The organism is Nocardia cyriacigeorgica (genome assembly GCF_010858045.1).
GTDB lineage: Bacteria > Actinomycetota > Actinomycetes > Mycobacteriales > Mycobacteriaceae > Nocardia > Nocardia cyriacigeorgica_E.
Map to the genome: position 1 here is coordinate 1 of NZ_JAAGVC010000013.1, position 57,191 is coordinate 57,191.

Here is a 57,191-nt window from a genome sequence, read left to right on the forward strand (position 1 = left end):
GCACTCCACCGGGGGCATCGGCGACAAGATCACCTTGCCGCTGGCACCGCTGGTCGCGGCCTGTGGTGCCGCGGTGCCGCAGCTGTCCGGGCGCGGCCTCGGCCATACCGGAGGCACGCTGGACAAACTCGAATCCATCCCCGGCTGGCGGGCCGATCTCAGCGTGCCCCGGATGCGCGAGATCCTCGCCGACCCGGCCGCGGGCGCGGTGGTGTGTGCGGCCGGCGCGGATCTCGCGCCCGCCGACAAGCGGCTCTACGCGCTGCGCGACGTCACCGGAACCGTCGAGTCCATTCCGCTGATCGCCAGCTCGATCATGAGCAAGAAGATCGCCGAGGGCACCGGTGGGCTGGTGCTGGATGTGAAGGTCGGTTCGGGCGCGTTCATGAAGAACGTCGAGCAGGCGCGTGAGCTGGCGACGACGATGGTGGAGCTGGGCGAGGACGCGGGTGTGCGCACCGTCGCGCTGCTGACCGGGATGGACACCCCGCTCGGCCGCACCGCGGGCAATGCGCTCGAGGTGGCCGAAGCTGTCGAAGTGCTGGCCGGCGGTGGGCCCGCCGATGTGATCGAGCTGACCCTGGCGCTGGCGCGGGAGATGCTGGCCCTTGCCGGTCTCGATGCCGACCCGGCGGACGCGCTCGCCGACGGCCGGGCCATGGATCACTGGAAGGCGATGATCCGCGCCCAGGGCGGTGACCCGGACGCGCCGCTGCCGCGGGCCGGGCACACCGAGACCGTGCGGGCCGGCCGGGATGGCGTGCTCACCCGGCTCGATGCCATGGGTGTGGGTATCGCGGCCTGGCGGCTGGGTGCGGGGCGGGCCCGGCAGGGCGATCCGGTGCAGGCCGGCGCCGGGGTCGAACTGCATGTGCGCGTGGGCGAGCGGGTGCGTGCGGACAGCCCGCTGTGCACGCTGCACACCGATACGCCGGAGGCACTGCCCGGTGCAGTAGCGGCGGTGACCGGTGCCGTCACGATCGAGGAGGATGGCGAGGCCGTGGCACCGACGTTGTTCCTCGACCGGATCGGAGCCTGAGCGGCGACGGGATAGGCGACCGGCCGGATGGCCTGCCGCCCGCACGCAACGAGATAGTCGCCACGTGCCGACTCCGCTGCCGATTCGATCCGGTCCGGCTACCGTCAGGACATGACTGGACCGATGCCCTTGACCCTTGCCTCGATCCGCCAAGCGCCCAAGGCGTTGCTGCACGATCACCTCGACGGTGGTCTGCGCCCCGCCACGGTGCTCGAACTCGCCGCCGACTGCGGCTACGACCAGCTACCCGCCACCGACGCCGACGCCTTGGCCGCCTGGTTCCGGGAAGCCGCCGACAGCGGGTCGCTGGAACGCTATCTGGAAACCTTCAGCCACACCGTGGCCGTGATGCAGACCCCGGAGGGGTTGCGCCGAGTGGCTCGTGAATGCGTCGAGGATCTGGCGGCCGACGGCGTCGTCTATGCCGAGGTGCGTTTCGCGCCCGAACAGCATCTGGAAGCCGGCCTGACTCTCGACGAGGTGGTCGAGCACACGCTGGCCGGTTTGCGTGAGGGGATGGCGGCGGCGGAAGCGGCGGGCACGCCCATCGTGGCGATCTGCCTGCTGACGGCCATGCGGCACGCGGCCCGCTCGCGGGAGATCGCCGAACTGGCGGTGCGGTTCCGCGACCAGGGCGTCGGCGGATTCGACATCGCGGGCGCCGAGGCCGGTTACCCTCCGACCCGCCACCTCGATGCCTTCGAATACCTGCGCGCCAATCACGCCCACTTCACCATCCACGCGGGCGAAGCGTTCGGGCTGCCATCCATTCACGAGGCCCTCGCGTTCTGTGGTTGCGATCGACTCGGCCACGGCGTGCGCATCACCGACGATATCCACGTCCCCGGCGCGGTCGAGGAAGCCAGGCTGGGTGTGGTCGCGAACTATGTGCGCGATATGCGCATCCCGTTGGAGCTGTGTCCGTCGTCGAATGTGCAGACCGGGGCGGTGCCCTCACTGGACAAGCATCCCTTCGATCTGCTGGCCCGGCTGCGCTTCCGTGTCACCGTCAATACCGACAACCGGCTGATGAGCGACACCACCATGAGCGAGGAGATGCTGAAACTGGTCGATACCTTCGGCTACGGCTGGAGCGACCTGGAGCGCTTCACCATCAACGCGATGAAGTCGGCGTTCATCCCGTTCCCGGATCGGCTGCGCATCATCGACGACATCATCAAGCCGGGATACGCGGTCCTGCTGGGGTGAGCCCGGGAGGCGTGGTGCGCACGGCACCACGATGCTGATCGGCCGGGGCGACCGGATCCGCTGCTTCTGAGCGGCTGGTCGATTTCTCGAGCGGCTGTTCCATGGCCGGCCGCCGGGAGCGACCCGGTAGCCGTGGCGGGCAGGGGTTAGTTTGAGATCGTGACGGAATTGCGGATCCCTGCCCGATTCAATGGTCCTTCCGGCTCCGGCAATGGTGGTTATGTGGCCGGCCTGGTCGCATACCACTGTGGTGCCGTTGCGCGGTCCCACGCCTCGAGCGGGCCGGACGCGACCGCCTCGCCCGCGGCAGCGCCCGTTCGGGTGACGTTGCGGGCGCCAGCGCCACTGGACGTGCCGCTGGTGCTGCGTACCGGCGGGCTGTACGACGGCGACACCGTCATCGCCGAAGCAGCGCCCGGGGGATTCGAGCGCGCGGTTCCGGACGCGGTGTCCTTCGACGATGCCGACGCGGCCTCGGCGGCCTACCGGAACGACAGCGAGATGTTCCGGTACTGCTTCGTCTGCGGGACCGCCCGCCAGGACGGGCTCGGCTTGGCGCCCGGCGCAGTGCGGGCGGGGATGGTCGCCGCGCCCTGGGTGCCCGGCGATTCGCTGCCGATCGACGCGACGCTGCTGTGGGCCGCGATGGACTGCCCGGGCGGCTGGGCGTTGCCGGAGATGCTGCAGCGCCCGGCGCTGCTCGGCTCGATGACGGCGAACGTCTTCGCGCTGCCCGAGGTGGGGGAGAAGTGCGTCGTGGTCGGCGCCGACCAGGGCGAACAGGGCCGCAAATCGTTCGCCTCCACCGCCGTCTACGGCACCGGCGGACGCCTGCTCGGGCGGGCCGAGCAGATCTGGATCCGGCTGAACCGGGCGTGATACCCACGCCCGGCCCGGCCGGGGCGGATCACTGCGGGTCGAGCCGCGACTCGAAGTTGCGTTCCAGCTCCCGCCAGGCCTTCGCCTCGGCGGTGAACGGCGGGTTGGGCGCCATCCGGGACGGGTCGGGGTTCAGCAGGTAGGAGACGTACCAGCCGAGCGGTGTGGACTGGGCGAGGCCCTGCTCCACCGTGTCGTCGTCGGCGTAGTCGGCGGCATCGGTGAACAGCTCGACGGCCAGATCGAGCTGTTCGATATCGACCGATTCGGGGCCGTCGCCGAGATCCTCGGCCAGCCCCGGCAGCACGTAGACGTTCTCATCGGTGACCTCGACCTCGAGCGAACCGTCCACGGCCGCGGTCTGCACGTCACCGAAGGTGCTGACCCGGGCGAGATCGTGTTCGTGATCGTCGGCGAGGTAGCGGGCCAGCGCGCGCTCGGAGTTGAACACCGTGATGGAGCCCTTGCCACCGAGGAAGATCGGCTCGTCGTCGAGGTAGCAGCGCAGCGTGAAGTAGGTGCCCTCGCCGGTGACGATCTTGATCGGGTCGATGCCGACCTCGGTCCAGAACGATTCGTCCTCTTCGTCGTCTTCGGTTTCGTCGTCGTCCTTGGTGAGGTCGACCGGTTCGTAATCGGTGTCGGCGTCGGCCGCGTCGTCGGCTTCGACGACGTTCTCCTCGGCGGCCAGCAGCTCGGCCTCGGCCACCGCGACCGCGTCCGCGTCCACATCGGGGGTCTGCACCACCGAGTCGATGGCATCGACCACGGCGTCCCAGTCCTTGGCGATGGCGGCGCCGATCTGATCCCAGAGTTCCTCACCGTCGCGGCCGACGAAGGCATTGATGCCGCTGGGCAGCGCGCCGAGCACCGGATGCGAGCCGAAGAACTTGGTCACCACCTCCAGCTCGCACACCTCGCCGATATTGCGCACCATGGCGAGGGTGTCCTCGAGTTCGGCGACGATCTCGGCGTCCGGATCGCCCGCGACCAGCTCGGGAACCCCGATCAGGTCGAAGGTGAAGTTGTCCTCCGGCTCCAGTTCCACCGCCGACAACCCGGCCACGACCTTCCAGGCCGGATGGTCCACCAGATCGTTGTCGGAATCGGTCCGGATGAACGCCGCTAGTTCCGCGACGGACTCGAAACCGTAGAGGGCGTCCTCGTGGCCGAGGAACGCCTCCCACTCGTCGTCGCCGTCACGCCAGCGCGGTGCCCACAGTGTGACGAGATCGCCGTCGGTCAGACCGAGCTCGATCGGGACGATGTCTCCAGAAGCCATGTGCCGAAGCCTATCGAGCTTCCGGCTCAGGCACTATCCGGGCTGGCCCCAACGGTGCCCGTGGCGGTCTGCGACTCGGGCGCGAACGACTCGTTCAGTGCGGCAACGACGTTCGACCGCTGCCCGCCGGCGTCCTCGGCGGCCTGCCTGCAGGCCCAGATGATGAGCTGGGCGACCTCGGCCGGCGGCAGTGCTGTGACCGTTTCCGCCAGCGACAGCGCGACCAGCGCGCCGTCGCTGTTCACCTCGGCGCTGACCATGCCGTCTTCGGTGGTGAACCGCCCGCGCACCTGCTTGAGGCCGTAGAGCGCGGCCTCGAGCGCCTCGAGTTTCTGCGTGGCCCCGGCGACCAGGGCATCCATTTCCGCACTCATGCCGTCACCTCGCTGGCGCTCGGCGCCGCCATGACTGCCTGGGCAGCTGTGCTCATGGTTCGCTCGCTTCGCTCACTCATACCGGCCTCATCCAGCTCGTCTGTCCAGTGTCGGCATCGTCGATGCGGTCCAGCTCGTCCACCGCCTGCTGACGGGTGGGCAGTCCGAGCCGGTCCAGGATGTCGTCGGGCATACCCGATTCGGCGAGCACCTCGCGGCGCCTCGCCTTCGCGGCCACGGTGGAGCGCTGGGTGAGCCGCAGGATCTCCGCGGCGAGAGCCTGTGCGCCGTAACGATATTCGCTGCGCTCGAACTTGATTTCCACCGGCATCCCCTGGTCGGTGGCCCGGACCGAGATGGTGCCGGATCGGTTGCTGCTGGCCGCCACCGTGACGTTGGGGATGGCGGGCGTCGGCTGTTCGCTCATTCGGTGGGCCTGTAGAAGCCGTAGAACTCCATGTCCAAGTTCTCCGTTCGGATCGCGCTGATGGAGACCGGGTCACCGGCCTCGACGAGTTGACCGTTGCCGACGACCATGGCGACGTGGCCGTCCCAGACCGCCAGGTCGCCGGGCATGAGGTCGCCGGGGGACACCTGGGTGTGTCCGATGTGCTGTTCCTGCGCCAGACGCGGCAGTTCGACGCCGGCCTCGCCGTAGGCGTATTTCGTCAGGCCGCTGCAGTCGATGCCCGCCCCCGGGGTGTTGCCGCCCCAGACGTAGGGCGTGCCGACCGCGCCGATCGCGGCCTTCACCGCCGTCGCGGCCTTCTCGTTGGGCGCCTCGACCTGGCTGCCGTCGGGCAGGGTGATCATGACGCCCTCACCGGTGGCCTTGCCGCTGCTGGTGCTGCCGGAGCCGGACTTCGACGACGAGCTGGTGCTGGTGCGGCCGGTGGAGGTGCTGCTGCGCGAGCCCGAACTGGTGGACGGCGAGCTCATCACCGTGCTGAGCATCGAGCCCGCGGTGCCCATGACTCCCGAGGCCATCGAACCGAGGCCGGAGGTGGCGGCGCTGATCGGCGCGGCCACGCTCGCGGGCGCGGTGGACGGCGGCGGGGCCAGCTGCTGCATCGAAGCGGTGTGCGTGGACAGCTCGTTCTGCACCCGGCCGACCACGCCGAGGGCTTGGCCGAGATGGTCGATGGCCGAGCCGACGAGCATGCTCAGCCCGACCGGCGTCGTCAGCGTCGGGCCCGCGGCAACGGCCGTATCGACGAAGGACTGCGCGATGGCGGTGAGGTCTTTCTGCCCGGTCTCGACCTCGGCCGCGGCTTGACCGACCACCGTCGACATCTCGTTGCCGCGGTCGGAGATGGTGGCGGCGCTGGTCTGCACGCGCAGGGCCTTCGAGGTCGCCGCGTCGGCGCCCTTGCCGTCCCACACGCTGTTCATCTGGTTGATGCTGTTGCGGCCGAGCTCGTGCACCTGGTCGATCGCTGTCGAGGTGGTGCGCAGTGCGTCGCCGGGGCCGCCGACGGGAAGCACACCGGTACCGAAACTGGCGAGCAGATCGAAGATCGGTTTCGCCAGCACGTTGATGTCGATCACCGGCTCACCCTTCGGCGGACGTGGTCCGCAGCGAGTCGGCGATATCGGTGTCGGTGCTGTCGTAATTGGCCGCCGCACCCACCGCGGCGGTGCTCATGCTCGACACCACGGCCGACAGCTGGCCGATCGCTGCGACGTGCCCCGCGTGCGTGGCGGCATAGGCGGCCATGAAATCACCGCCGATCAGACCGAAGATCGGACCCAGTAGCGCCGGGCCCGCACCGGCGGCTCCCGCTCCCGCCGCCGCGAGCTCGCCCGCCATCACCCCGGCGGTGGCACCGTACGCGGCGATGCCCTCGGTATCCGCTGAGATCCTCTTCATCAGAGCTTCCCCCATCGTCTTCGTTTCCGGGCAGAGTATGTCATCTACCTGATTCGACGCAGCGATCCGCCGATCGGTTCCAGATCGTCGGAAAAAAGTTTCGGCGACTACGGCGGCGAACCCTGATCCGACTTTATCGTTCCTTCATGCGTACGCACACTGTGGATCACCCGCTCGCCGCGGCTCTGCTGACCGTTCTGCGGGACGCGCGCACACCCAACTCGGCCTTTCGTTCGGCGTTGCGGGACTTGACGGGCCTGCTGATCTACGAGGCGTTGCGCGACGCGCCGTTGACCCGGTTCGACATCAACACGCCGATCACCGTCACCCAGGGGGCGCGGCTGGCGCAGCCGCCGTTGCTGGTGCCGGTGCTGCGGGCCGGGCTCGGAATGGTCGATGCCGCTGCGGCACTCATACCGGATGCGCGAGTCGGGTTCGTCGGCATCGCCCGCGACGAACGCACCTACCAGCCGGTGCCGTACCTGGAATCGCTACCGGCCGACTTGGCCGGGATACCGGTGTTCGTGCTGGATCCGATGCTGGCCACCGGCGGCTCCATGCGATACACCCTGGAACTGCTGGCCGGTCGCGGCGCCACCGACATCACCGCGCTGTGCGTCGTCTCCGCGCCGGAAGGGGTTGCGCTGCTGGAGGATTCCGGGCTGCCGGTGCAGCTGATCACCGCGGCCATCGACACCGGTCTCAATGCCGACGCCTACATCGTGCCGGGCCTCGGCGACGCGGGGGATCGGCAATTCGGCCCACGCTGAGGTGTTCGCGAGGTTCAGTCTCCGGACTCGGCGAACAGATCGATGTGCGCGCAGTTCGCACAGCGGTAGGCGGTGACCCGGAAACGGGGCCGCGGATTCAGCGCCGCGCGCCAGCCCGGATCGGTGGCAGTGCCGGCCCAGAGCGCGGCGTCCCACCCGGTTTCGAGCACGCCCGCACGCAGATCCGTCCCACCGCAATGGGTGCAGTGTCGATCCTTCACGCCGGCTCTTCGAGTGCCGAGCAGAACTCGCGCAGACGGGACAGTTGCTGTGCGGCAGCGTTTCTGGCGGCAGCGAGCCCTTCGGCGTCGGACACCGGGAGCGCCACCTCGAGATAACACTTGAGCTTGGGTTCGGTCCCGGACGGGCGGATGACCACCCGTGCCGAATCGCCCTCGAAGACCAACGCGTCGGTGCGCATCCGGCCACGCACGGTGCTCAAATCGGTGACCCGCACCGGCATCCCGGCGATGATCTGCGGCGGTGCCGAGCGCAGCCGGCCGAGCAGCGCGGCCGCGCCGGCGTGATCGGGCAGCCGCAACGAGACCTGATCGCCGGCGTGGACACCGAATTCGACCGCGTAGGCATCGAGCTCGTCGAGCACCGTCCGCCCGGCCGCCTTCAGTCGCGCCACCAGGTCGGCGGCGAGTACGGCCGCGGAGATGCCGTCCTTGTCACGCACCGCGGCCGGGTCGGCACAGTGGCCGATGGCCTCCTCGTAGGCGTAGACCAGGCCCTCGCCGGCGCGGGCAAGCCATTTGAAACCGGTCAGCGTCTCGGCGTAGCGCGCGCCGCGCGCCGGTGCGAGCCGCGACAGCAGTCGCGAGGACACGATCGTCGTCGCGACCAGGCTGTCGGCCGGGGCGGTGCGCAGCACGTAATCGGCCAGCAGCACGCCGGTTTCGTCGCCGCGCAGCATCCGCACCCTGCCGTCGGCGTCGGGCACGCCGATGGCGCACCGGTCCGCGTCGGGGTCGAGCGCGATCGCGAGATCGGCGCCCACCCGTTCGGCCAGCGCGACGAGCAGGTCGGTGGCGCCGGGTTCCTCGGGATTCGGGAAGGCGACGGTCGGGAAGTCGGGATCGGGGGCGAACTGCTCGTCCACCACGTGCACATCGGTGAAACCGGCCGCCGCCAGCGCGGTACGCGCGGTCTCGCCACCCACACCGTGCAGCGGGGTGAGCGCGATCCGGATCTCGGTGCGCTCGCCGGGGCCACCGATCAGCGTCGGCAGCGTGCTCACCCGGTCCAGGTAGCGCTGGACGAGCTCGGCGCCGGAGGGTTCGACCGATGCGCGTGGGATCGGCTCGGTGACCGCCGCGATCCTGGCTTCGATCTCGGTATCGGCGGGCGCCAGCAACTGCGCGCCGCCGTCGAGGTAGACCTTGTAGCCGTTGTCGGTGGCCGGATTGTGCGAGGCGGTGATCTGGACTCCGGCCACCGCGCCGAGCTCGCGGACGGCGAAGGCCGTCACCGGCGTGGGCAGGGGCTCGGGCAGCAGCGTCACCGGAAAACCGGCGGCGGCGAAGATTTCGGCTGCCGCAGTGGCGAATTCGGCCGAACCGTGGCGGGCGTCGCGGCCGACGACCACCCGGCCACCGCCGAGGCAACGCTCACGCAGCCAATCCGCGAGGCCTGCCGTCGCCCGCCCGACGGTGGTCACGTTCATGCCGTCGGGGCCCTCGCGCAGCGGCCCGCGCAGCCCGGCCGTCCCGAAGCGCAGCATCTACAGCTGCTCCAGCACGCCGCGCAGCAGTTTGCCCAGCCGCGGCGCCGCCGCCCGGCCCTCGGCCAGCACCTCGGCGTGCGAGAGCGCATCGCCGGTGACGCCGGCGGCCAGATTGGTGACCAGCGAGATGCCGAGCAGCCTGGCGTCGAGCGCTCGGCAGGCGATGGCCTCCAGCACGGTGGACATCCCGACCAGATCGGCGCCGACGGTGGCGAGCATCCGGATCTCGGCGGGGGTCTCGTACTGCGGTCCCGACAGGCCGGCGTAGACACCGTCGGTGAGGGAGGGATCGACCCGGCGGGCCAGCTCGCGCAGCTGCGGATCCCATGCGTCCACCATGTTCACGAACGTCGCGCCGGACAGCGGGGTCCGGCCGGTGAGGTTGATGTGATCGCTGATCAGCACCGGCTCGCCGACGTGCAGCCCCGGTCGGATACCGCCCGCGGCATTGGTGAGCAGCACGGTGTGCGCGCCGGCGGCGATGGCGGCGCGCACCGGACGCACCACGTCGTCGGGGGCGTGGCCCTCGTACAGGTGCTGACGGCCCATGAGCACCAGCACCGGCGTCTCGCCGACCGGTATGGAATGCACCATGCCCACATGCCCGAGCGCGGTGGGTACGGCGATGCCGGGCAGCTCCGACATCGACACCGACGCGGTGGGCGTTCCGATCTCCATGGCGGCGTCCTGCCATCCCGATCCGAGCACCACCGCGACGGGATGGCGTGGCACTCCGGTCCGTTCGGCGATCGCCGCGGCGGCCTGTTCGGCAAGCATGACGGCAACTGTATCGGCCCGCGCGCGCCCAGGCCGGTCGTGCGAGGTGACCGAACCCACCCGAGCGCTTGCTACCCGTGAGTAGGATTTGCTCGCCGGTACCGATACGCTGCACGCATGCCGTATCTGGAACGTGATGGGGAAGTGTTCGTGCTCTACCTCGGCAACGAGGGTCAGACCGACAGTGAGAACCGCTTCCACCCGGACTGGATCGCCGAGATCCATGCCCACCTCGACACGGTCGAGGCCTCCGAGGGCCCCGCCGCGCTGGTCACCACCGCCTCCGGCAAGTTCTTCAGCAACGGCCTCGACACCGACTGGCTCTTCGGCAACCTGGACCAGATGCACGGCTACCTCGACCGGGTGCATTCGATCTACACCCGGCTGCTGACCTTCCCGATGGCCACCGTCGCCGCCATCAACGGTCACGCCTTCGGCGCAGGCGCCATGCTGGCCACCTCGCACGATTTCCGGTTGATGCGTGCCGACCGCGGCTTCTACAGCCTGCCCGAGGTGCACCTCGGCATGCCGTTCACCATCGGCATGAACGCCCTGCTCACCGAGCGGCTCACCAATCAGGTCGCGGTCAAGGCGATGACGACCGGGCATCGCTTCCCGGCCGACGAGGCGATCGCCGCGGGCATCGTCGACGGCAAGGCCGAGGCCGACGCGCTCGTTTCCGCCGCGGTCGCGCAGGCTGCTGCCCTGGCCGGCAACCGCAAGCCGAACCTGCCGGTGATCAAGCGCGCGCTGCACGCGAACGCGCTGGCCGGGCTCGCCGTGCCGACCACGCCGGAGAACCTGGCGTTCGCGGCCGGATAACCGGCTCCCGCCTCCGCCCGCCACGCCGCCGCCATGGTGGCCTGCGGACCGGTCGGTGCGCAGTGCGACACTGAATGCCATGTCACCCCCGCGCAGCGGCCGGTCCGACCAGCGCAGCGCCGATACCGTTCGGCGCGGCGAGGCTGCCGCGCGTCACGGCGACGGGAGATCACGTCCGGACCCGGCCCTCACGCTCCGGGCCGACGCGGCCATCGCCGCCGCCCGTGACGAGCTGATCGGCCTGTCGCACGCGATCCACGCCGAGCCGGAACTGGCCTTCGAGGAGACCCGCAGCGTCGCCAAGGTGATCGAGCCGCTGGCCGCGCGCGGGTTCGAGATCGAGACCGGCGTGGCCGAGCTGCCCACCGCCTTCCGCGCGAGCTACGGCAGCGGCGAACTGACCGTCGGGCTGTGTGCCGAGTACGACGCGCTGCCCGAGATCGGGCACGCCTGCGGGCACAACATCATCGCCGCGAGCACGACCGGCGCGGCGCTCGGACTGGCCGAGGTGGCCGACGCGCTCGGCCTCACGGTGGTGGTGCTCGGTACACCCGCCGAGGAGAGCGGCGGCGGCAAGATCCTGATGCTCGAGCGCGGTGTTTTCGACGACATCGCGATGGCGATGATGGCCCATCCCGGCCCGTACGACATCGTCGGTGCGCGCTCGCTCGCACTCGCCGATCTGTCGGTGGTCTTCCACGGCCGCGAAGCACACGCCAGCGCCGCCCCCGAGCAGGGCCGCAACGCCGGGGACGCGGTCACTGTGGCGCAGGTCGCCATCGGCCTGCTGCGTCAGCACCTGCGGCCGGGCCAGCAGCTGCACGGTATAGTCGGCGACGGCGGCGTAGCCCCCAACATCGTGCCCGGACGTGCGGAACTGCTGTACTACCTACGCGCAGCCGACTCCGCATCCCTCGGCGAACTGATGCGACGCGCATCCGATTGCTTCGAGGCGGGCGCCCTCGCGACCGGCTGCACCCACGACATACGGACGCTCGCGCCCACCTATACCGAGCTCACCCCCGATCCGGCACTACTGTCTGCCTATCGAGAGCAGATCGCCGGCCTGGGACGGACGCCGATCGCGCCCGAGCTCGAAGCGCAGCGCCCGCTCGGGAGCACGGACATGGGCAACGTCACCAACGTCATCCCGGGGATACACCCGGTCATCGGGATCGATGCCGATGGCGCGGTGACGCATCAGCCCGGTTTCGCCGCGGCCAGCGTCAACGCCTCGGCCGACCGAGCGGTGATCGATGCGGCGACGGCGCTCGCGCGTACCGCGATCGCGGTTGCCGGCGATGCACTACACAGGGACAGGTTGTTGCAACGGCTCGTTCAGCGACAGGAGGAAATTCGGTGAGTAGTCCGGCGGCGCGAGCGACGGGGCCGGAAGAGGCAGCGCGCGTGACCACGCAGCCACCCGTAACCACCAAGGCCACCGGGGCCGCCGCCCTATCGAAGGCAGCGCGGACCGGCCAGGACGTGGTCGACGCGTGGCTGGCCGAGCACACGGTGGACCTCATCCAGTGGCGCCGCCACATCCACGCCAACCCGGAACTGTCCCGCACCGAGTTCGGTACCACCGAATTCGTCGCCACCTGGCTCACCAAGGCCGGCCTCACCCCGCGTGTGCTGCCCGGCGGCACCGGCCTGATCTGCGATATCGGCCCCGACACCCCGCGGATCGCGCTGCGCGCCGATATGGACGCCCTGCCGATGCAGGAGTTCACCGGCCTGAGCTTCGCCTCCACCGTCCCCGGCGTCTCGCACGCGTGCGGGCACGACGCGCACACCACCATCCTGCTCGGCACCGCGCTGGCGCTGGCCGATGCCGATCTGCCGGTGGGCGTGCGGCTGGTGTTCCAGCCGGCCGAAGAAGTGATGCCGGGTGGCGCGCTCGATGTGGTCGCCGCGGGCGCCATGGAGGGCGTGGAGCGGATCTTCGCGCTGCACTGCGATCCGCGGCTCGAAGTGGGCCGGGTCGGGGTGCGGGTGGGTGCGATCACCTCGGCCGCCGACACCGTCGAGCTGGTGCTCGACTCGCCGGGCGGGCACACCTCGCGTCCGCATCTGACCAGCGATCTGGTCTACGCCATCGGCACGGTGATCACCGGGCTGCCCGGGCTGCTGAGCCGTCGCATCGATCCGCGCACCAGCACCGTCATGGTGTGGGGTGCGGTCAGCGCGGGCAAGGCGCCCAATGCGATACCGCAGACCGGCATGCTCACCGGCACCGTCCGCACCGGCGACCACGCCACCTGGTCACTGCTGGAGCCGATGGTGCACGAGATCGTCGACGGCCTGCTGGCGCCCACCGGCGTGCGGTATCAGCTCAATTACCGGCGCGGCGTGCCGCCCGTGGTCAACGACGAACACTCCACCCGGATGTTCGAGGACGCCATCCGCGCCGTCGGCCCCGACGCCCTCGCCGACACACCACAGTCCGGCGGCGGCGAGGACTTCTCCTGGTATCTGGAGGAGGTCCCCGGTGCGATGGCGCGCCTCGGCGTCTGGTCCGGCGAAGGCGACCAACTCGACCTGCACCAGCCCACCTTCGACATCGATGAGCGCGCGCTCGCTGTGGGCGTGCGGGTACTGAGCAACATCGTGCTCCAGGCAGGCTGAATCAGGCGCTGAAATTGCCCGGGCCGACGTTGCGGCTGTTGCGGGTGCGCAGGGCGTGCACGTACTCCTCGGGCGCGCCCGCCTTCTCCGCGGCGTCGGCCATCACACCCAGGTAGCGGGCCGATGGCAGCCCGCCCTCGTAGGCGTCGAGCACATACAGCCAGGCCAGGATGGGTTCGGTGCCGCTACCGGGATTCGGGGTGACGCGTAGCCGGATCTTGCGGTGGATCCCGAAATCAGAGCCCTCCCAGCGGTCCAGCCGCTGCTCGTCCTCGGGGGAGACGTCGTAGAGCACGACGAACACCCGGGAACCGGGTTCCTCGACGACGGTGGCGAGCGGGCCTTCCCAGCCGATGTCGTCGCCACTGAAGGTGAGGCGCCAGCCCTCCAGCCACCCCGTCCCGAACATCGGGGAGTGCGGACAGCGCTCGAGCATCTGGGACGAGTCCATGTTGGACCCGTAAGCGGCGTAGATCGGCACGAGGAAAGGGTAACCGGTATCGGATTTGCCGTGCTCGCGGCGCGGCCTACCGCAACGCGGCGGCACGGCTCAGGGCGGATAACGTTGATGCCGAACCGGAGATCCCGGTGCAACTGCTCGAGCGGAGGTATCCATGACCCGCATTGCGATCATCGGTGGCGGACCGGCCGGATACGAGGCCGCACTGGTGGCGGCCCAGCACGGCGCCGAGGTCACGCTGATCGATTCCGACGGCATCGGCGGAGCGTGCGTGCTGTGGGACTGCGTGCCGTCGAAGACCTTCATCGCCTCGACCGGGGTGCGCACCGATCTGCGCCGCGCCCGCGATCTCGGCATCACTCTCGATCCGAGCCAGGCCACGGTGTCGTTGCCGGAGGTGCATTCGCGGGTGAAGGCGCTGGCGCTGGCCCAGTCCTCGGATATCCGCTCGAAGTTGCAGACCGTCGGGGTGACGGTGCTGGCCGGGCGCGGGCAGTTGATCGATTCGGGCTCCGGCCTTGCCGCCCATCGGGTGCGCGCCGCGCTCGCCGACGGCACCGAGCAGACAATCGAGGCCGAGGTGGTGCTGATCGCCACCGGTGCCAGCCCGCGGGTGCTGCCCGGCGCCGAACCCGACGGCGAGCGCATCCTCAACTGGCGCCAGCTCTACGACCTGACCGAGCTGCCGGAGACCCTGGTGGTGGTCGGTTCCGGTGTCACCGGCGCCGAATTCGTTTCCGCCTACACCGAAATGGGCGTGCGGGTGAAGCTGGTGTCCAGCCGCGACCGGGTGCTGCCCGGTGAGGACGCCGACGCGGCGCTGGTGCTGGAGGACGCGCTGGCCGAGCGCGGTGTCGAGCTGGTCAAGCACGCGCGTGCCGATGCCGTGGAGCGCACCGCCGACGGCGTCGTGGTCAAGCTGGCCGACGGGCGCACCGTCTCCGGATCGCATGCGCTGATGACCGTCGGTTCGACGCCCAATACCGATGATCTCGGCTTGGAGCGCGTCGGCATCGAACTCGACCGCGGCTACCTGCGCGTCGACCGGGTGTCGCGCACCTCGGTGCCGGGCATCTACGCCGCGGGCGACTGCACCGGCCTGCTGCCGCTGGCCTCGGTGGCCGCGATGCAGGGCCGCATCGCGATGTACCACGCGCTCGGCGAGGGCGTGAATCCGATTCGGCTCAAGACCGTTGCCTCGGCCGTGTTCACCCGGCCCGAGATCGCGACCGTCGGCGTCAGCCAGACCGCCATCGACAACGGCGAGGTCCCGGCCCGCACGGTGATGCTGCCGTTGAACACCAATCCGCGCGCGAAGATGTCGGGGCTGCGGCGTGGCTTCGTCAAGATCTTCTGCCGTCCGGCCACCGGTGTGGTCATCGGCGGTGTGGTGGTGGCGCCGATCGCGTCCGAGCTGATCCTGCCGATTGCTCTTGCGGTGCAGAACAATCTGACCGTCACCGATCTGGCGCAGACCTTCTCGGTGTATCCCTCGTTGACCGGATCGGTGACCGAAGCCGCGCGCCAGCTCATGCGTCACGACGATCTGGACTGAGCCGGGCGGTTCGTCCAGCGTGTCGAGTGTTCCTGTCAGTGGGTAGGTTTCGTCACGTTGCCTGGGCCGGGCAGTTGTGGTTCACTTCCGGCAGAGATGCGATCGATGGGTGGTCGTGTGGTTTGGTGTCGGGGGGTTTCCTTTCCTGACGCGAACGGCGGGCAGCCTGGGCTGTTGGCAGTCCGAGCGTCTCACCAAAGACAGCTGAGTGCGGTCGGTGCGACCGCACCCGGGAAAGGGATTGGGCGAAAAGTGAAACATCGTAAGCCGAGTCGGGCGCAGCGAGCGATGGCGAGTACTTCGTTGCCGCTGGCCACCGCGGCGGCCGTAGCCACTCTGTTCGCATCGCCGGCGGGGGCCGTTCCGAACGAGCAGCCCGAGGCCCCGGCGCCGACGCAGGACGAGTCGCCGAGCCAGCCGGGTACCACCCAGCCGGAGCAGTCGCAGTCGCCGACCCAGCCCGGCGTCACCGATCCGGCGAAGCCGGAGAACCCGCAGGGCAACGCCACGCCGAGCCAGCCGGGCGTCACCACCCCGAACACCGACAACGACCAGAAGGACCCGAAGCTGGCCGCGCCGCGCCAGCCCGGCGTCACCGCGCCGCGTGTCGCGCCGCTGCCGGTGCCCGGCCAGAGCGGTCCCGTCCAGCCGGTCGTCGTGCCGGATCAGAAGCCCGGCGAGGTCGATCCGAACCGTCCTGGCGTCGTCGATCCGCGCACCGGCCAGGCCGTCACCCCGGAAGAGGGCACCGAGGCCCAGCCGGCCATCGACCCCGAGACCGCTCAGACCATCGAGCCCGGCACCGAGTCCGAGACCCAGACGCTGGTGCAGCCGCAGTGGGAGGCCCCGCGCATCGAGGCTGCTCCCGCCGCGCCGGTCGTCGAGATGACGGGCCCGCACGCCGAGGTCGGCGCCACCATCGACGGTGGTTCGCTGGCACCCGGTTATCTGGCCAACACCCACCACTTCACCAACGAGGCCGGCTACGTCGGCACCGTCGGATACAGCACGCCCACCGGTCGCGGTGACGCGGGCATCGCGTGGGAGTTCCTGGACGAGAACCACATCAAGGTGAACACCTTCACCGGCGGTGCGGGCCTGGCCGACAACAAGTTCGAGACCGTCCTCGACACCACCCAGATCAATGCCGCCAAGGCGAACGTCGAGCAGTGGATCGCCCAGCAGCCGGGCGGCGCCGCCGCGCTCGAAGCGGCCGCGCAGGTTAAACTGCCGACTATCGTGCAACCGGGTGACATGGCCCCGCAGACGATCAATGTCGCTGGCGTCACCACCCAGTGGGGTGGTTCACTCCAGTACTGATATGTGCTGAATGGGCGTTGGGGCGGTCGTTCGCGGCCGCCCCATACGTGTGTTCCGGGGAAAGGATTGGGTGTGTCCGGCGACGGCGAAGGCAAGGACAGCGGGTCCGGAGGATCGGATTTCGGCCCACCGGTAGGAGACTTCGGACCTCCGGTATCGAACTTCGGTCCTCCGCTCGGCGATTTCGGACCACCCACCACCCCCGGGCCCGGCTGGAAGCCCGAACCCGCACCGGAAAAGCCCGGCCTGACCTGGCGACCAGCCGGTGAGCCCGTACCCGAGCCGCCGGCGAGCGTGCCCGCACCGCCGCCGCAGTTCCGGGCACCCGACAGCACCACGTTCCCGGACAATCCACCACGCCCGCCGCGCCCGGAACCCGCCGACGCCGGCGAGGATCGCACCGTCCGGATGTCGACCGAGGACGACAGCAGCTGGTGGAATCGGCCGACCACCTCCGGCGAGCCGCCGACCCCGCCGGCCGAACCCACACCGGAGCCGGGCCTGTCCTGGGCCGACGATCCGATCGCCAAGCGCCTCACCCCGCAGTCGGTGACCGAGGCGCTGGCCCGTCCGGCCAAGAAGAAGCGTCCGCTCGGGCCGATCATCGCCGGCTCGGCCGCCGTCGTAGCCGTGCTGGTCGCGCTCACCGTGGTGATCGTCATGATGACCGGTGACGACAGTGGAGCGGAATCGGCGCAGGCGCCGACGACCACGGCCGCGCTGAGCTGCCCGGCGAGCAAGGACGGCAAAGTCACCGTGGGCAACGGTCCGGGTGATACCGCGAGCGGGGCCGGCGCCATTCTCGGATATCAGCATGCGTTCTATACGGCTCGCGACGGCGCGAAAGCTCGCAGCTTCGCCGCCTCGGACGCGAACGTGCTGCCGGCCGCCGATCTGCAAAAGGTCATCGATGAGCAGATCCCACAGGGCACCACGTACTGCCTGCGAATGACCGAACGGCAACCGAACGTCTTCGACGTCGACCTGGCGGTACATCAGCCCGACGGCACCACCAACCTCTACCCGCAGACGGTGCAGACCATCGACCAGAACGGCAAGCACCTGATCTTCGCCATCCTGGATCGCTGACCCACGCCTCGCCAACAACGGCTCACTCAGCGGCGATAGGAAATCGCTACTGTGCCAAGGGTTTTCGTTCGAACTGGCTGTTGCCGCACCCGCTGCCGTCGGGTACTGTTCGAGCTGACTCTAGGGAGGGAGTATCCATGAAGAAATTGGTTGCCGGTGTCGCGCTCACGATCGGTCTGGTGGGGGTTGGCCCCGCGTTGGCACCGTCCATCGCGCTTGCCGGTCCGTGTCAGCCGGGCGTGAGCACCGACTGCAAGGACACCAAGAAGAAGCCGCCGTGCCAGCCCGGCGTCACGAAGGACTGCAAGGTCCCCTCGCGACGCTGATCTGCGCAGCAGCGAACGGCCTCATCCCGCACTCGGGATGGGGCCGTTGTCGTTTCTCGTGGACACCAGGGTGTCTCAAATCATGGGATGATTATTTCACATCATGGTCCCCGGTATGCGACAGTGGGACAGGCGCACCTCGCGTAATCCCTGGAGGTTCCATGTCGCAGCACCTACCGCCGCTGGCCGGCCGCCTGAACGGCCTGACCAGTTCGGCCATCCGTGACCTGCTCAAACTCACCGCGCGCGCGGAGATCATCAGCCTTGCCGGTGGTCTGCCCGATGCGGCGCTGATGCCGGGGGAGCGGATCGCGGTAGCCGCCGACGCCGCGCTGCGCCAGGATGCCGCCCTGCAATACACCGAATCGCCCGGCTGGAGGCCGCTGCGTACCGTCCTCGCCGAACGAGAGAGCGCGCGGTTGGGGCGCACCGTCGCGCTGGACGAGGTGTTCGTCACGCACGGATCGCAGCAGGCGTTGTCGCTGCTGTCGGAGGTGCTGCTCGATCCGGGCGCGCTCGTCGTCGTCGAAGATCCCGCCTACGTCGGCGCGCTTCAGGTGTTCCGGGCAGCCGGCGCGCGCATCGTCGCGCTGCCGTTGGATGCCGAAGGCCTGCGGATGGACCTGCTGGGCGAGCTGCTGGCCGGTGGGGAGCGGCCTGCGGTGGTGCATACGGTGAGCAACTTCCACAACCCGGGCGGGGTCACCATGAGTCCGGCGCGGCGGCAGGAGCTGGCGGCCCTGGCCGAGCGCTACGGCTTCTGGGTGATCGAGGACGATCCCTACGGCGAACTGTGGTTCGACCAGCCCGCGCCGGCTCCCGTCGCGACCTACTCATCGAATGTGATCCGCCTGTCGAGTTCCTCCAAGATCCTCGCGCCGACGTTGCGGGTGGGCTGGATGGTCGCGCCGAATCCGGTGTGCCGGGCGGTCGAGCTGCTCAAACAGGGCGCCGACCTGTGCGGTTCGGCGCTGACCCAGCAGATCGCGGCCGATCTGCTGGCCGACACCGAATGGCTCACCGCCCACATCGACACCGTGCGCGCCGCCTACGCCGAACGCGCGAAAGCGCTTGCAGGCGCGCTGCGTGCGCGCTTCGGTGATCGGCTCACCTGCTCCGACGCCGCCGGCGGCATGTTCATCTGGGCCGATTTCACCGACGGCACGGACACCGGGGCGCTGCTCACCCACGCCCTCGACGCCGGCGTCGCCTACGTCCCCGGTCAAGCGTTCTCGGTGAGCACCCCGTACCCGCATTCGCTGCGCATGTGCTTCACCACCGGCGCAGCGGACGCACTCGCCGAAGCGGTGGACCGGCTCGAGCGCGCGGTCATCGCGCAGCGCGCGGTTGCCACCGTATAGCGCCGGGTTCGGCCTGGCGCACCCGCTCAGGTGATCGCGCAGGTGCCTAGTGCACGCAGAAGCACGAGTGCGAATGACCAGAGACTCGCGGTAGTCGGTGAAAGCCTTGGGGCGCGGTCGAGGAGGGCGCGGGCCATGCGTGGCTCGCGGCGTCGCGACCGGGGTTCAGTCCGCCCAGTTGTAGGTGCGTTCGACCGCCTTGTTCCAGGCGTCGAGCCGGGTCTGCCGGTCGGTGTCGCTCATGCTCGGCGCCCAGGTCTTGTCCGCCGCCCAGTTGTCCAGGATGTCGTCGGTGCCTGCCCAGTAGCCGACCGCGAGACCGGCCGCGTACGCGGCGCCGAGCGCGGTGGTCTCGTTGACGACCGGGCGCACCACCGGGACGCCGAGGATATCGGCCTGGAACTGCATGAGCAGCTCGTTGTTCACCATCCCGCCGTCGACCTTCAACGTCGTCAATTCCAGTCGCAGCTGCTCGGATTCGGCGTCCGCGCGCATGGCGTCGGTGACCTCACGCGTCTGGAACGCGGTGGATTCGAGGACGGCCCTGGCCAAGTGGGCCTTGTTCACGAAACGCGTGAGCCCCGCGATGACCCCGCGCGCGTCCGGCCTCCAGCGCGGGGCGAACAAACCGGAGAACGCGGGCACGATGTAGGCGCCGCCGTTGTCGTCGACGCTGCGCGCCAGCGGTTCGATCTCGGCGGCCGAGGAGATGATGCCGAGATTGTCGCGGAACCATTGCACGAGTGAGCCGGTGACGGCGATGGAGCCTTCCAGCGCGTACACCGGCGCCTGGTCACCGAGCCGGTAGCAGACAGTGGTGAGCAGTCCGTGCTTGCTGAACACCGGTGTGGTGCCGGTATTGAGCAGCATGAAATTGCCGGTGCCGTAGGTGTTCTTGGCATCGCCGGGAGACAGGCAGGCCTGGCCGAAGGTGGCCGCCTGCTGATCGCCGAGGATGCCTGCGACCGGAACACCGGCGAGCGGACCCGAGGTGATCTCGGCATACACCTCGGAGGAACTGCGGATCCGCGGCAGCATCGCCTCTGGCACGCCGAATTCGGCGCAGATCTGGCCGTCCCATTGCAGGGTGCGCAGATTCATCAGCATGGTGCGCGAGGCATTGGTGACGTCGGTCAGGTGCTCTCCGGTGAGATTCCACAGCACCCAGCTGTCGACGGTGCCGAAGCACAGCTCACCGGCCTCGGCGCGCTCGCGGGCGCCCTCGACATGGTCGAGGATCCAGCGCAGTTTCGGGCCGGCGAAATAGGTCGACAGCGGCAGACCGGTGCGATCCTGATACCGGGTGCGCCCGACCTCGCCGGCCAGCTCGGTGCACAGCGCCTCGGTGCGGGTGTCCTGCCAGACGATGGCGTTGTGGATCGGCTTGCCGGTGGCGCGATCCCAGACCACCGTGGTCTCCCGCTGATTGGTGACGCCGACCGCCGCGATATCGGCTGCGGTGATGCCGGTGGCGGTCAGCGCTTCGCCGAGGACGTGTTCGGTGTTGTGCCAGATCGCTTCGGCATCGTGTTCCACCCAGCCCGGGCGCGGGAAGATCTGTTCGTGCTCGCGCTGGGCGATGCCCGCGACCCGCCCCGCGCGGTCGAAAATGATGCACCGGCTCGACGTCGTCCCCTGGTCGATGGCGGCCACATAGCGTCGCATTGGAGCAGGTTACCGGAACCCGCGGCCGGTCACGGCGGCCTCGGGACAACCCGGCACCGTGGCGGTACGCGGTCCGGATCAGCGGGTCCGCCCGCGCCCGAGGGCGTCACACGCGAGCGCGGCCGATGCGGCGATAAGGTGTCAGAGAAGCTCGATCGCCCGATCACAGACCACAACGTCGACCTCCGGCGCTTGCGTCGGTTGGAGGAGCCGAGCATGACCAAGAAGCCCGATTCGCAGTTCCTCGGGCCGCAGCAGCGGCTGGACGCCTGGGCCCGGCTGGGCAAAGACCACTTCGACGTGGTCGTCGTCGGCGGCGGTGTGGTGGGTGCGGGCATCGCCCTCGATGCCGCGACCCGTGGGTTGCGGGTGGCGCTGGTCGAGGCGCGCGATCTGGCCTCCGGGACGTCGAGTCGCTCGTCGAAGATGTTCCACGGCGGTCTGCGATATCTGGAGCAGCTGGAGTTCGGCTTGGTCCGGGAGGCGCTGGCCGAACGCGAGCTGTCCATGTCGACGCTGGCGCCGCATCTGGTGAAGCCGCTGCGCTTCCTCTACCCGCTCACCCACCGGGTGTGGGAGCGGCCGTATGTGGCGTCGGGGTTGTTGCTCTACGACACCATGGGCGGCGCGAAATCGGTTCCAGGGCAACGTCATCTGAGCAGGCACGGCGCGCTTCGGCTGGCGCCGGGGTTGCGCCGCGATTCGATGATCGGCGGCATCAGCTACTACGACACCGTCGTCGACGACGCCCGCCACACCATGACCGTGGCCCGTACCGCCGCCCACTACGGTGCCGTGATCCGCACCTCGACGCAGGTGGTCGGCTTCCTGCGGGAGGCGGACCGGGTGGTCGGGGTGAAGCTGCGCGACAGTGAGGACGGGCGCACCACCGAAACCCGCGCGCATGTGGTGATCAACGCGACCGGCGTGTGGACCGACGAGATCCAGGCCCTCTCGCATCAGCGTGGACGTTTCCATGTGCGGGCGTCCAAGGGCGTGCACATCGTGGTGCCGCGCGACCGGATCGTCAGCGATGCGGCGATCATCCTGCGCACCGCCACCTCGGTGTTGTTCGTGATCCCGTGGGGCAGCCACTGGATCATCGGCACCACCGACACCGACTGGAATCTGGACCTGGCGCACCCGGCGGCGACCAAGGCCGATATCGACTACCTGCTCGAGCACGTCAACCGGGTGCTGGTCACCCCGTTGACCCACGACGATATCGACGGCGTGTACGCCGGGCTGCGGCCGCTGCTGGCCGGGGAGAGCGACGACACCTCCAAACTCTCGCGCGAGCACGCCGTCGCCCGGATCGCACCCGGTCTGGTCGCCATCGCCGGCGGCAAATACACCACCTACCGGGTGATGGCCTACGACGCCGTCGACGAGGCGGCGCAGGACATTCCGGCCCGGGTCTCGCCCTCGATCACCGAGAAGGTGCCGCTGCTGGGCGCCGACGGCTACTTCGCGCTGGTCAATCAGACCGTGCAGCTGGCCGAGGCCTACGGTGTGCACCCGTACCGGATCAAGCATCTGCTCGACCGCTACGGCTCGCTCATCGATGAGGTGATGGCCATGGCCGAGGGCAAACCCGAACTGCTGCAACCGCTGACCGACGCACCGTCCTACCTCCAGGTCGAGGTGGTCTACGCGGCCGCCGCGGAGGGCGCGCTGCACCTGGACGACATCCTGGCCCGGCGCACCCGCATCTCCATCGAGTACTCCCATCGCGGCGCCGACTGCGCCGAGCAGGTCGCCCGACTGGTGGCGCCGGTGCTGGGCTGGGACGATGACGACGTCGACCGTGAGGTCGGCCTGTACCTGGCCAGGGTCGATGCCGAGATCCGTTCCCAGGCCGAGCCCGACGACGAATGCGCCGACGCGTTGCGGGTGGCCGCGCCGGAGCCGCGTCCGGAGATTCTGGAGCCGGTACCGCTGGATCGGTGATGCCCAGGGCAGGCGCGGCCGCACCCGGACGCGCCTGCCTGCGGCCGAATCAGACTGCGGCGGCCTGCAGTGCGCGCAGCTCGCCGGCGTGATGGGCGCTGAAGATCCGCACCTGATCACCCTCGGCAGCGATCAGCTCCCGCAGGCGCTGCTGATTGTTCGCCCTGGCCTCGGGCACCGTCTGGACGAACCGTTCGAAGGCGGCGATGCCGAGCGGTTGATGTGGATGGGCTTCGAGGACGCCGGGGTGGAAGTACGAGTCGCCCGCGCTGAGCAGCCATCCGTCACCGGTGTCGACCGCGACGCCCGCATGCCCGCGGGTGTGCCCGGCCAGCGGTACCAGCAGGATCTCCGGCGGCAGACCGGCCAGCTCGCGGACCGCTTCGAAGCCGAACCACGGCTCGCCGTGTTCGCCGTGCACCTGCCACTTCGGGCCGTGCGCGAACTGGATCGCGCGATAGCGGAACCGTTCTCGCGGACCATAGGTACCTTCGAGTGCCCGCATCTCCTCGGCGTAGACGTGCACGCGCGCGTGCGGGAAATCGGCGAGACCGCCCGCGTGATCGAGGTCGAGGTGGGTCAGCACGATATCGCGGACGTCCTCGCGCCGGTAGCCGAGCCGCTCGATCTGGCGGGCGACGGTCCGTTCGAGATCGAGCACCGGATGGGTCATCTGGAGGAATTGGGCGCCGAGCCATTCGGACGGGCGCCGCACCGCCTGCTCGCCGATGCCGGTCTCCACCAGTACCAGACCGGTGTCGTGCTCGATCAGCACGCAGTGGCAGACCATTTCGCCGCGATGCAGCAGACCGCCGGTGCCGCTGATCAGCCGGCCGCCGAAGGGCCGCATCGTTCCGCCGTCGAGGTGATGGATCTTCATCGGGACAACTCCTGGTCCATGAGGGTGCGAAGGTGGTCGGCGACCGTGCGCAGCGGGGCGATATCGCGGCTGGTCTTGGCGAGTAGCAGCGCGCCCTCGAGCATGGCGAGCGCCACGGTGGACAGTTGTTCGGCGCGTTCGGCCTCGATGCCCTTGGCGCGCAGGTATTCCGCGATGGTCAGCCGCCAGGATTCGAAACCGCCCGCGCACGCGGCGCGGATCGGTTCGCTGTCGGCGGCATCGAGCGCGACCGAGGCCAGTGGGCAGGCGCGCGCGAAATCGGAGGCGACGAGGTTGGCGGTCAACTGGTCGACGACGCCATCGATGTCGCCGTGTTCGAGTGCGGCCGCGAGCCGCTCGCGCAGCAGCTTGCCCGCCTGGTCGACGGCCTCGGCGGCGAGTTGTTCCTTGCCGCCGGGGAAATGGAAGTACAGCGAGCCCTTGGGCGCGCCCCCCGCGGTGACCAGCTGGTTGAGTCCGGTGGCGTGATAGCCCTGGGTGTGGAAGAGATCGACGGCGGCGTCGATGAATCGCTGCCGGGAGTCCGTGCGTGTAGTCACGACGGAGACGGTACGTGAATTATGACGACCGGTCTAGTGAGAGATGGAGAAGCGCTCGATCTGTGGTGTGGGCGGCGCGGGGGCGGGCGGCCCGAGGGGCGCGGCGGGACCGCCGCCATGCAGCAGCAGGTAGCTGAACAGGGCGGTGGCCAGGAGGGCGAGCACAGTGGTCACGATGCGGCCGGCGATGGCGGCCAGGCGCTGCCGCGTCGTCGGTGCCCGCATGAGTGCTCGCTTTCGATCGGTCGGCGAAATCGACTACTGCCGTCCTTGTCGTGCGAACTCGTTGAATCATTAGCAATTGAATGGCAAATCACATCGTTACCGCTGGTTGGCACCGCGGGCAGAAGTAGATGCCGCGCTCGCGCCGCGAGATCCGGTCCGAGGGCGGTGCGCTCTCGCCGAGCAGCTCTACCGCGATGGTGGTGCCGCAGCGCTGGCACGGCATCCGGTGCCGGCCGTAGACCAGCGGGCGCCACGGTGGTTGCTGTGCGGCGGTGGTGAGCACCCGGTGCGCCTCGTTGACCAGGGCGAGCAGATCCGGCACGGCGGCGACCGGCGTGGCCGGGTGCACGCGACGCAGGAAGCACACCTCGCTGCGATAGATATTGCCGATGCCGGCCAGATTGCGCTGATCGAGCAGCGCGATCCCGATGGGTTCGTCGGGCTGCCGGATCAGCCGGTCGACCGCTTCGGCCGGATCCCACTCCGGGCCGAGCAGATCGGGTCCGAGGTGTTCGATGACGCGCTGCTCCTCGGCGCGGCGCAGCACCTCGACCACGCCGAGCGAGAAGCCGACCGCCTCCACCTCGTCGGTGGCCAGCACCAGCCGGGCGGTGACCCGCGGTTTCGTCCAGCGCTGCCCGCAATGGAACACCCGCCAGCTGCCCTCCATTTTCAGGTGGGTGTGGATGCTGACGGTGTCGGTGCGGACGAACAGGTGCTTGCCGTAGCTGCCGACGCTGTCCACGGTCTGTCCGCGCAGGTCGACGGTGGCATAGCGGGGGACGCGGAAATCGCTGCGGGTCAGCACCTGCCCGGCCAGCGCCGCCCGTAGTCGTTGCGCGGTGCGGTAGACGACGTCACCCTCGGGCATCGCCCGCTCCGTCGGCCCGGGTGCTCACGGGCGTCCTCGTAGGCGCAGGCCGCGCGGAGTGGCGGCGAAACCGGCGTCGGTGAGGAAGGCGGCGAAGGTGTTGCCGTGCACCGATTCGCCGTCGACCCGGTCGATCACCAGCGAATCGACCCTGCGCTCGTGTACCAGCGCGGCCAGTGCCCGCGTCGCCCGCTGCCGGGCGGTGGGATCCTCGGTGAAGGTGAGCAGCGTCTTACCGCCGCGTTCCAGATACAGCACCAGCTCACCGCCGACCAGGACCACGAGCGCGCCCGCCTTGCGGCCTGGCCGGTGCCCGGACTCGCCGTCGCCCTTGGGCCAGGGCAGGGCGGCGCCGTACGGGTTGGCCGGATCGCAGGCGGCCAATGCCAGCGCCGCACCGTCGGGCCCGTTCGCACTGCCGCGGGCGCGGTCGCCGTCGAAGGACCGAAGCCGGTCGACCACATCGGTGGTGGAGAACTGGGCGCCGCCGAGGGAGTCGATGAAATAGCCGCGCCGGCAACGGCCACGGTCCTCGAATTCGGTGAGCACCCGGTACATCAGCGCGAAACCACCCGCCACGCCTTCGCTCTGTACCGAGCCCCTGGTGAGCACGCCGTAGCGTTCCAGGAGCAGATCGGCGGTGGCGTGCGCGCGAATCGTGTTGTCGGTCAGCCGGTCCGGGAGCAGCGACCAGCGTCCGGCGACCGTCGGCGGGCCGGAGCGGGTGGGCAGCGCCTGGCGCGGGAGGTAGGCCCGGCCGCGCGGGGTGCGGCGTGGTGAGCGGTGCGCGGTCGGCGTCCGGGTGGAACCGGCCAAGCGGGCCCGCACCGGAGCGAAGGTGTCGCCCGAGACGAGTCCGGCCCAGACCAGCTCCCACAGTGCGTCCGCCACCGCGGCATCGTCGAGCAGGCCGGTGGCATCGGAGAGCTGCCGGAAGAAGTAGGCGCCACCGCCATGTAGCTGTGGCGGCACCCGCATCAGCGCCGATTGCTCGGCTGGGCGGGGCGACCCCGCGCCCTCCGATATCGCCCCGTTGGTGGGCGCCGGTGCTCCTGGCCCGTCGGCATTGTCTGCGGTAGCCGCGGCGCGCCCCGACGCAGGGGCGCCGACCTCCACCGTCCCGCTGCCATCGGAGGTGTCACCGGGTGGTGAACCCTGTTGTACCGCAGTGGGATCAGGGCTGATATCGGGCGCGTCCAGGTCGACAAGTGTGGTCGATGGCGTCGGGGAACCCGGTGACCACGCCGGTAGCTGGGCGCCGAGTGCGGTGAGCAGGCGCAGGTGGGTTTCGGTGAGTTCGATGTCGTCGGCCGGGGGCAAGGTCACCGGTGCTTGGTCGGCGAGGTGCAGCGCGATCCAGCCGTCCTTGGCGTTGATGGCGCCGTGCCCGGACCAGCGCACTTCACCGGTGGCCATGAGTTCGTCCAGCATGGCGGGGGAGTAGTCGCGCACCCGGGCCGGCAGTACCAGCGATTCCAGGGCGGAGGCCGGGATCGGCACGCCGGCCAGCTGTTCCACCACCGCGGCCACACCGTCGATTCCGCGCAGCTCGCCGGTGCCGAGATGTTGCCAGGCGGGCAGGAAACGCCCGAAGGTCGCGGTGGACACCGGCTCGACCTCATGGCGGGCGGCGGCCAGGCTGCGTCGGCGCAGGCGGCGCAGCACCTGGGCGTCACACCATTCCGAACCTGTCGCAGCCGGCGTGAATTCGCCCTCCACCACTCGTTTCTCGGCTGCCAGCCGATGCAGGGCACCAGCGGCGACCGCGGTGCCGAGACCGAACCTGGCTGCCACCGCCTCCACCCCGAACGGGCCGTGCGTGCGGGCATAGCGCGCCACCAGATCGCCGAGCGGGTCGGCTACCGGTTCGATGAACGCGGCCGGGGTGCCGATGGGCAGCGGAACGCCCAGCGCATCACGTAATCGGGCCGCATCCTCCACCGGCGCCCACCAGGTGCGGCCGGCGAAGGAAACCTCGAGGGCGCGCCGGGCCTGGACCAGCTCGGCGAACCACGGCGCCGGATCCTCGCGGCATCGTTCGGCCGCCTCGGCGGCGGTGAGCGGTCCGAGCAGCCGCAGCAGATCGGCCAGGCCTTCGGCGTCGCGGGCCAGGCGTTCGGGGGTGAGCCGTTGCAGCTCGCGCTCGGTCTGCTCGATGACCGACGCGTCGAGCAGCTCCCGCAGCTCCACTCGCCCCAGCAGTTCGGCCAGCAGGCTCGAATCCAGCGACAACGCCGCCGCTCGGCGTTCGGCCAGCGGGCTGTCGCCGTCGTACATGAATTGACCGATGTAATCGAACAGCAGCGCGTTCGCGAACGGTGACGGCGTCGCTGTCTCCACCTCGATCAGCCGCACCTGCCGCCGCGCCACCCGCCCGAGCAGTTCGCTCAACGCGGGCAGATCGTAGACGTCGCGCAGGCATTCGCGCACCGTCTCCAGCAGGATCGGAAAATCCGGGAACTTGCGCGCCACATCGAGCAGCTGCGCCGAGCGCTGACGTTGCTGCCACAGCGGGGCACGTTTGCCCGGATCGCGGCGCGGCAGCAGCAGGGCACGGGCCGAGCACTCGCGGAAGCGGGAGGCGAACAAGGCCGAACCGCCGACCTGCTCGGTGACGATGTCGTCGATCTCATCGGGTTCGAAGACGAACAGTTCGGCGCCGGGCGGATCGTCGGTGGTGTCCGGCAGCCGCACCACGATGCCGTCGTCGGAGGCGTTCGGTGCGGCGTCGACCCCGAAGCGTTCCCGCAGCCGCGCACCCACCGCGAGCGCCCACGGTGCGTGTACCGGCAGGCCGTAGGGGGAGTGCAGCACCAGCCGCCAGTCACCGAGCTCGTCACGGAAACGTTCAACGATCAGCATGCGGTCGGTGGGCAGCCGTCCGGTCGCTGCGCGCTGATCATCCAGCAACGCAAGCAGATTCGAGGCGGCGTTCTCGTCCAGCCCGGCCGCGCCGACCAACTCGGCCAGCGCGTCGTGCGCCGGGGCGGTGGGTGCCGCCGCACGGGTGCGCGAGCCCGTCGCGCCGCGGGAGCCGGCCCCGGCGGTGCCATCCGGTGACGGCACCCCATCCTGATCGGCGAGCTCGGATCGGGGGCGCCGGCTACTGCCGTCCGGCTGCGCGCGCTCGGCTACCTGACCCGCGCGCCGAATGAATTCACCCAGCGCCGCGCCCAATTCGGCCGGGCGCCCGAGCCCGTCGCCGTGCCAGAACGGCAGCCGGCCCGGCAGGCCGAACGCGGGCGTCACCAGCACCCGGTCGAAGGTGATCTCTTCGATCCGCCAGCTCGTGGCGCCGAGGGCGAAGACATCGCCAACGCGCGATTCGTAGACCATCTCCTCGTCCAGTTCACCCACCCGAGAGGCCTTTTCGCCCACCATGTACACCGCGAACATGCCGCGGTCGGGGATCGCGCCACCGGAGGTGACGGCCAATCGCTGGGCGCCGGGCCTGCCGGTCAGCGTGCCCGCGTCGCGATCCCACACCACCCGCGGGCGCAGTTCGGCGAACTCGTCGGACGGATACCGCCCGGACAGCAGATCGAGCACCGACTCATAGGCCGAACGCGGCAGCGTCGCATAGCTTCCGGTGCCGCGCACCACCTCGAACCAGGCGTCGACGTCGACCGGCTCCAGCGCGCACACCGCGACCGTCTGCTGGGCGAGGATGTCGAGTGGATGCGCCGGAATCTGGATGGCCTCGATCTGGCCGGTGGTCATGCGCTGGGCCGCGACGGCGCAGTGGATGACGTCGGTGCGGTGCTTGGGAAACAGCACCCCGCGCGAGATCTCGCCGACCTGATGCCCGGCCCGGCCGATCCGTTGCAGCCCGCTGGCCACCGACGGTGGCGCCTCCACCTGCACCACCAGATCCACCGCACCCATATCGATGCCGAGTTCGAGGCTGCTGGTGGCCACCACGCAGCGCAGCCGCCCGCTTTTCAGATCGTCTTCGATGAGCGCGCGCTGCTCTTTGCTGACCGAGCCGTGGTGCGCCCGAGCCAGCAGCGGCGCCGCACCGTGCACCACCTCGGTGGACGCGCCGAGTTGCGCGGGTGGTGCGTGCTCGGTCTCGACCGGATCGCCCGCACGCTCGGCGAAGGTCTCGTTCAGCCGGGCGGTGAGCCGTTCGGCCAGCCTGCGGGAGTTGGCGAACACGATCGACGACCGATGGGCGAGCACCAGGTCCACTATCGCCTCGTCCACATGCGGCCAGATCGAGCCGGGCTGATCCGATTCGCCGGGCTCGGTCATATCCGCGATGGGCACCCGCACCGACAGGTCGAAGGTCTTCGGCGCCGGCGGCGAGACGATGGTCAGCGGCGCGCTGCCCACCAGGAATCGGCCCACCTCTTCGGGCGGGCGCACGGTGGCCGACAGGCCGATGCGCTGCACCGGGCGCTCGGTGAGCAGGTCAAGCCGGGCCAGTGACAAGGCCAGATGGGAGCCGCGTTTGGAACCGGCGATGGCGTGCACCTCGTCCACGATCACCGTCCGCACGGTCCGCAGCGTCTCCCTGGCAGCCGAGGTGAGCATGAGGAACAGCGATTCCGGGGTGGTGATGAGGATGTCCGGTGGCGTGCGCTGCATCGAGCGGCGTTCGCTCGCGCTGGTGTCGCCGGAGCGCACACCCACGCTGATGTGCGGCGGGTCGAGCCCGAGCCGCTTCGCCGTCTGGGTGATGCCGACCAGCGGGGCCCGCAGATTGCGTTCCACGTCGACGGCGAGGGCCTTCAACGGCGACACGTACAGCACCGTGGTGCCAGGCTCCTCGGATTTCTCACCGGAGGCCAGCCGATCGATCGCCCACAGGAACGCCGACAGCGTCTTGCCCGAGCCGGTCGGCGCGATGACCAGGGTGTGTTCACCGGCCGCGATCGCACGCCACGCACCGAGCTGGGCGTCGGTCGGCGCCGGGAAGGCGCCGTCGAACCACTCCTGGGTCGCGGGGGAGAACTCGGCCATGAGATCAGTGTGCACCCGGGCACCGACACGTAGGCCCCGACCAGCACCGACGCCGTATCGTTGCCGCCGTGTCCGGCGTGCTGAAACTCGACCTGATCGGCCACGGTGTGACCGAAGCCATGCGTACCGCGCGCTTCCCCGGTGACGAGCCGCTCACCGACGCCGGGCGCAACGCCCTCGAACCGTTCCGCCCACCCGCTGGCGCGGTGGTGCTGTTCGCCCCCGAACGCCGGGCCCGTGAGACCGGGCAGGCGCTCGGCCTGCCGGGCACGTCCGATCCGGCGCTGCGCGACCTGGACGCGGGCAGCTGGCGAGGCCGCGAACTCGCCGCGCTCGAGCCCGCCGAGGCACATGCCTGGCTCACCGATCCGGGATTTCGCGGACACGGTGGTGAATCCGTCGACGACCTCATCGGCCGCGTCCGCGGCTGGCTCGACAGGGTCGCCGCCGGTGGCCGATCGACGATCGCCGTCACCCACCCCGCGGTGATCCGCGCCGCCCTGCTGGTCGCGCTCGACGCCCCCGCCGCTTCGTTCTGGCGCCTGGACGTCCCGCCCGGATCCGCGGTCCGGCTGCACCACCGCGGGGCGTGGACGGTGCGGTTCGGCCGCTGACCGGACCGAATCGACCGAGTGGTCACCGATACGCAGGTGTGCGTCCGAGCCGACTCAGCCGAATTCGATCCCCTGCGCCAACGGCAGATCATCGGAGTAGTTGACGGTGTTGGTGGCGCGGCGCATGTACGCCTTCCACGAATCGGACCCGGATTCGCGTCCGCCGCCGGTCTGCTTCTCGCCACCGAACGCGCCGCCGATCTCCGCGCCCGAGGTGCCGATATTGACATTGGCGATGCCGCAGTCGGAGCCGTCGGCGGCCAGGAATCGTTCGGCCTCACGCTGATCGGTGGTGAACACCGACGACGACAGGCCCTGAGGGACCGCATTGTGCAGCTCGATCGCGGTCTCGAAATCGTGGTAGGTCAGCACGTACAGGATCGGGGCGAAGGTCTCCTCCCGCACCACCGCGGTCTGGGCGGGCATCCGGATGATGGCCGGTTGTACGTAATAGGCGTCGTCGCCGAAGCCGTCCACGCGTTCACCGCCGCAGATCAATTCCCCGCCGTCGTCGAGTGCGCGCTCGATCGCCTTGATCATCGACGCATGCGCCCTGGCGTCGATCAGCGGGCCGACCAGCACACCGGGTTCGAGCGGATTGCCCACGCGCAGTTGCAGATACGCGCTCTCCAGCCGGTCGAGCAGCGGGCCGGCCACATCGGCGTGCACGATCAATCGCCGCAATGTCGTGCAGCGCTGGCCGGCGGTGCCCGCCGCCGCGAAGACGATGCCGCGCGCGGCCAGCTCCAGATCCGCCGACGCCGTCACGATGGCGGCATTGTTGCCGCCGAGCTCGAGCAGGCAGCGACCCAGGCGGGCCGCGACCCGCGGTGCGACCGTGCGGCCCATCCGCACCGATCCGGTCGCGCTCAGCAACGCCACCCGTTCGTCGTCCACGAGCTGCTCGCCCGCCTCGGCGCCGCCGAGGATCAGCTGATGGATCTGCGGATCGGCGCCGACGTCGGCGGCGGCCCGGCGCAGCAGCGTATGGCAGGCCAGCCCGGTCAACGGCGTGGTCTCCGAGGGCTTCCACACCACGGTGTCGCCGCACACCAGCGCGATCGCGGTGTTCCAGGCCCATACCGCGACCGGGAAGTTGAACGCCGATATCACTCCGACCACGCCCAGCGGATGCCAGGTCTCCATCAGCCGGTGCCCGGGACGCTCCGAGGGCATCGTGCGCCCGTAGAGCTGACGCGACAACCCGACCGCGAACTCGCAGACGTCGATCATCTCCTGCACCTCGCCGACCGCCTCGGCGCCGATCTTCCCGGCCTCCAGCGTGACCAACTCGCCCAGCTCGTTCTTGTGCGCGCGCAGCAGTTCGGCGAGCCTGCGCACCACCGCACCACGCACCGGCGCGGGAACCGTGCGCCAGTTCCGAAACGCGGTGGCGGCCCGGTCGATCGCGGCCTCGACGTCGGCGGGGGCGTCCGGGCGCAGGGTCGCCAGCTGCCCGCCGGTGATCGGGGTGCGCGCGACCAGCGTGCCGGGCGGGGGAAGTTCGGCCCCGAGCGCGTCGAGCAGTGCTTCGGCGCGGCCCGGCAGCGTGCGGGTGGCGTGCTCGCCGACGATGTGGGTCATCTGGGTCCTCCGCTTCGACGTCGGTGACCGGTACCTGATGCGGGTCCGGTCGCGGAATGAACGATTACAAGTTTTCTGCACGGGCCGCGTTGGCTGCGTTAGCCTTCGCTGATGGCGGAAACACCGGCAAAGCCCGTTCTCGACGACATCGATCGGCTATTGATTCGCGAACTGATGGCCGATGGCCGGGCGACCCTGTCGAATCTGGCCGAGAAGGCCAGCCTGTCGGTGTCGGCGGTGCAGTCGCGGGTGCGCAGGCTGGAAGCGCGCGGCGTGATCCGTGGCTACACCGCGAAGGTCGATCCCGAGGCGCTGGGGCATCTGCTGTCGGCATTCGTCGCGATCACTCCTCTCGACCCGTCTCAACCCGATGACGCGCCCGCATTGTTGCAGCAGATCCCTGGCATCGAGGCCTGCCACTCGGTGGCGGGCGACGAGAGTTATGTGCTGCTGGTGCGGGTGGCCTCGCCCCGGCATCTGGAGCAGCTCTTGCAGGAGATCCGCGCGACCGCCAATGTCCGTACGCGAAGCACCATCATCTTGCAGACATTCTACGACAGGTAGGCTTTGACCGGAGTTTCTCCGTTTTGTTGTAGAGATTTCGCTAAATCTTTCGTACCCTGCGGATGTGACCATCGAACTGGAGCGCACCCGCCCGGATGGTGACGAGGTATCGGTCACCACCGCATCCCGAGTCCATGAGATCTTGTCGGCGAGCATCCTCGCCGATGGCTTCGAGCTGGTTCTTGACCTACGACAATCGCAGGGTCGCCAGCTCGTCGACGAACGTGACGGCACCGTCTACCTGGACATGTTCGGCTTCTTCGCCTCTAACGCGCTCGGCATGAATCATCCGGCGCTCGCCGGTGACGAGGCGTTCGTCGCGGAGCTGGCCGCCGCCGCCCTCAACAAACCGAGCAACTCCGACATCTACACCGTCGCCATGGCCCGCTTCGTGGAAACCTTCGTGCGGGTGCTCGGCGATCCCCGGCTGCCGCACCTGTTCTTCATCGACGGCGGCGGTCTCGCCGTGGAGAACGCGCTCAAGGTGGCTTTCGACTGGAAGAGCAGGCATAACGAAAGCCACGGCCGCTCACCGCGTCTCGGCACCCAGGTGATGCACCTGACCGGCGCTTTCCACGGACGCACCGGCTACACGATGTCGCTGACCAATACCGACCCGAACAAGACCGCCCGCTTCCCGGCCTTCGCCTGGCCGCGCATCGATGCGCCGTACCTGGGCGAGGGACGCGATATCGCCGCGGCGGAACGGCTCGCGCTCGATCAGGCCGCGCGTGCGTTCGCCGAGAACCCGCACGACATCGCGTGTTTCATCGCCGAACCGATCCAGGGCGAGGGCGGCGATCGCCATCTGCGCCCTGAGTTCTTCCTCGCAATGCAGCAGCTGTGTCACGACAACGACGCACTGTTCGTACTCGACGAGGTGCAGACCGGTGTCGGCATGACCGGAACCACCTGGGCCTACCAGCAATTCGGATTGACACCGGATGTGGTGGCCTTCGGGAAGAAGACCCAGGTCTGCGGTGTGATGGCAGGCGGGCGCGTGGACGAGGTGCCCGACAACGTGTTCGCGGTGAGTTCCCGGCTGAACTCGACCTGGGGCGGCAACCTGACCGATATGGTGCGCACCCGCCGCATCCTCGAGGTGATCGAACGCGACGGACTCGTGGAACGCTCCCGGCTGCTCGGCGCGCACCTGCTCGACCGGCTCACCGAGCTGGCGCAGCGGCATCCGACCGTCACCGAACCGCGAGGTCGCGGGCTCATGTGCGCGATCACGCTGCCCGACACCCGCTTCCGCGACGATGTGCTCACCCAGCTGCGCGAACGCGAGCACGTACTCATCATCGGCACCGGCGAACGCGGCATCCGATTCCGTCCGCCGTTGACGGTGACCGTCGAGGAACTCGACGCGGCGGTGACGGCGCTGGACCGGGTGCTCACCGACCTGCACTGAGCGATCGACGGTTTCCCGCCCTGTACGGCGCGGACAGCTGCGCTACCGGGTGGCTATCCCTATGCTTCGCTGCCATGTCCTCCCGTCAGCACCACAATTCAGCGCCGGTGGCCGGCGTTCGCGGTCAGTGTTCGGAGGCTGCGACGCGGGTCTCCGGTGCCAGACCCCATACCTGTCGAATCGACCACGGCATGCGGCGACGCCGGGCTTCCCTTGTCGCCTCGCTGGCCGTGGTCGCGGCCGTCGCCGGGTGTTCCAGCACGAGCGAAGCCGGTTCGGTCCAGCACACCGAGGGCGCCACCGCCACCACCACCTCGGCGCCGCCTCCGCACCTGACGAACCTGCTCCCCGGTATGCCGCCACCGCTGTCGGACACCGACGTGTACGCGGCCAACCGGGAACTGGACCCGTCGGTGGCCGACCATCGCCCGCTCGTCTACGTGCCCAACAGCGAATCCAATACCGTCACCGTGATCGACCAGGCGACCTTCCAGGTGGTCGACACCTTCCCCTCGGGCGGGCAGGAACCCCAGCATGTGGTCCCGTCCTATGACATGCAGACCCTCTACGCCACCAACGATCTGCCCATCGGCGGCGGCAGCCTGCTGCCCATCGACCCGCGAACCGGCAAGCCCGGCGCCCCGATTCCGGTGCGCGACCCGTACAACATGTACTACACGCCGGACGGCAAATTCGCGCTCGTCGTCGCCGAGGCGGACAAGTCCCTGGACTTCTACGATCCGAAGACGTGGCAGAAGCTGCACGGCGTTCCGGTGCCCGACTGCGCGGGCGTCGACCATATGGACTTCACAGCCGACGGCCGCTTCGCCCTGGCCAGCTGCGAATTCATCGGGCGGATGCTGGTTTTCGACGTCGCCGAACGCAAGCCGATCAGAACCATCGACCTGCCCGGCGGCCGCTCCGGCAAACCGCAGGATGTGAAGCTCTCACCGGACGGCACCCAGTTCTTCGTCGCCGACATGGTCGCCAACGGCATCTACGTCTTCGACGCCCTCACCTTCGAGAACACCGGCTTCGTGCCCACCGGTCATGGCGCGCACGGGCTCTACATCACCCGTGACTCGAAGCAGATGATCATCACCAATCGGCACGAGGGCAGCATCTCGGTGTGGGACTTCGCCCAGGACAGGCTGGTGCACAAGTGGCATCTGCCCGGCGGCGGCAGCCCCGATATGGGCAATATCTCCGCCGACGGCCGCGTCTTCTGGGTCTCCGGCCGCCACCACGGCGAGGTCTACGCCATCGACATCATCGACTGGAAGCTACTGGCGCGCATCCCGGTCGGGAAAGGCGCGCACGGGCTGACGGTGTGGCCGCAGCCGGGGCGGTATTCCACCGGGCACACGGGCGTTATGCGTTGAGGCCGAGGTGGTGCGGATCACTCAGCCCGCTCGGCGCGGGCTCAGACCGAGTGCGCCCTCGGTGAACCGCCGCACTGCCGTCAGCCCGGCGTCGAGAGCTTCGTCGTAGCCCGGGCGGGACCAGCCGGTGATCTCGGCGGTGCCGTCGGCGCCGGGGGTGACGCCGATCTCGGCGACGAGTTCTGCGGTCGTCGGCTCGCACACCGCCCAGGAGTAGTGGGTTTCGTCATCCCACTGGGTGGAGCGGCGGTTCACATAGCCGGGGTCGGTGATGCCGCCTTCGGCCAGCGCCGGGCGGTCGTCGATGCGGTCGTCGGCGCGAAGGGCGCGCAGGTACCAGGAGCCCGCGTTGATCTCGATCGGTTCCATCAGCTCTCTTCGTCTCACATGCCCGGCAGCGCATCGGCGGTACTCCGCACGTCCGTGGTCGGCTTCCGGTGCAAGGTTAGCCGCGAGACGATCGGCCATGCCTCGGCAGCTGCCGCGCGACTTGATCGGCTCGGCAGCCGGGCGACAGCACCGAGCGTGGGTAGGCAGCGCGCCCGAGGCGCCTACGTCAGGATGTCTCGGCGCGAACCGATCCGGACGTTCACCGAGCAGCATCCCGGCGGCCCGGTCGACCAGCGGACGTGCATTCAGCCGATCAGCTGCGATCGCGCTGCGCTACGATCGCGCCCAGCGCCGCATGCGCCGCCTGCCGCCCGATCTCGAGGGCCCGCGCCAGCAGATCGGTATCGCGGGCCGCACTGTCGACGGCGGGCGAACCCACGGGCGGGTGGATCTGCAGGACAGCGTCGCCGAGGCCGGCCAAGACCCGGTCCTCCACTGCCTGCTGGTGCGGGCGCTCCAGCCAGGCCCGGTAGGCGCCGGGCGCGCGCACCCGCAGATAGGTGCCGCCGACCACCGAATGCAGGCGCGAGGCGGGCGGGCGGCGCTCGTCCACCCGACGGGTACGCAACACCAGCGCATGGGTCGCGCCGGACCGCAGCGCGGTGCGGATCGGCACGGTTTCGGCGAGCCCGCCGTCCAAGTAGTAGGCGTCACCCAGCGCGACCGGTGGCCCGGCCAGGATCGGCAACCCCGCCGACGCCCGCAGCGCGGTCATCAAGGTGTGCTTGTCCACGATGTGCCGATTCAGGTCCACCGCCAAGCCGGTGCGCACATCGGTGGCCACCGGGTGGAAGGTGGTGGAGTTGGCCAGGATGGCCGGAAAATCCATCGGCTCGATGCCGTCGTAGACCTGATGCACCAGATACCGCAGATCGAAGGCCGGACGGCCACGCAACAACCGGGCGGGATCGATCGCACGGCGCATGATCACCGGATCGGTCCACGACCGCATCCCCGGCTCGGCCCGTCCGCACAGCAGCCACGCACCATTGATCGCGCCGGCCGACGTGCCGTAGACGGCATCGAACACCCCGGCCAACCCCAGCTGCTCCAGCCCGTGCACCATGCCGCTGGAATACACCCCGCGACTGCCGCCGCCCTCGACGACGAGCACCAGCCGATGCCCATCGGCGCGGCTACCGGACTCGACGCGGGCACGAATGACCTCCGCGACGGCGGGGACAGAGCTGGTCACGCGACCACGATACTGGGTTGTCCGGCCGCTGGCGCGGCGTGTTCGCGGCCCCCAATGTCTCGCGTTTCCGTTCGCGCTGCTTGCCTGCGGCGTGCGCACCGCGAACGGAAACGTGAGACGGGCCGCGGACGGGGCTCCTCGGGGTCGCCCTCCGGGGTTGGGCTCATGGGCCGCGTGCCGTGCGGGTTGCTCGCCTTCGGCCTGCGCAGCGGCAGCGGAGACGCGAGACGGGCCGCGAACGGGCGCTTATCAGCTCCTCGTTCGCGGCCCGTATGTCTTCGGCCTGCCCGGTCCTACTTGATTTCGGCGAGGACGGTGCCCTGGGTGATGGCGGCGCCGGCTTCGACGGTGAGTCCGGTGACCACGCCGGCCTTGTGGGCGTTGACGGGGTTTTCCATCTTCATGGCTTCGAGGACCACGATCAGGTCGCCGGCTTCGACGGTCTGGCCTTCTTCGACGGCGACCTTGACGACGGTGCCCTGCATGGGTGCGGTGACCGAGTCACCGGAGGCCGCACCGGCGCCCGCGCCGCCGCGCTTGCGCGGCTTGGGCTTCTTGCGGATCACACCGGCACCGTTGCCACCCGCACCGGCGGCGCCGGCGCCGACGGTGAAGTTGCCGGGCAGCGAGACCTCGACGCGACGGCCGCCGACCTCGACGACCACCTTCTGCCGCGGGCCTTCCTCGTCCTCATCGAGCGGGGCGCCACCGGTGTAGGGCTCGATGGTGTTGTTCCACTCGGTTTCGATCCACTTGGTGTAGACGTCGAACTTCTCGCCGTCACCGATGAACGCCGGATCCTCGACGATCGCGCGGTGGAACGGGATGACGGTGGCCAGGCCCTCGACGTGGAACTCGGCCAGCGCGCGCCGGGCCCGTTCCAGGGCCTGGGTGCGGTTCTCGCCGGTGACGATCAGCTTGGCCAGCATGGAGTCGAACTGGCCGCCGATCACGCTGCCGGCCACCACACCGGAGTCCACGCGCACGCCGGGGCCGGTGGGCTCGGAGTAGGCGGTGACCGGGCCGGGGGCGGGCAGGAAGCCGCGGCCGGCGTCCTCACCGTTGATCCGGAACTCGATGGAGTGCCCGCGCGGAGTCGGGTCTTCCTTGATCGACAGTTCTTCGCCGTTGGCGATGCGGAACTGCTGGCGCACCAGGTCGATGCCCGAGGTTTCCTCGGTGACCGGGTGCTCGACCTGCAGGCGGGTGTTCACCTCGAGGAACGACACGGTCTCGCCCTGCACCAGGTACTCCACGGTGCCGGCGCCGTAGTAGTGGGCCTCGCGGCAGATCCGCTTGGCCGATTCGTGGATCTTGGCGCGCACCTCGTCGGACAGGAACGGCGCGGGCGCCTCCTCGACCAGCTTCTGGAACCGGCGCTGCAGCGAGCAGTCGCGGGTACCGGCGACCACCACGTTGCCGTGCTTGTCGGCGATGACCTGCGCCTCGACGTGGCGGGCCTTGTCCAGGTACTGCTCGACGAAGCACTCGCCGCGACCGAACGCGGCCACGGCCTCGCGGGTGGCCGATTCGAACAGCTCGGGAATCTCTTCGATGCTGTGGGCGACCTTCATGCCGCGGCCACCACCACCGAAGGCGGCCTTGATGGCCACCGGGACGCCGTACTTCTTGGCGAACTCGACGACCTCGTCGGCGTTCTTGACCGGGTCCTTGGTGCCCGCGGCCATCGGCGCGTTCGCGCGTTCGGCGATGTGGCGGGCGGTGACCTTGTCACCGAGGTCGCGGATGGACTGCGGCGACGGGCCGATCCAGATCAGCCCGGCGTCGATGACGGCCTGGGCGAAGTCGGCGTTCTCGGAAAGGAATCCGTAACCGGGGTGGATGGCATCGGCGCCGGACTTGGCGGCGGCGTCGAGGATCTTGTCGAACACCAGGTACGACTCTGCCGACGTCTGTCCACCGAGGGCGAAGGCCTCATCGGCGAGCTTGACGTGCGGGGCATCGGCATCGGGTTCGGCATACACCGCAACGCTGCCGATACCGGCATCCTTGGCCGCCCGGATCACGCGCACGGCGATCTCGCCTCGGTTAGCTACGAGTACCTTCGTGATCTGCGCGCTGGCATGGCTGGGCACTGAGCCTCCTGTGCAATCTTCTCTGTGGTCGCCCCTGGGTCGACAACTCAACGTCTGGGGCGAGTGTAGGCAGTCTGCCAACAGACGCCGAACTCGGATAGTCCTACCGAAGAGTAGGTTGTGGATCACATATATGGTCGGCCGGGGTCTGTGTTACCTGCTACGAGCCCGGCGACCGGCACCGGCCGGGGCGCTGCCGGGCTCACTTCCGCGAGCGATCGGCATGCGCACCGAGTTGCCCCATTCGGTCCAGGAGCCGTCGTAATTGCGGACCGAATCGAAGCCGAGCAGGTATTTGAGCACGAACCAGGTGTGGCTGGAACGCTCGCCGACCCTGCTGTAGACGATCAAAGCGTCTTCGGCGGTGAGTTCGCCGTAGAGGGCGTCGAGATCGGCGCGCGGCCGGAAGCGGCCGTCGGAATTCAGCGCCTCGGTCCACGGAATGTTCACCGCGGTCGGGATATGGCCTGCCCGCAGCGCCAGATCGTCCGGCGCCGCGGAGGTCTCACCGGTGTATTCCTCCGGCGAGCGCACATCGACCAGCGGTTTGCCCAGATGGTTGAGCACCTCGGAGCGGAAGGCGCGATCGGTGCCGTCGTCCCGGCGTACGACGGGATAGCTGCTCGGTGCCAGGCGAGGCGGTTCGAAGGTGGTGTCGCGCTCTTCGCCGATCCAGGCCTCGCGGCCGCCGTCGAGCAGCCGGACGTCCTCGTGGCCGAACAGGGTGAGCACCCAGAGCGTGTGCGCTGCCTGCGCATTGCCGCGATCGCCGTAGACGACGACGGTGTCCTCGCGTTCGATGCCCTTGGACCGCATGAGTTCGGTGAACCGCGCGCCGTCGATGTAATCGCGGGTGACCGGGTCGTTCAGGTCGCCACGCCAGTCGATCTTGGTGGCGCCGGGCACATGACCGATGTCATAGAGCAGGATGTCTTCGTTCGACTCGATGATCTTCAGCCCGGGAGCGCCGATGTTTGCCGACAGCCATTCCGTGGTTACTAGTCGTTGTGGGTGTGCGTAGGCACCGAAGGCGGGATTGGGGTCCGGGGCGACGGGCACGTCAGGGATCCTTCACACGAGGTAGGCGGCGGTAGGGCGGTATCGGGGTCGCACAGTGCATGGTATGTGTGACCCGAAGATGAATCTCGTTTCAGATCACAAATCGGCTGATTGGGCGAATAAATCGCACGAGCATCCGATAAAGTCTCCCGGGAGGAGGGGTGAGCTATGTCCGATTCGTGGCCGCGGCGGCGACTGCTCGCGATCCTACGTGGCGCCAGCGAGCCTCTCGACGCCCAGGAACTGGCCAAGATCACCGGACAGCACGTCACCACCGTCCGATTCCATCTCGATGTCCTCACCCGGGAATCACTGGTTCGGCAGTTTCAGCAGCCGCCGCGCGGGCGCGGACGCCCGCGCATCGGGTACCGAGCCGTTCAGCGAACGGTCGGTTATCAGGAATTGGCGCAGGTACTCGCCGATCAACTCGGCCCGGATCCGCGCCGTCGCGCCGAAGCCGCGGTGGCGGCCGGTCGCGCGTGGGGCGCCCGCCTGGATGTGGTGGAGCAGCCGGCCGAATCGCTCGGCGAGGCCAAAGATCTGGCCATGTCGTTGATGTCGGAACTCGGATTCGCCCCCGAACGTGATCCGTCTGGCGATACCGACGAGAAGGTCACCATCCGGCTCACGGCCTGCCCGCTGCGCGAATTGGCCCGCACGCATTCCGAGGTGGTCTGCGGGGTGCATCAGGGGTTGCTGCAGGAAGTGCTCGACCGCAACGGCGCCCGCGACCGGGTGGCGGTCAGCCTCGATCCGTTCGTCGAGGCCGAGGTGTGCGAATTGCGGCTGGCCCTGCTGGCCGTGGGGCGCGAGCCCTACGAGGGCGCGCGTCCGGCGCCGTCAGTGGTCGGCGGGATGCCGCCACAGGTCCGCGACACCGACCCCGACATCATCGAGCAACCTGCGCAGCAGTGGTAGCCCGATCCCGATCACACTCGACGGATCACCGTCGATGCGGTCGACGAACCAGCCACCGAGACCGTCGAGGGTGAACGCTCCCGCCACCTGCAAGGGCTCACCGGTGGCGATATAGGCCTCCAGCGCCTCGGGTTCGGGCTTGGCGAAATGAATCGTGGTGGAGCTGCAATCCACCGCTTCGGCGGTCACGGCGCCGTCCAGCAGCCGCAGCACGCAGTGCCCGGTGATGAGTTCGGCGCTGCGGCCCGCCATCGCGTTCCAGCGGGCCCGGGCCACCTCGGGGGTATGCGGTTTGCCTTGCAGCGTGCCGTCGATCAGCAGCATGGAATCGCAGCCGACCACCACACAGTCGGCGGCGAAATCGGGAACTGCCGCGGCGACCGTCGCGGCCTTGGCCCTGGCCAGTTCGACAACGACCCGTTGCGGCGGGGTATCGGCGGGCAGCGCAGCGGCCACGGCATCCTCGTCCACGTCCGAGACCCGGACGATGGGCTCGATGCCCGCGGACCGCAGCACCGTGCGCCGGGCAGGGGACGCCGACGCGAGAACCAGTTCGGTCACGGTTGTTCCCCTCCCGGCGCCGTCGGCTCAGCGCAGATGCGACAGCTGCGGGAACGCGTACGGGGAGAACGGCGAGGTGCCGCGGTGCATCATGGTGGGCCTGCCCCAGAAATCGTTCGGTCCCTGCGGGCCCGCGGGCGCCGCACTGCCGGCCGCCGCGCTCAGCACGCACACCAGCGCCGCGATCTCCTCATCGGTGGGCGCGCCCTTTTCGATGATCAGGAAGGGCCTGTCGCCCGCGACCGCAGCCAGGGCAGCGTCGACGTCGGTGCCGACTGCCGCGGCGTCATCGAGCGAGTCGACCGCGAGGTCGAGTTCGGCGGCGGTCAACACTTCTTCATCTGCCACGATTGTCACGGTGCCAGATCCTCTCTCTTGCCTTGGCCGGACGAGGGTCGTGTCCGGTCAAGAGACGCAATCATCGTCGGATTCACTCATTGCATCACTGCAACCAGTGTGCGCGGCTCAACGAGGGTATCGCTGATTCACAGCGGAATGTTGCCGTGTTTCTTCGGCGGCAGGGTCACCATCTTGCGTTCCAGCAGTCGCAGCGCGGACACGATCTGGCCGCGGGTGTGCGAGGGCGGGATGACCGCGTCGACGTATCCGCGCTCGGCGGCGACGTAGGGGTTGACCAAGGTGTCCTCGTACTCGTTTTGCAGCTCGAGCCGCAGCGCATCGACGTCGGCGCCCTCTTTGGCGGCCTCGGCCAGCTGCTTGCGGTAGACGAATCCGACGGCCCCCGAGGCACCCATCACGGCGATCTGCGCGGTGGGCCAGGCGAGGTTCACATCGGCGCCCATGTGCTTGGAACCCATGACGTCGTAGGCGCCGCCGTAGGCCTTACGCGTGATGATCGTGATTTTGCCCACAGTGGCCTCGCCGTAGGCGTAGAGCAGCTTCGCGCCGCGCCGGATGATGCCGTTGTATTCCTGTCCGGTGCCGGGCAGGAAGCCGGGAACATCGACCAGGGTGATGATCGGGATGTTGAACGCATCGCAGGTACGCACGAACCGCGCGGCCTTCTCCGAGGCGTCGATATCGAGGCAGCCGGCGAACTGGGTGGGCTGGTTGGCGACGATGCCGACGCTGCGGCCGTCGACGCGGCCGAAGCCGACGATGATGTTCATCGCGCGCTCGGCCTGCACCTCGAGGAATTCGTCGTCGTCGAGCAGGCGACGGATCACCTCGTGCATGTCGTAGGGCTGGTTCGGCGAGTCCGGGATCAGCGTGTCCAGCTCGAGGTCTTCCTCGGTGAGGCAGTCCTCGATGGCGCCGTCGATCGGGTCGGTGGCCGGGAAACGCGGCGCCTCGGCACGGTTGTTGCTCGGCAGGTAGGACAGCAGGTCCTTGACGTAGTCGAGGGCGTCCTGCTCGCCGGAGGCGACGTAGTGCGCGACACCGGACTTGGTCATGTGGGTGTTGGCGCCACCGAGCTCTTCCATGGTGACTTCTTCACCGGTGACGGTCTTGATCACGTCGGGGCCGGTGACGAACATCTGGCTGGTCTGATCGACCATCACCACGAAGTCGGTGAGCGCGGGCGAGTACACGTGCCCACCGGCGGCCGGGCCCATGATCAGCGAGATCTGCGGGATCACGCCGGAGGCCTGGATATTGCGGTGGAAGATCTCGCCGTAGAGGCCGAGGGAGACCACGCCCTCCTGAATGCGCGCGCCCGCGCCCTCGTTGATGCCGATCAGCGGGCGGCCGGTCTTCAGCGCCAGGTCCATGACCTTGACGATCTTCTCGCCGTAGACCTCGCCGAGGCTGCCGCCGAAGACGGTGACGTCCTGGCTGAAGATGCACACGTCGCGGCCGTCGATGGTGCCGTAACCGGTGACCACACCGTCGCCGAGCGGGCGGTTGTTCTCCAAGCCGAAGTTCACGCTGCGGTGGCGCGCCAAGGCATCCAGCTCGACGAAGGAGCCCTCGTCGAGCAGGGCCAAGATGCGTTCGCGGGCGGTCATCTTGCCCTTGGCGTGCACCTTGTCGACCGCGGCCTCACCCATCGGGTGCTTGGCCTCTTCCAGCCGATTCCGCAGGTCAGCCAGCTTGCCGGCGGTGGTGTGGATATCTGGGGCACCCGCCGGTCCCGGCGTAGGCTGCTGCTGGACACTCGTCATGGGTTCGGAGTGTAACCAGTGCCAGTACCGCCTGTTAACCCAGGAAGGGCTACCGGTCAGTAGAAAAGCCCAGGTGGGCATGGGGTCGGGCCGGAAAATCGGTTTCTTTCCCAAAGGGCTTCGCAATACCCTGTGAGCATTCATTTTTCGAGCTCAGGGGAGGGAGCGAGCATGTTCGGATGGAGTAGATCGGTGGCCGAACACGCGACCGCGGCGGCGTTCACCCGGCCGGTCGCCGAGCCGGAACCGAAGTTCACCGAAGCGGAGTCGGCCGCGGAATCCGGATTCACCGCCGAGGCCGCCGAAGGGGAGACCGGAGGCGGCTCCGCGATGCGATCGGCACCGCGTCCGGCCGATTTCGATCTCGCGGGGTAGCGCCGCCGACGGCGAGTAGCCTGCGCATGTGCACAGGCCACCGTTGGATGCAGAGCAGTTGCGGCGCGATATCGCCGAGGACGACCAGTTGTCGTTCTATCGCGAGATCGAGGTGGTGGAGACGACCGGATCCACCAACGCCGATCTGATCGCCAGGGCGGCTGATCCGGCCGCCGACCGGATCGCGCTGCTGGCCGAGGCGCAGGAGCAGGGGCGCGGCAGGCACGCCAGGGTGTGGGTGAGCCCGCCGCGCGCGCAGATCGCGCTGTCGATTCTGGTGCGGTTGCCGGGGATCGATCCCACCGCACTCGGCTGGCTACCCCTGTTGACAGGAGTGGCGGTGGTGGACGCGCTGCGCACCACTGCCTCGGTGCCCGCGACGCTCAAATGGCCGAACGATGTCTTGATCGAGGGCCGGAAGGTGGCGGGCATCCTCGCCGAGGTCGCCGCGAGCGGCGCCGAGCTCGCGGTGGTGGTCGGCATCGGGCTCAACGTGAGCCTCGCCGAGGACGAGCTGCCGGTCCCGCATGCCACCTCGCTGACGCTGGCCGGTGCGGACGGCGTCGACCGCACCGCGGTGGCCCGTTCGATCCTCACCGAATTCGCCCGCCGGATCACCGCCTGGCGCGAAGAGGATTGGGCCGTCGCCCATCTGGCGCACGCCTACCGGGAGCGGTGCGCGACGCTCGGTGCCAGGGTGCGCGCCGACCTGCCCGGCGGCAAGACGCTCACCGGCGTGGCCACCGACGTCGACGATGCGGGCCGGCTGCTGATCGGTGATCGGGCGGTCTCGGCAGGCGACGTCACCCACCTGCGCCCCGAATAGCGCTGAACTCGTTGCGGTCGAGCGCGTTCCGTCGACACCACGCCGCGCGCCGGTCGTTTCGCCGTGGTGGGCGGTAGGGTTCGGCACATGGGTTATCCGGAGGACGTCCTGGCGCCCGACGAAGAGCTGATACTGCATCGCCATCCGCACTGGAAGATGCTGTTCTGGCCGGTCGTCACCTTGATCGTCGCCACCGCCGTCGCGGGCTTCGCCGGCGGGGTGGCCTACCGCAACACCGAGGCGCCGGGCCGGTCGATCCTGTTGCTGGTGATCTTCCTGATCTGGCTGCTCATCGTGATCTGGCGCTGCGTCATTCCGCTGATCAGCTGGAAGTCGACGCATTTCATCATCACTCAGCGGCGGGTCCTGGTGCGCCAGGGCGTGATCACCCACACCGGCATCGATATCCCGATGAGCCGCATCTCCAGTGTGCAGTTCCGGCACGGCCTGTTCGACCGGCTGCTCGGCACCGGCACCCTGATCATCGGATCCTCGTCGGAGGAACCGCTCGAATACGACGACATCCCGGCGGTGCAGCAGGTGCACGCGCTGCTCTACCACCAGGTGTTCGAGGTCGAGCGCGGCCATCGTGACGATTCGCACGGCTACCGGTGAGCGGCGCGCCGGTCGTGGCGTCGGTCCGTAATCTTGCTCTATGACCGCTGTACTGCTGGCCGAGGACGATGAGGCCATCGCCGCGCCGCTCTCGCGCGCCTTGGGCCGGGAAGGCTACTCGGTCACCGTCGAACGCTTCGGTCCCGCGGTGCTGCGCCGCGCGCTCGAAGGCAACCACGATCTGCTGATCCTCGATCTCGGGCTGCCCGGCATGGACGGGCTGGAGGTGTGCCGTCAGGTGCGGGCGCGTGGCGCCGATCTGGCGGTACTGATGTTGACCGCGCGCACCGACGAGGTCGATTTCGTGGTCGGGTTGGACGCGGGCGCCGACGACTACGTGGGTAAACCGTTCCGGCTGGCCGAACTGCTGGCTCGGGTGCGAGCGCTGTTGCGGCGCAGCGGAATCGGCGACGACACCGTCGAGGTGGGTGGCATCCGGCTCGAGCCCGCCGCGCGGCGGGTGCTGGTCAATGGCGTCGAGGTCGGTCTGGCCAACAAGGAGTACGAGCTGCTCAAGGTGCTCATCGACCGGGCAGGCCAGGTGGTCTCGCGCGAGACCATCCTGCGCGAGGTGTGGGGCGACGCCGAACTGCGCGGCTCCAAGACCCTCGATATGCATATGTCGTGGCTGCGCCGCAAGATCGGGGACGAGGGCCCGATGGCGGAGCGGCGCATCGTCACCGTGCGCGGTGTCGGATTCCGGCTGAACACCGACTGACGTGCGGCGCCGGATCCTGCGGTCCATGCTGACCGTGCTCATGCTCACCACGGTGGCGCTCGGTGTGCCGCTGACCTACACCGCGTGGCTGTGGGTCGAGGACATCACCCGCAACGATCTGCAGAACCGGCTCGAACGGATCGCGGTGGAGGTGATCGCCCAGGAACGCGAGGACGGGCGGGTGCACGACGGCCTCGATCTGCGCACGGTGCGTCCGCTGGTGCCCGACGACGGCAAGCTCACCATCATCTATCCGGCACCGCACGACAACGCCTCGCAGGTGGATATCGGCCCGGAGCGGGTGCAGGATCCGCTGCTGGAATCGCTGTCGATGGGTGCGTCGGGGTCGCTGCGGCTCGAGGTGCCTTCGGCGCCGATGCATGCCAGGCAGCGCCAGGCCGTCGCCGTGGTGGGGCTGGCCGTGCTGGCCTCGCTCAGCGCCGCGGTCGCGGTGGCGGTGGTGACCGCGCGCCGGGTCGCCGATCCGCTGCGCGATGTGGCGGCGCGGGCGGCCCGGCTGGCCATGGGTGATTTCCGGCCCGATCCGCGCAGGCACGGCATCGCCGAGCTGGACCGGGTCTCCGATGTGCTCGATTCGGCGACCGTCGAGATCGCCGGCCGGCTGCAACGCGAGCACGCGCTGGTGGCCGACGTCTCCCATCAGTTGCGCAGCAGGCTCACCGCGGTGCGGCTGCGCCTGGACGAGCTGTCGGCGCACCGCGATCCGGATGTGGTGCACGAGGCCGAGGAGGCGATGGCACAGGTCGACCGGCTCACCGAGGCGATTGATGATCTGGTGCGCGCCTCCCGTGACGAGGACGCCACCGACCGCGATCCGGTGCCGGTGATGGACGAGCTGCGCGGCATCGTCACCGAATGGACCCATCCGTTCACCGAGGCCGGGCGCACCCTGCAACTGATCGGCGACGACCAATTGCGCGCGCCGATCACCGGTTCCCGGTTGCGGGAGGCGGTCGCGGTGCTGATCGACAATGCCCTCATGCACGGCGGCGGCACCTGCACGGTGTCGGTGCGCACGGTGCGTCCCGGTGGCGATCGGGAGCCGCTGGTGTGTGTGGAGATCGCCGACGAGGGCGACGGCGTCAGCGATGAGCTGGCCCCGCACATCTTCGATCGGGGTTTCTCCGGCGCCGGTTCGACCGGGGTGGGGCTGGCGCTGGCGCGGGCGTTGATCGAAGCCGATGGCGGGCGGCTGGAATTGCAGCGGCGCAGGCCCGCGTTGTTCGCGGTGTTCCTCGGGGCGCCGACGGCGACGCGTCAGGCCAACGGGGTGGTGGGGGAGCCGCGCTAGCTTCGCGGCGATCGCTCAGCCCTGATGGCCGAGGCGGCGCTCTTCCTCGACGAGCTCTTCGAACTCTTCCATGATCTGTTCCATCTCATCGGGGAACACCCAGCGGCGCATGGCCCAGAAGCGGAACGCCATCTGCAGCAGATTGCCGATGATGAACGCGCTGATGAAATCGGCGACATTCTCCACGAGGAAGCTGACGTCGGGTTGGCGCAGGTGGAAGACGTAACTGGAGATCCACAGCGGCACGAAGCTCAGCACCACGCCGACGCCGCTGACGGCGAAGAACAGTGCGGCTTCGTGGTGGCGTTCGCGGCCGCCGCGGTTCTTGAACGACCATTCCCGGTTGAGGATGTAGGAACAGATCACCGCGATCACACCGGAGATGATCTTCGCGGTGACCGGCTTCGGCTCCAGAACTGTCCACTTCAGTAGGTAGAAGATCCCGCTGTCGATGACGAAGGTGGTCGCGCCGACGATGGCGAACTTGATCAGCTCGCGGTGGCGATACGCGATCTCCTGCGCAGGCTTGGGAAGGACGCTGACCACGTCGTCGACGAATGACACAAGGCCCGAGTGTACCGGTAGCGGTCATTCGCACCGGACATGACAGTATTGACCGACGTGAGCGCACGTTCCTTCGATCCTTCGGCAATGCCGACCGTCACCATGATCGGCGGTGGCCAGCTCGCGCGCATGACGCACCAGGCCGCCATCGCATTGGGCCAGCGCCTTCGGGTGCTCGCCGAGCATCCCGGCGATCCGGCCGCGCAGGTCAGCCCCGACGTCGTCCTCGGAAGTCACACCGACCTGGCCGCGCTGCGCGCCGCCGCGGTGGGTTCGCACGCGCTGACCTTCGACCACGAGCATGTGCCGACCGAACACCTCGAGACGCTGGTCGCCGAGGGCGTGAACGTGCAGCCGCCGCCGTCGGCGCTGCTCTACGCCCAGGACAAGCTGGCCATGCGGACGAAACTGTCGAGCATGGGGCTGCCGGTGCCCGCGTTCGTGGAGGTGTCCGAGCCAGCCGACGCGGTGAAGTTCGGCGCCGAACAGGGCTGGCCCATCGTCATCAAGGCGGTGCGCGGCGGCTACGACGGGCGCGGAGTGTGGATGCCCGAGGACGCCGCCGAGGCCGAGCTGATCGTCACCGAGCAGTTGGCGAACGGGGTGCGGCTGCTGGCCGAGGCCAGGGTGGACCTGAAGCGGGAGCTGTCCGCGATGGTGGCGCGCTCGCCGTTCGGGCAGGCCGCGACCTGGCCGGTGGTGGAGACCGTGCAGCGCAAGGGGCAGTGCGCGGTCGTCATCGCGCCGGCGCCGGAGTTGCCGGAGCAGGTGGGTGCCGAAGCCGAGACCATGGCGCTCGCGCTGGCCAACGAACTGGGTGTGGTCGGTGCGATGGCGGTGGAGCTGTTCGAGACCCACGACGGAACCCTGCTGATCAACGAGCTGGCCATGCGCCCGCACAATTCCGGGCACTGGGGCATGGACGGCGCCCGCACCGGCCAATTCGAACAGCATCTGCGCGCGGTACTCGACTACCCGCTCGGCGACACCAGCCCGCTGGCGCCGGTCACCGTGATGGCGAATATTCTCGGCGCGCCCGAGGCGCCTGCCATGTCGATGGACGAGCGGCTGCATCATCTGTTCGCCCGGATGCCGGATGCCAAGGTGCACCTGTACGGCAAGGGTGAGCGCCCGGATCGCAAGATCGGGCATGTGAACGTGCTGGGCGATGATGTCGCGACGGTGCGCGAGAAGGCCGAGCGGGCGGCGCATTGGATGTCGCACGCCGTATGGACCGACGGATGGGATCCGCATGAGTGAGCAGCAGGGCCCGGCAGTCGGCCTGATCATGGGCAGCGACTCCGACTGGCCGACCATGGAGGCCGCCGCCGAGGCGCTGGCCGAGTTCGGGATCCGCTTCGAGGTCGGCGTGGTCTCCGCGCATCGCACCCCGCAGCGCATGCTCGACTATGCCCGTGACGCCGCGGGGCGCGGTATCAAGGTCATCATCGCCGGTGCGGGCGGGGCGGCCCATCTGCCGGGCATGGTCGCCTCGGCGACCCCGCTGCCGGTGATCGGTGTCCCGGTTCCGTTGAAGTACCTCGACGGGATGGACTCGCTGCTGTCCATCGTGCAGATGCCAGCGGGCGTCCCGGTCGCCACCGTCTCCATCGGTGGCGCCCGCAACGCAGGCCTGCTCGCCGCCCGCATCCTCGCCACCCAGGATCCGGCCCTGCTGGAGCGGATGCGCCAGTTCCAGGCCGGGCTGGAGCAGATGGTGCTGGACAAGGACGAGGCGCTGCGCCGCAAGCTGCTCGGCTGAGTACTGCGCCGGCGCTCGATACGGTGAAACGATGACGACCGACGACACAGCGCGGGTCACAGCGGGTGACGACACCGTCCGGTTCCGCTTGGCCGTGGTGGATGTGGCCCTGCGGCTGTTCGCCGAGCAAGGGTACGAGGCGACGTCGGTGGATGCGATCGCGGAGGCCGCAGGGATTTCGCGGCGCACGTTCTTCCGGCAGTTCCGTTCGAAAGAGGACGTGATCTTCGCCGATCACGAAGCCCAGCTGGCGGCGGCGGGGGAATACCTGAGCACCAGCGAGGAGGACCCGTGGGACGCGGTGTGCTCGGCGGTGGTGCAGGTGTTCGAACGATTCACCCAGTGGCGCGATATCGCCGCGCGCCGGTACCGGGTGGTGCGGCGGGTGCCCGCACTGCGCGAACGCGAGATCGTGACGGTGTTCCGGTACGAGCGGTTGTTCACCGATTTCCTGCGCGAGCGGTTGCCGGAGGCCTCTGATCTGGCCAGGGTGCAGTTCACCGCGGCGGTCACCGCGACGCACAACTATCTGCTGCGGCGCATGGTGCGCGGGGAATCCGATGCCGGTGCGGCCGATCTGCGGGTCGAACTGGCCGCGATTCCGCGCGGCGGGCAGCAGCCGCGGTCGGATGAGATGGTGCTCGCGGTGTTCCCGCGCGACCTGCCGCCGCGCCGGGTCGCCGACCTGCTCGAACACCGCCTCGGTAATCTGTGACCAGCCACACAGTTGGATTCTGACACTCAGTGCCATACGGTCTCTGCCGGTAGTGCCAGTTCGGCGCGTATACTCGGCGTCGACGTGGCACTGAGTGCCGGACCAATCTGTGTGTCCGGAAAGGACCGCAGCTTTTCACACACGATCAGGAGCGTGCCCGATGGCGGGAAACCCCGATTTCGACCTGTTCAAGCTCGAGGACTTCCACGATGAGCTGCGTGCTGCCATCCGCGGCCTGGCCGAGAAGGAGATCGCGCCCTACGCCAAGGACGTCGACGGCAACGCCCGCTTCCCGGAAGAGGCGCTGACCGCCCTCAACGCCGCGGGCTTCAACGCCGTGCACGTGCCCGAGGCCTACGGCGGCCAGGGCGCCGACTCGGTCGCCACCTGCATCGTCATCGAAGAGGTCGCCCGCGTCTGCGGTTCCTCGTCACTGATCCCCGCGGTCAACAAGCTCGGCACCATGGGCCTGATCCTGAACGGCTCCGAGGAGCTGAAGCAGAAGGTGCTCGGCGACCTGGTGAACGGCAAGATGGCCTCGTACTGTCTGTCCGAGCGTGAGGCCGGATCCGACGCCGCGTCCATGCGCACCCGCGCCAAGCAGGACGGTGACGACTGGGTGATCAACGGCTCCAAGTGCTGGATCACCAACGGCGGCAAGTCCGAGTGGTACACCGTGATGGCCGTGACCGATCCCGAGAAGGGCGCCAACGGCATCTCCGCGTTCATGGTGCACAAGGATGACGAGGGCTTCGTCGTCGGCCCGCTCGAGCACAAGCTCGGCATCAAGGGTTCGCCCACCGCCGAGCTGTACTTCGAGAACTGCCGGGTGCCGGGCGACCGCATCATCGGCGAGCCGGGCACCGGTTTCAAGACCGCACTGCAGACCCTCGACCACACCCGCCCCACCATCGGCGCGCAGGCCGTCGGCCTGGCCCAGGGCGCGCTCGACGCGGCCATCGCCTACACCAAGGACCGCAAGCAGTTCGGCAAGGCCATCGCCGACTTCCAGAACACCCAGTTCATGCTGGCCGATATGGCGATGAAGGTGGAAGCGGCCCGCCTGATGGTCTACACCTCGGCCGCGCGCGCCGAGCGTGGTGAGCAGAACCTCGGCTTCATCTCCGCCGCGGCCAAGTGCTTCGCCTCCGATGTGGCCATGGAAGTCACCACCAACGCCGTCCAGCTCTTCGGCGGCGCCGGCTACACCACCGACTTCCCGGTGGAGCGGATGATGCGTGACGCCAAGATCACCCAGATCTACGAGGGCACCAACCAGATCCAGCGTCTGGTGATGAGCCGCGCCCTGCTCAAGGGCTGAGTACTCGCCGGCCGAGCGGCCGGAAGAGCTCGACGTGGCAGCCCCGGGCGATCGGACCATATCGGTTCGATCGCCCGGGGCTTTCGTTCCGTATAGCCGTATATGCGCCCCATCGGTCGCTGCCCACCCGTCGCCCGGCTCGCATCGCGCGCCCCGGATACGATGAGCGCGGCGCTCTCGGCCGTTGTGAACGCCGGTCTCGCCGATGGAACCGATAGCGAGGACCGTTCATGAACGAGCCGGCAGCACAGCCGTCGCGCAGGCGTCGATACCTACTCCGCGCGGCTGTCGGATTCGCGGCGACGGTGGTGCTGCTGATCGCCGCCGCGTTCGGCGCCACCGCCCTCATGTCGCTGCCCTCCCCGCCGACATTGGCGCAGCTGATGTTCGCACCGCCGTCGACCCAGGGTGAGCTGTTCGCCTCGCGCACCGTGCCCGCGTCGCCGCAGCCGCGGCCGCTGCCGAAAGCCGAAGCGCCGCTACCGGATACGGTGCCATGGAAGGGTGCGCGGATCTCGGTGGCCGAGTTCCTCGACACCACGAAGACCAATTCGTTCGTGGTGCTGCGCGACGGGGTGATGATCCACGAGTGGTACCGCGACGGCGTCGGTCCGACCACGAAGCAGTCGTCCTGGTCGGTGGCCAAATCGGTGGTGTCGCTGCTGATCGGCCGGGCCATCGGCGCCGGGCAGATGAGCGAGGACGACCGGCTGGTCGATCTGCTGCCCGAACTCGCCACCGGCGCCGACTACGACAAGGTCACCATCGGTGATCTGCTCGATATGAGTTCGGGCATCGATGTTTCGGAGAACTACAACAAGTGGGCACCGTTCACCGGCACCGCCCGCATGTATCTGACCACCGATCTTGCCGAGTTCGTCGACGGGCATCGCACGCTGATCTTCCCGCCCGGCAGCAAGGGCGATTACCGCAGCGTCGACACCCAGCTGCTCGGTATGGCGCTGGCGCGGGTCACCGGTACTTCGCTGAGTGAGCTGCTGGCGCGCGATATCTGGGCGCCGATCGGCGCGGTGGACGACGCCCTGTGGAATCTCGATCGCGAGGGCGGCCAGGAGAAGGCGTTCTGCTGTCTCAATGCCACCGCCCGCGATTTCGCCAAGATCGGGCAGCTGGTCGCCGACGGCGGCCGCGTCGGCGATAACCAGCTCGTGCCGCCGGTCTGGATCGAGCGCATCGATACGCCGTCACCGCACCGGGTCTCCGATGAGGGCTACTCGGCGCAGTGGTGGCATCCGGACGGCGGCGACGGCGCGGATCTGTCGGCGGTCGGCGTCTACGGCCAATACATCTGGGTCGATCCGCCCAGCCGCACCGTCATCGTCAAGCTCAGTGATTACGGCACCTCGCAGGACGAGACGGAGACCTTCGAGGTCTTCCGCACCATCGCCCGCGCGGGCTGACTCGCGGCCGCTCAGGCGACCAGGTCGGCGTACTCCGGGTGCGCGCCGATGTACTGATCGACATACCAGCAGGTGGGAACCACCGAATAGCCGTTGTCCTTGGAATCGGCGAGCGCGTATTCGACCACCTGGGCGGCCACGCCGCGGCCACGGAATTCCGGGAACGTCATGGTGTGGTGGAAGTCGCGGACCTTGGCGTCCTCGCGTTCGGAATAATCGGCATAGCCGGCGAGGGTGTCGTCGATGTAGATCTCGAATCGGGTATCGGCGACATTGTGTTCGAGCCTGGTGGTCATATCGGGGTGGAACTCCTTCTCCGGCGCGGTTGTTCCGGATGCGCTCGATTCGATCACAGGATGGCGCCCGGATTGAGGATGCCGTGCGGGTCGAGCGCGTCTTTGATGCGGGCGGTCAACGCCATCACGTCGGGGCCGAGCTGATCGGGCAGCCAGGCCTTCTTGAGCCTGCCGACGCCGTGTTCGCCGGTGATGGTGCCGCCGAGGGCGATGGCCAGGTCCATGATCTCGCCGAAGGCCCGGTGGGCGCGTTCGGTCATATCCGGATCGGTGGGGTCGTGCACGATCAGTGGGTGGGTGTTGCCGTCGCCCGCGTGCGCGATCACCGAGACGATCACATCGTTGCGTTCGGCGATCTCGGCGATGCCGTCGACCAGCTCGCCCAGGCGCGGCAGTGGCACGCCGACGTCTTCGAGCAGCAGCGGCCCGAGTCGTTCCACCGCGGGGATGGCGAATCGCCTGGCGGCGGTGAAGGCCTCACCTTCCGCGGGGTCCTCGGTGTGGAAGACCTCGGTGGCGCCGGCCTTCTCGCAGGCGGCGACCATGATCTCGGCCTCGTGCGCGGCGAACGCGCCTGGCGCGTCGGATCGGGCGACCAGCAGCGCGGCGGCCTCGCGATCCAGGCCCATGCGCATCTCGTCCTCCACCGCGTTGATCGCGACGGTGTCCATGAATTCGAGCATGGCCGGGCGCAGCGCACCGGTGATGGACAGGATCGCCTCGGTGGCCGCGGCGAGTGTGCCGAACGAGGCGACCACCGTGCTCTGCGGCGGCTGCGCGGGCAGCAGCCGCAGGGTGAGTTCGGTGATGACGCCGAGGGTGCCTTCGCTGCCGACGAACAGTTTCGTCAGCGACAGGCCCGCCGAATCCTTCAACCGCGGCCCGCCCAGCCGCACCGGGGTGCCGTCGGCCAGCACGACCTCCATGCCGAGGACGTAATCGGTGGTGACTCCGTACTTGACACAGCACAGCCCGCCCGCGTTGGTCGCGGCGTTGCCGCCGATCGAGCACATCTCGAACGACGACGGGTCCGGCGGATACCACAGCCCGTGCTCGGCGACGGCCCGCTTGACCTCGGCATTGAGCAGGCCCGGCTGCACCACCGCGGTACGGGTGATCGGGTCGACGGTGATCTCGCGCATGCGTTCGGTGCTCAGCACGATCCCGCCGTCCACCGCGGTCGCCCCGCCGGACAGCCCCGAACCCGCGCCACGGGGCACCACCGGGACCCTCCGCGCGTGCGCCCAGCGCAGCGTCGCCGCGACGTCGGCGGTGCTGCTCGCCCGGACCACCGCCAGCGGGGTGCCCGCATCGGGGTCGCGGGCCCAGTCGTGCCGGTAGCCGTCGAGCAGATCGGGGTCGGTGACCACCGCGCCGTCGGGCAGGGAGTCGATCAGATCGTGCAGGTCCACAGCGACAACGCTAGCGTCCGGGACGATCCTTGCCGCGCCCAGCCGCGCGTGGCAGGCACCGCCGGTGCCGCAGCCGGGCGCGCAAGCCGCCGAATGTGATGTCGCGCGCCGGAGTGGCCCCGCAGCAGGGCATGGGGCGACAATCAGCTGTCGGGGTTTGTGCACTGGTCGGGCGGAGGGATGGCGTTGATGCAAGTCGAACCGCAGAGTTGCCGGGAGCTGGTGGCCGCGATGTTCTCCGCCGAGTTCGTCGACGGCGGGGTCGATCCGGCGGCGTTGCGCCGCGTACACGCGGGTGAGCACGCCGAATGGGCGCTGGCCCTTGATCGGTCCGGGATGTTCGGCACCGACACCGTCGCCACGGTCACCGCGCAGTGGCGTGAGGATCCACGGGTGCTGTTGGACGCCCTGCTCACCGAGGCCGACGACGTCACCCGCCGCCGCTGCCTCACCGCATGGGCCGCACTCGGCGATGGCGGCGCGGACACCCGCGCCCGCATGGCCTGACCGGCGCGTTTCCCCGCCGATCATCTCGGCCTACCAGCTGATAACTTCGGCGCCACCTGCCGCTGGCACCCTGGCCGCCGTGCATGATCTGGCCGTCGCCGCCGACACCCTGGCCGCGCGTTTCACTCGCCTGTGCCAGGCCGTGGTCGCGCGGCTGCCGTTCGGGCTGGACCGGATCGTCGCGCCGACGTTCCTCGGCTTCGCGCTGATCAACAGCTTCACCTTCGGCGTGGACCTGGTGCTGCTCACCACACTGCACAGCGGTCTCGGGCTGCCGCTGTGGATATCGGTGACCGTCGGCTATGTGTGCGCGTTCGGGCTGGCCTTCCTGCTCAACCGCACCTTCAACTTCCATTCGCACGCCCCGATCGGCAGGCAGGCCGTGGTGTACGCGGTGGTGGTGCTGATCAACTATCTGGCCTTCATCCTCGGTGTCAGCACCGGGCTGACGGCGCTTGGCCTCGAGTATCACCTGTCCAGGCTGGCCGCGGGTGCCTGTGAAGCCGTCTACATGTACAGCGCGATGCGGTGGGTGGTCTTTCGCCGGCGCGCGGAACCCGTGCCCGACACGAGGTGACGGCGGGTCGGCGGCTACGATGTGCGCCCGGCGGGGGGTTCGCCACGACGCGGCTCGGCCATCGGGTCAGTGGAACAGTCGCACCGCGTCCCCGTCGACGACGACCACATCGTCATCGGTGAGCGCCCAGTGCTCGACTCCGGCGGCCCGATAGGCGGCGGCCAGGCGGTTGCCGTCGCCGTCGGGGTCGGTGGCGGAATCGATATGCGGGACGATCGGCCGGTCGATCAAACCCAGTCCGTCCCAGCGCGGCTCGACACC

At 69.1% G+C, this 57,191-nt stretch carries 57 protein-coding genes (1 of these 57 running past the window's edge); 30 read left to right on the top strand and 27 right to left on the bottom strand.

Going from position 1 to position 57,191, the window contains the following annotated elements:
* The 3 genes from GV790_RS14240 to GV790_RS14250 all read left to right on the top strand — a co-directional run.
* The coding region (locus GV790_RS14240) for a thymidine phosphorylase (protein WP_163813834.1) at positions 1-1,039 on the top strand (1,039 nt) is incomplete at its 5' end.
* A 111-nt stretch (positions 1,040-1,150) separates the two neighbouring features.
* Entirely contained in the window at positions 1,151-2,248 is a 1,098-nt protein-coding gene (locus GV790_RS14245) for an adenosine deaminase (RefSeq protein WP_163813835.1), read from the top strand.
* A 159-nt stretch (positions 2,249-2,407) separates the two neighbouring features.
* Positions 2,408-3,127 (top strand): hypothetical protein, encoded by a 720-nt coding sequence (locus GV790_RS14250; protein WP_163813836.1) that lies wholly within the window; start codon positions 2,408-2,410, stop codon positions 3,125-3,127.
* Positions 3,128-3,155: 28 nt separating this feature from the next.
* Here the strand turns inward: GV790_RS14250 and GV790_RS14255 are convergent, their stop codons facing one another.
* The 5 genes from GV790_RS14255 to GV790_RS14275 all read right to left on the bottom strand — a co-directional run bounded on the left by GV790_RS14255 (position 3,156) and on the right by GV790_RS14275 (position 6,653).
* Complete coding sequence (locus tag GV790_RS14255) at positions 3,156-4,409, bottom strand: primosomal protein (RefSeq protein WP_163813837.1); 1,254 nt, start codon at positions 4,407-4,409, stop codon at positions 3,156-3,158.
* 26 nt (positions 4,410-4,435) lie between these two features.
* Entirely contained in the window at positions 4,436-4,783 is a 348-nt protein-coding gene (locus GV790_RS14260) for a YbaB/EbfC family nucleoid-associated protein (protein WP_163813838.1), read from the bottom strand.
* Positions 4,784-4,859: 76 nt separating this feature from the next.
* Positions 4,860-5,210 carry a hypothetical protein gene (locus GV790_RS14265; protein ID WP_036533558.1) on the bottom strand — a complete coding sequence of 117 codons (351 nt, stop codon included), beginning with the start codon at positions 5,208-5,210 and terminating at the stop codon, positions 4,860-4,862.
* Entirely contained in the window at positions 5,207-6,331 is a 1,125-nt protein-coding gene (locus GV790_RS14270) for an NlpC/P60 family protein (protein ID WP_163813839.1), read from the bottom strand. The genes GV790_RS14265 and GV790_RS14270 overlap by 4 nt, the downstream gene beginning before the upstream one ends.
* A 4-nt stretch (positions 6,332-6,335) precedes the next feature.
* Positions 6,336-6,653, bottom strand: coding sequence for a type VII secretion target (locus tag GV790_RS14275; RefSeq protein ID WP_014349299.1), 318 nt, complete (start codon positions 6,651-6,653; stop codon positions 6,336-6,338).
* A gap of 146 nt (positions 6,654-6,799) precedes the next feature.
* Here GV790_RS14275 and upp point away from each other — a divergent pair, with 146 nt between their 5' ends.
* Positions 6,800-7,423, top strand: a complete 624-nt coding sequence (gene upp / locus GV790_RS14280; protein ID WP_163813840.1) for a uracil phosphoribosyltransferase — start codon at positions 6,800-6,802, stop codon at positions 7,421-7,423.
* 14 nt (positions 7,424-7,437) lie between these two features.
* Here the strand turns inward: upp and GV790_RS14285 are convergent, their stop codons facing one another.
* From GV790_RS14285 to GV790_RS14295, 3 genes are read right to left on the bottom strand one after another with little or no spacing between them, the layout of a single operon-like run.
* The gene (locus GV790_RS14285; protein WP_163813841.1) at positions 7,438-7,644 is read right to left on the bottom strand and encodes a hypothetical protein; all 207 of its coding nucleotides are present in this window, start codon (positions 7,642-7,644) and stop codon (positions 7,438-7,440) included.
* Positions 7,641-9,149, bottom strand: a complete 1,509-nt coding sequence (locus tag GV790_RS14290) for a phospho-sugar mutase (protein ID WP_163813842.1) — start codon at positions 9,147-9,149, stop codon at positions 7,641-7,643. Before GV790_RS14290 ends, GV790_RS14285 begins: the two co-directional genes overlap by 4 nt.
* Positions 9,150-9,929: a purine-nucleoside phosphorylase gene (locus GV790_RS14295; protein WP_163813843.1), complete on the bottom strand. Its 780-nt coding sequence runs from the start codon at positions 9,927-9,929 to the stop codon at positions 9,150-9,152.
* A 117-nt stretch (positions 9,930-10,046) separates the two neighbouring features.
* On the opposite strand from GV790_RS14295, the gene GV790_RS14300 reads away from it, so the two are divergent.
* The 3 genes from GV790_RS14300 (at position 10,047) to GV790_RS14310 (ending at position 13,379) form a co-directional block, all read left to right on the top strand.
* Complete coding sequence (locus GV790_RS14300; RefSeq protein ID WP_163813844.1) at positions 10,047-10,751, top strand: enoyl-CoA hydratase-related protein; 705 nt, start codon at positions 10,047-10,049, stop codon at positions 10,749-10,751.
* A 79-nt stretch (positions 10,752-10,830) separates the two neighbouring features.
* Positions 10,831-12,114 (top strand): M20 family metallopeptidase, encoded by a 1,284-nt coding sequence (locus GV790_RS14305; RefSeq protein WP_228806590.1) that lies wholly within the window; start codon positions 10,831-10,833, stop codon positions 12,112-12,114.
* A 122-nt stretch (positions 12,115-12,236) separates the two neighbouring features.
* Entirely contained in the window at positions 12,237-13,379 is a 1,143-nt protein-coding gene (locus GV790_RS14310) for a M20 family metallopeptidase (protein WP_163813938.1), read from the top strand.
* 1 nt (position 13,380) lies between these two features.
* Here the strand turns inward: GV790_RS14310 and GV790_RS14315 are convergent, their stop codons facing one another.
* Positions 13,381-13,860 (bottom strand): gamma-glutamylcyclotransferase, encoded by a 480-nt coding sequence (locus GV790_RS14315; RefSeq protein WP_014349306.1) that lies wholly within the window; start codon positions 13,858-13,860, stop codon positions 13,381-13,383.
* Between the two features lie 133 nt (positions 13,861-13,993).
* On the opposite strand from GV790_RS14315, the gene GV790_RS14320 reads away from it, so the two are divergent.
* From GV790_RS14320 to GV790_RS14340, 5 genes are all read left to right on the top strand, one after another.
* Entirely contained in the window at positions 13,994-15,394 is a 1,401-nt protein-coding gene (locus GV790_RS14320; RefSeq protein ID WP_163813845.1) for an NAD(P)H-quinone dehydrogenase, read from the top strand.
* 288 nt (positions 15,395-15,682) lie between these two features.
* Positions 15,683-16,714 (top strand): hypothetical protein, encoded by a 1,032-nt coding sequence (locus GV790_RS14325; protein ID WP_228806589.1) that lies wholly within the window; start codon positions 15,683-15,685, stop codon positions 16,712-16,714.
* 72 nt (positions 16,715-16,786) lie between these two features.
* Positions 16,787-17,803 carry a hypothetical protein gene (locus GV790_RS14330; protein ID WP_256673287.1) on the top strand — a complete coding sequence of 339 codons (1,017 nt, stop codon included), beginning with the start codon at positions 16,787-16,789 and terminating at the stop codon, positions 17,801-17,803.
* 137 nt (positions 17,804-17,940) lie between these two features.
* Positions 17,941-18,129: a hypothetical protein gene (locus GV790_RS14335; RefSeq protein WP_163813847.1), complete on the top strand. Its 189-nt coding sequence runs from the start codon at positions 17,941-17,943 to the stop codon at positions 18,127-18,129.
* A 161-nt stretch (positions 18,130-18,290) separates the two neighbouring features.
* A complete protein-coding gene (locus GV790_RS14340; protein WP_163813848.1) occupies positions 18,291-19,490 on the top strand; it encodes an aminotransferase-like domain-containing protein in 1,200 nt (399 codons plus the stop codon).
* Positions 19,491-19,655: 165 nt separating this feature from the next.
* Here GV790_RS14340 and glpK read toward each other — a convergent pair whose 3' ends face one another.
* Positions 19,656-21,155, bottom strand: a complete 1,500-nt coding sequence (gene glpK / locus GV790_RS14345) for a glycerol kinase GlpK (protein ID WP_163813849.1) — start codon at positions 21,153-21,155, stop codon at positions 19,656-19,658.
* 216 nt (positions 21,156-21,371) lie between these two features.
* Between glpK and glpD the strand changes: the two genes are divergently transcribed.
* Positions 21,372-23,105, top strand: coding sequence for a glycerol-3-phosphate dehydrogenase (gene glpD / locus GV790_RS14350; protein WP_163813850.1), 1,734 nt, complete (start codon positions 21,372-21,374; stop codon positions 23,103-23,105).
* A 49-nt stretch (positions 23,106-23,154) separates the two neighbouring features.
* Here the strand turns inward: glpD and GV790_RS14355 are convergent, their stop codons facing one another.
* The 5 genes from GV790_RS14355 to GV790_RS14375 form a co-directional block, all read right to left on the bottom strand.
* A complete protein-coding gene (locus tag GV790_RS14355; RefSeq protein ID WP_163813851.1) occupies positions 23,155-23,985 on the bottom strand; it encodes an MBL fold metallo-hydrolase in 831 nt (276 codons plus the stop codon).
* Positions 23,982-24,545, bottom strand: coding sequence for a TetR/AcrR family transcriptional regulator (locus GV790_RS14360; RefSeq protein ID WP_163813852.1), 564 nt, complete (start codon positions 24,543-24,545; stop codon positions 23,982-23,984). The genes GV790_RS14355 and GV790_RS14360 overlap by 4 nt, the downstream gene beginning before the upstream one ends.
* Positions 24,546-24,578: 33 nt before the next feature.
* The gene (locus GV790_RS14365; RefSeq protein WP_163813853.1) at positions 24,579-24,770 is read right to left on the bottom strand and encodes a hypothetical protein; all 192 of its coding nucleotides are present in this window, start codon (positions 24,768-24,770) and stop codon (positions 24,579-24,581) included.
* Positions 24,771-24,858: 88 nt separating this feature from the next.
* Positions 24,859-25,641 (bottom strand): Fpg/Nei family DNA glycosylase, encoded by a 783-nt coding sequence (locus GV790_RS14370; protein WP_163813854.1) that lies wholly within the window; start codon positions 25,639-25,641, stop codon positions 24,859-24,861.
* A 24-nt stretch (positions 25,642-25,665) separates the two neighbouring features.
* Positions 25,666-30,606 (bottom strand): ATP-dependent helicase, encoded by a 4,941-nt coding sequence (locus GV790_RS14375; protein WP_163813855.1) that lies wholly within the window; start codon positions 30,604-30,606, stop codon positions 25,666-25,668.
* Positions 30,607-30,674: 68 nt separating this feature from the next.
* On the opposite strand from GV790_RS14375, the gene GV790_RS14380 reads away from it, so the two are divergent.
* Positions 30,675-31,220, top strand: a complete 546-nt coding sequence (locus GV790_RS14380; protein WP_163813856.1) for a histidine phosphatase family protein — start codon at positions 30,675-30,677, stop codon at positions 31,218-31,220.
* A gap of 54 nt (positions 31,221-31,274) precedes the next feature.
* Here GV790_RS14380 and amaB read toward each other — a convergent pair whose 3' ends face one another.
* A complete protein-coding gene (gene amaB / locus GV790_RS14385) occupies positions 31,275-32,804 on the bottom strand; it encodes an L-piperidine-6-carboxylate dehydrogenase (RefSeq protein WP_163813857.1) in 1,530 nt (509 codons plus the stop codon).
* 111 nt (positions 32,805-32,915) lie between these two features.
* Here amaB and GV790_RS14390 point away from each other — a divergent pair, with 111 nt between their 5' ends.
* The 3 genes from GV790_RS14390 (at position 32,916) to GV790_RS14400 (ending at position 36,164) form a co-directional block, all read left to right on the top strand.
* A complete protein-coding gene (locus GV790_RS14390; RefSeq protein WP_036533594.1) occupies positions 32,916-33,368 on the top strand; it encodes an Lrp/AsnC family transcriptional regulator in 453 nt (150 codons plus the stop codon).
* Positions 33,369-33,432: 64 nt separating this feature from the next.
* Positions 33,433-34,782, top strand: a complete 1,350-nt coding sequence (gene lat / locus GV790_RS14395) for an L-lysine 6-transaminase (protein WP_175585895.1) — start codon at positions 33,433-33,435, stop codon at positions 34,780-34,782.
* Between the two features lie 191 nt (positions 34,783-34,973).
* The gene (locus tag GV790_RS14400; RefSeq protein ID WP_178127908.1) at positions 34,974-36,164 is read left to right on the top strand and encodes a YVTN family beta-propeller repeat protein; all 1,191 of its coding nucleotides are present in this window, start codon (positions 34,974-34,976) and stop codon (positions 36,162-36,164) included.
* A gap of 21 nt (positions 36,165-36,185) precedes the next feature.
* On the opposite strand, the gene GV790_RS14405 is transcribed toward GV790_RS14400, so the two are convergent.
* The 4 genes from GV790_RS14405 to GV790_RS14420 all read right to left on the bottom strand — a co-directional run bounded on the left by GV790_RS14405 (position 36,186) and on the right by GV790_RS14420 (position 40,904).
* Entirely contained in the window at positions 36,186-36,533 is a 348-nt protein-coding gene (locus GV790_RS14405) for a hypothetical protein (protein WP_163813858.1), read from the bottom strand.
* Positions 36,534-36,807: 274 nt separating this feature from the next.
* Positions 36,808-37,749 carry a patatin-like phospholipase family protein gene (locus GV790_RS14410; RefSeq protein ID WP_163813859.1) on the bottom strand — a complete coding sequence of 314 codons (942 nt, stop codon included), beginning with the start codon at positions 37,747-37,749 and terminating at the stop codon, positions 36,808-36,810.
* Between the two features lie 293 nt (positions 37,750-38,042).
* Positions 38,043-39,845, bottom strand: coding sequence for an acetyl/propionyl/methylcrotonyl-CoA carboxylase subunit alpha (locus GV790_RS14415; RefSeq protein WP_163813860.1), 1,803 nt, complete (start codon positions 39,843-39,845; stop codon positions 38,043-38,045).
* 153 nt (positions 39,846-39,998) lie between these two features.
* The gene (locus GV790_RS14420; protein WP_163813861.1) at positions 39,999-40,904 is read right to left on the bottom strand and encodes a sulfurtransferase; all 906 of its coding nucleotides are present in this window, start codon (positions 40,902-40,904) and stop codon (positions 39,999-40,001) included.
* Between the two features lie 168 nt (positions 40,905-41,072).
* Between GV790_RS14420 and GV790_RS14425 the strand changes: the two genes are divergently transcribed.
* Positions 41,073-41,822, top strand: a complete 750-nt coding sequence (locus GV790_RS14425; RefSeq protein WP_163813862.1) for a helix-turn-helix transcriptional regulator — start codon at positions 41,073-41,075, stop codon at positions 41,820-41,822.
* Here the strand turns inward: GV790_RS14425 and GV790_RS14430 are convergent.
* The 3 genes from GV790_RS14430 to GV790_RS14440 form a co-directional block, all read right to left on the bottom strand.
* Positions 41,745-42,383 (bottom strand): nucleoside triphosphate pyrophosphatase, encoded by a 639-nt coding sequence (locus GV790_RS14430; RefSeq protein WP_163813863.1) that lies wholly within the window; start codon positions 42,381-42,383, stop codon positions 41,745-41,747. The two genes, GV790_RS14425 and GV790_RS14430, sit on opposite strands and share 78 nt — an antisense overlap.
* A 27-nt stretch (positions 42,384-42,410) precedes the next feature.
* Positions 42,411-42,740: an acyl-CoA carboxylase subunit epsilon gene (locus GV790_RS14435; RefSeq protein WP_163813864.1), complete on the bottom strand. Its 330-nt coding sequence runs from the start codon at positions 42,738-42,740 to the stop codon at positions 42,411-42,413.
* Positions 42,741-42,868: 128 nt separating this feature from the next.
* On the bottom strand, positions 42,869-44,509 hold the full coding sequence (locus GV790_RS14440) for an acyl-CoA carboxylase subunit beta (protein ID WP_163813865.1): 1,641 nt from the start codon (positions 44,507-44,509) through the stop codon (positions 42,869-42,871).
* Positions 44,510-44,701: 192 nt separating this feature from the next.
* Between GV790_RS14440 and GV790_RS14445 the strand changes: the two genes are divergently transcribed.
* The 5 genes from GV790_RS14445 (at position 44,702) to GV790_RS14465 (ending at position 48,355) form a co-directional block, all read left to right on the top strand.
* A complete protein-coding gene (locus tag GV790_RS14445) occupies positions 44,702-44,884 on the top strand; it encodes a hypothetical protein (protein WP_163813866.1) in 183 nt (60 codons plus the stop codon).
* A gap of 28 nt (positions 44,885-44,912) precedes the next feature.
* Positions 44,913-45,710, top strand: coding sequence for a biotin--[acetyl-CoA-carboxylase] ligase (locus GV790_RS14450; RefSeq protein ID WP_280213432.1), 798 nt, complete (start codon positions 44,913-44,915; stop codon positions 45,708-45,710).
* A gap of 87 nt (positions 45,711-45,797) precedes the next feature.
* Positions 45,798-46,325 (top strand): PH domain-containing protein, encoded by a 528-nt coding sequence (locus tag GV790_RS14455; protein WP_163813867.1) that lies wholly within the window; start codon positions 45,798-45,800, stop codon positions 46,323-46,325.
* Between the two features lie 40 nt (positions 46,326-46,365).
* Positions 46,366-47,043 (top strand): response regulator transcription factor, encoded by a 678-nt coding sequence (locus GV790_RS14460; RefSeq protein WP_036533618.1) that lies wholly within the window; start codon positions 46,366-46,368, stop codon positions 47,041-47,043.
* 1 nt (position 47,044) lies between these two features.
* Positions 47,045-48,355, top strand: a complete 1,311-nt coding sequence (locus GV790_RS14465; protein WP_163813868.1) for a sensor histidine kinase — start codon at positions 47,045-47,047, stop codon at positions 48,353-48,355.
* 15 nt (positions 48,356-48,370) lie between these two features.
* Here GV790_RS14465 and GV790_RS14470 read toward each other — a convergent pair whose 3' ends face one another.
* Entirely contained in the window at positions 48,371-48,919 is a 549-nt protein-coding gene (locus GV790_RS14470; protein WP_036533622.1) for a GtrA family protein, read from the bottom strand.
* A gap of 39 nt (positions 48,920-48,958) precedes the next feature.
* On the opposite strand from GV790_RS14470, the gene GV790_RS14475 reads away from it, so the two are divergent.
* The 5 genes from GV790_RS14475 (at position 48,959) to GV790_RS14495 (ending at position 54,138) form a co-directional block, all read left to right on the top strand.
* The gene (locus GV790_RS14475) at positions 48,959-50,179 is read left to right on the top strand and encodes a 5-(carboxyamino)imidazole ribonucleotide synthase (RefSeq protein WP_256673288.1); all 1,221 of its coding nucleotides are present in this window, start codon (positions 48,959-48,961) and stop codon (positions 50,177-50,179) included.
* Positions 50,172-50,681, top strand: a complete 510-nt coding sequence (purE, locus tag GV790_RS14480) for a 5-(carboxyamino)imidazole ribonucleotide mutase (protein WP_175585896.1) — start codon at positions 50,172-50,174, stop codon at positions 50,679-50,681. Before GV790_RS14475 ends, purE begins: the two co-directional genes overlap by 8 nt.
* Positions 50,682-50,712: 31 nt before the next feature.
* Positions 50,713-51,396, top strand: coding sequence for a TetR family transcriptional regulator (locus GV790_RS14485; RefSeq protein WP_163813870.1), 684 nt, complete (start codon positions 50,713-50,715; stop codon positions 51,394-51,396).
* Positions 51,397-51,556: 160 nt separating this feature from the next.
* The gene (locus tag GV790_RS14490; protein WP_163813871.1) at positions 51,557-52,717 is read left to right on the top strand and encodes an acyl-CoA dehydrogenase; all 1,161 of its coding nucleotides are present in this window, start codon (positions 51,557-51,559) and stop codon (positions 52,715-52,717) included.
* Positions 52,718-52,947: 230 nt separating this feature from the next.
* Positions 52,948-54,138, top strand: a complete 1,191-nt coding sequence (locus GV790_RS14495; RefSeq protein ID WP_163813872.1) for a serine hydrolase domain-containing protein — start codon at positions 52,948-52,950, stop codon at positions 54,136-54,138.
* Positions 54,139-54,149: 11 nt separating this feature from the next.
* Here GV790_RS14495 and GV790_RS14500 read toward each other — a convergent pair whose 3' ends face one another.
* Entirely contained in the window at positions 54,150-54,488 is a 339-nt protein-coding gene (locus GV790_RS14500) for a GNAT family N-acetyltransferase (protein WP_324191483.1), read from the bottom strand.
* Positions 54,488-55,846: an FAD-binding oxidoreductase gene (locus tag GV790_RS14505; RefSeq protein ID WP_163813875.1), complete on the bottom strand. Its 1,359-nt coding sequence runs from the start codon at positions 55,844-55,846 to the stop codon at positions 54,488-54,490. The genes GV790_RS14500 and GV790_RS14505 overlap by 1 nt, the downstream gene beginning before the upstream one ends.
* 189 nt (positions 55,847-56,035) lie before the next feature.
* On the opposite strand from GV790_RS14505, the gene GV790_RS14510 reads away from it, so the two are divergent.
* Both GV790_RS14510 and GV790_RS14515 read left to right on the top strand, forming a co-directional pair.
* Positions 56,036-56,353, top strand: coding sequence for a hypothetical protein (locus tag GV790_RS14510; RefSeq protein WP_306043179.1), 318 nt, complete (start codon positions 56,036-56,038; stop codon positions 56,351-56,353).
* A gap of 79 nt (positions 56,354-56,432) precedes the next feature.
* Positions 56,433-56,930 (top strand): GtrA family protein, encoded by a 498-nt coding sequence (locus GV790_RS14515; protein ID WP_175585897.1) that lies wholly within the window; start codon positions 56,433-56,435, stop codon positions 56,928-56,930.
* Between the two features lie 66 nt (positions 56,931-56,996).
* On the opposite strand, the gene GV790_RS14520 is transcribed toward GV790_RS14515, so the two are convergent.
* Positions 56,997-57,191: the final stretch of a Type 1 glutamine amidotransferase-like domain-containing protein gene (locus GV790_RS14520; protein WP_163813878.1), read on the bottom strand. 444 nt of this gene lie beyond the right edge of the window; only the last 195 of its 639 coding nucleotides appear in the window; its start codon lies beyond the right edge, outside the window — the gene reads right to left on this strand; it ends in the stop codon at positions 56,997-56,999.

Coding starts and splice junctions, on each gene's coding strand:
- GV790_RS14390 (WP_036533594.1), top strand. CDS start 32,916: ATGGCGGAAACACCGGCAAAGCCCGTTCTCGACGACATCGATCGGCTA.
- GV790_RS14265 (WP_036533558.1), bottom strand. CDS start 5,210: ATGAGCGAACAGCCGACGCCCGCCATCCCCAACGTCACGGTGGCGGCC.
- GV790_RS14325 (WP_228806589.1), top strand. CDS start 15,683: ATGGCGAGTACTTCGTTGCCGCTGGCCACCGCGGCGGCCGTAGCCACT.
- upp (WP_163813840.1), top strand. CDS start 6,800: ATGCGTACGCACACTGTGGATCACCCGCTCGCCGCGGCTCTGCTGACC.
- GV790_RS14455 (WP_163813867.1), top strand. CDS start 45,798: ATGGGTTATCCGGAGGACGTCCTGGCGCCCGACGAAGAGCTGATACTG.
- GV790_RS14475 (WP_256673288.1), top strand. CDS start 48,959: ATGACAGTATTGACCGACGTGAGCGCACGTTCCTTCGATCCTTCGGCA.
- purE (WP_175585896.1), top strand. CDS start 50,172: ATGAGTGAGCAGCAGGGCCCGGCAGTCGGCCTGATCATGGGCAGCGAC.
- GV790_RS14295 (WP_163813843.1), bottom strand. CDS start 9,929: ATGCTTGCCGAACAGGCCGCCGCGGCGATCGCCGAACGGACCGGAGTG.
- GV790_RS14320 (WP_163813845.1), top strand. CDS start 13,994: ATGACCCGCATTGCGATCATCGGTGGCGGACCGGCCGGATACGAGGCC.
- GV790_RS14335 (WP_163813847.1), top strand. CDS start 17,941: ATGAAGAAATTGGTTGCCGGTGTCGCGCTCACGATCGGTCTGGTGGGG.
- GV790_RS14275 (WP_014349299.1), bottom strand. CDS start 6,653: ATGAAGAGGATCTCAGCGGATACCGAGGGCATCGCCGCGTACGGTGCC.
- GV790_RS14305 (WP_228806590.1), top strand. CDS start 10,831: ATGTCACCCCCGCGCAGCGGCCGGTCCGACCAGCGCAGCGCCGATACC.
- GV790_RS14355 (WP_163813851.1), bottom strand. CDS start 23,985: ATGAAGATCCATCACCTCGACGGCGGAACGATGCGGCCCTTCGGCGGC.
- amaB (WP_163813857.1), bottom strand. CDS start 32,804: ATGACCCACATCGTCGGCGAGCACGCCACCCGCACGCTGCCGGGCCGC.
- GV790_RS14340 (WP_163813848.1), top strand. CDS start 18,291: ATGTCGCAGCACCTACCGCCGCTGGCCGGCCGCCTGAACGGCCTGACC.
- glpK (WP_163813849.1), bottom strand. CDS start 21,155: ATGCGACGCTATGTGGCCGCCATCGACCAGGGGACGACGTCGAGCCGG.
- GV790_RS14440 (WP_163813865.1), bottom strand. CDS start 44,509: ATGACGAGTGTCCAGCAGCAGCCTACGCCGGGACCGGCGGGTGCCCCA.
- GV790_RS14260 (WP_163813838.1), bottom strand. CDS start 4,783: ATGAGTGCGGAAATGGATGCCCTGGTCGCCGGGGCCACGCAGAAACTC.
- GV790_RS14245 (WP_163813835.1), top strand. CDS start 1,151: ATGACTGGACCGATGCCCTTGACCCTTGCCTCGATCCGCCAAGCGCCC.
- glpD (WP_163813850.1), top strand. CDS start 21,372: ATGACCAAGAAGCCCGATTCGCAGTTCCTCGGGCCGCAGCAGCGGCTG.
- GV790_RS14425 (WP_163813862.1), top strand. CDS start 41,073: ATGTCCGATTCGTGGCCGCGGCGGCGACTGCTCGCGATCCTACGTGGC.
- GV790_RS14405 (WP_163813858.1), bottom strand. CDS start 36,533: ATGGAACCGATCGAGATCAACGCGGGCTCCTGGTACCTGCGCGCCCTT.
- GV790_RS14490 (WP_163813871.1), top strand. CDS start 51,557: ATGGCGGGAAACCCCGATTTCGACCTGTTCAAGCTCGAGGACTTCCAC.
- GV790_RS14370 (WP_163813854.1), bottom strand. CDS start 25,641: ATGCCCGAGGGTGACGTCGTCTACCGCACCGCGCAACGACTACGGGCG.
- GV790_RS14485 (WP_163813870.1), top strand. CDS start 50,713: ATGACGACCGACGACACAGCGCGGGTCACAGCGGGTGACGACACCGTC.
- GV790_RS14375 (WP_163813855.1), bottom strand. CDS start 30,606: ATGGCCGAGTTCTCCCCCGCGACCCAGGAGTGGTTCGACGGCGCCTTC.
- GV790_RS14290 (WP_163813842.1), bottom strand. CDS start 9,149: ATGCTGCGCTTCGGGACGGCCGGGCTGCGCGGGCCGCTGCGCGAGGGC.
- GV790_RS14510 (WP_306043179.1), top strand. CDS start 56,036: ATGCAAGTCGAACCGCAGAGTTGCCGGGAGCTGGTGGCCGCGATGTTC.
- GV790_RS14495 (WP_163813872.1), top strand. CDS start 52,948: ATGAACGAGCCGGCAGCACAGCCGTCGCGCAGGCGTCGATACCTACTC.
- GV790_RS14300 (WP_163813844.1), top strand. CDS start 10,047: ATGCCGTATCTGGAACGTGATGGGGAAGTGTTCGTGCTCTACCTCGGC.
- GV790_RS14255 (WP_163813837.1), bottom strand. CDS start 4,409: ATGGCTTCTGGAGACATCGTCCCGATCGAGCTCGGTCTGACCGACGGC.
- GV790_RS14460 (WP_036533618.1), top strand. CDS start 46,366: ATGACCGCTGTACTGCTGGCCGAGGACGATGAGGCCATCGCCGCGCCG.
- GV790_RS14365 (WP_163813853.1), bottom strand. CDS start 24,770: ATGCGGGCACCGACGACGCGGCAGCGCCTGGCCGCCATCGCCGGCCGC.
- GV790_RS14400 (WP_178127908.1), top strand. CDS start 34,974: ATGCGGCGACGCCGGGCTTCCCTTGTCGCCTCGCTGGCCGTGGTCGCG.